Raw genomic sequence first — 55,329 nt, forward strand, 5'->3', positions numbered from 1 at the left:
GCCATGCGCCATGCGCAGCTTCTCGGCGCCAGGGATCCGCTGATGTGGAAGCTGCTGCCGACGCTGGTCGGCGAGATGGGCCGCGCCTATCCGGAACTGCAGCGCGCCGAAGCGCTGATTTCCGAGACGCTGAAGCTGGAAGAAACCCGTTTCCGCACCACGCTGGAACGTGGCCTGAGCCTGCTGTCCGACGCGACCAACACGCTGGGCAAGGGCGACATGCTGGACGGCGAAACCGCCTTCAAGCTCTACGACACCTACGGTTTCCCGCTCGACCTGACGCAGGATGCGCTGCGCGCCCGCGAAATCAACGTCGATCTGTCCGGCTTCACCGATGCGATGGAGCGCCAGAAGGCCGAGGCCCGTTCGCACTGGGCCGGCTCCGGTGACAAGGCGACCGAAACCATCTGGTTCGAGATCAAGGAAAAGTTCGGCGCGACCGAATTTTTAGGCTACGACACCGAGACGGCCGAAGGCGTCGTCCAGGCGATCGTGCGCGACGGCAAGTCGGTCGAAGCCGCCTCCGTGGGCGACGAGGTGCAGATCGTCACCAACCAGACGCCGTTCTACGGTGAATCCGGCGGCCAGATGGGCGATACCGGCATCATTTCCTCCGACACCGCCAAGCTCGCCGTGTCGGACACGCAGCGCAAGGGCGAGGGTGTCTTCGTTCACATCGCCACCGTTGCCGAGGGCACGCTGAAGGTCGGTGATGCGGTCGCGCTGACGGTCGATCACGCCCGTCGCTCGCGCCTTCGCGCCAACCATTCGGCGACGCACCTGCTGCATGAGGCGCTACGCGAAGTGCTCGGGACCCACGTCGCCCAGAAGGGCTCGCAGGTCGCGCCCGAGCGCCTGCGCTTCGACGTCTCACATCCCAAGCCGATGTCGGCGGAGGAGCTGCGTATCGTCGAGGACATGGCAAACGAAATCATCGTGCAGAATTCCCCGGTCACCACGCGTCTCATGACGGTGGATGACGCGATCGCGGAGGGCGCCATGGCGCTCTTCGGCGAGAAGTATGGCGATGAAGTCCGCGTCGTCTCGATGGGCAGCGGCCTTCACGGCGCCAAGGCCAACCGCGCCTATTCCGTGGAGCTCTGTGGTGGCACGCATGTGGCCGCGACCGGCGAGATCGGCCTCGTGCGCATCGTTTCCGAAAGCGCCGTCGGCTCCGGCGTGCGTCGTCTGGAAGCGCTGACGGGTGAGGCGGCACGCGCCTATCTCGCCGAACAGGACGAACGCGTGAAGACGCTTGCGACAGTGCTCAAGGCTCAGCCGAGCGAAGTGCTCGCCCGCGTCGAGGCGCTGGTGGACGAACGCCGCAAGCTGGAACGCGAACTGACCGAAGCGAAGAAGAAGCTGGCCCTCTCCAGCGGTCCTGCCGGCGGTGATGACGGCGTGCGGGATGTCTCGGGCACAAAATATCTCGGCAAGGTCGTCACTGGCGTCGAGCCGAAGGACCTGAAGAGCCTGGCGGACGAGGGCAAGAAGAGCCTCGGTTCCGGCGTCGTTACCTTCGTCGGTGTCTCGGCGGATGGCAAGGCAAGCGCCGTTGTCGCCGTCACGGACGACCTGACAGGTCGTTTCAGTGCCGTGGATCTGGTGCGCCGCGCCTCTGAAGCGCTCGGCGGCAAGGGCGGCGGCGGGCGTCCCGACATGGCGCAGGCTGGTGGCCCGGATGGTACGAAGGCCACTGACGCCATCGAGGCGGTTGCCGCGGCCATCGCCGGCTGATCCACCGGTATCCATGGCTGTATCGATACGACGGCGGGCTCAGGCCCGCCGTTTTGTTTGCGAAGTCTTCAGGGTTTCCGCCTAGCATCCCCGCGCGCGGAGTTCAGTGTTTTGATTGAAGAATTCGTCAGCATATCGACCTTGATGATCTGCACGTTCCTGTCGACGATGGTCGTCGGGATTTTCATGCTTCAGGTCTGGCTCACCGACCGCCGCCACGCCGCAGCGGGATACTGGTGCCTGGCCATGTGGGTCGGCTCGCTTTGCACGATTCTCTTCGCACTGCGTCCCATCGGCTTTCCCCTCATCACCGTCGGTCTCGGCAACGCGCTGGCCGCCTTTAGCTATGCGTTCATGTGGGCGGGCTTTCGCGTCTTCGATCGTCGTCCGCTCTATCTGTCGGTGGTGCTTGCGGGGCCGGTTCTGTGGTGCGGGGCTTACCTGCTCCTGCGGCCGGTGGCGGATGACGTCAACAATCGTGTCATCCTGACGTCGATCATCATCGCCGTCTATTCCATCTGGATGGGCCTGGATATCTGGGCGGGGCGTCGACATGAGCGGCTGCCGACCCGCTCGATCGCCGCCTTTTTCTTCGTGACGCACGGCATCATCTATTCGCTGCGTATTCCCATGGCCATTGCCGCGCCGGCGGAGCTTGGCCATGGAACAGCCTATTCGGCCTGGTTCGCGCTCTTTTCCCTGGAACTCTTCGCCCATACCATCCTGTCCGCGGTCGCCATGCTGGTGCTCATCAAGGAGCGTGGCGAGGCGCTTTATCGCCAGGCCTCGCGCACCGATACCCTGACAGGCATCGCCAACCGCGGCTCGTTCCTGGAGGATGTACAGGCCCATCTCGCCCGCGGCGGGCAGGGCACGTTGATGATCTTCGATCTCGATCGGTTCAAGGCGATCAACGACACCCATGGACATGTCGCGGGCGATGCGGTGCTCAAGCATTTTTCCGCGCGCGTCTCGTCCTGGCTGGAAGACGGCATGCTGTTCTGCCGTTTCGGCGGCGAGGAGTTCGCGCTGTTTGCGCCCAGGCACGATATCGACCAGGCGGCGGATTTTGCCGAGAGGCTTCGCTGCGAGGTTGCCGCCATGTCGATTGCCCACGAAGGGCGCGAGATCGGCGTTTCCGTCAGCATCGGCCTTGCGGATGTCGCCGCTTTCGGCGCGGATTTCGACCGCCTGCAGTCGGCAGCGGACAACGCGCTCTATGCGGCAAAGGAGGCCGGCCGAAACTGCGTGATGCGATGGACGCCGTCCGAGGGGCTCGCCGATATTGCCGAGCGCATGCGCGTGCCGGATGCCGCACCGGCCTTCAATGCATCGATAGCCGGCTAACAAACTGGCTGCCAGGTGGCGATTTTCGCCACGGCACAATGACCCGGCACAGCATCTTTTGCCCGTCTTTGTTATGATGGACGACGAGGCCGTGCGAAAATTGCAGGCCGCCGCAGAAGCGCAGGATTTGTGAAATCGCCTCATGCTTGATTGAATGCGTCCCGACGAGAGAGGCAACGGCATGAGCGAGAATGTGATCTGGGCCACCTACGAGAAGCGCCTGCTGCGCGTCTCTGCCTACATCTACGAACATCTGGAAGAGGATCTGGACCTCGACCGGCTGTCGGAAATCGCCTGCCTTTCCGCCCATCACTGGCACCGCGTCTACCGGGCCGTGCACAACGAAACGCTGGCGGCGACCGTGCGCCGGCTGCGTCTGCACCGCGCGGCCGGCGATCTGGTGCGCAGCGACCGCTCCGTTCGGGACATCGCCGCGCGATGGGGCTACCCCAACCTGCAATCCTTCACGCGCACCTTCGCGGCCGCCTATGGCATGCCGCCGGCGCGCTACCGGAAAGAGGGGCCGCATCGCGCCTTCGAACCCGAAAACGGCAAGGAGTCGCCCCATATGTACGACGTTACCATCCGCACCATGCCCGAACAGCCACTGCTCGGTGTCCCGCATACCGGTTCCTATATGGGCATCGGCAAGGCTTTCGAAGCGCTCTACGGCGCGCTTTTTTCCCGCAACATTTTTCGCCCCGACATGCGCATGATCGGCGTATTTCTCGATGATCCCGATCTGGTCGCGGAAGACAAGCTCCGCTCCTTTGCCTGCGTGACGGCAGACGGGGATGTCCCGGCCGAAGCGCCGCTCGTGCGGCGCACGCTGGCGGGCGGCGACTATGCCGTGCTGCGTCACAAGGGGCCTTATGCCGATATGGGGGCGGCCTATCGCTGGCTCTATGCCACCTGGCTGCCGGGCTCCGGCCGCTCGATCCGCGACGAGGTGATGTTCGAAGCCTACCTGAACAACCCGCGCGACGTGCCGCCGAACGAGCTGTTGACGGAAATCTACCTGCCACTTCAGCCGGCGACCTGAATACAACGGGACGGGCGAGGGGCTGGCTCAAAAACCTGTTGTTGAGCCAGCCCCTCGCCAACCCCAAACGTCATCCTCGGGCTTGACCCGAGGATCCACGCCACGTCCGCGACGGGGATGGTCGGATCAAGCCCGACCATGACGGAGGAGAGGTTTGTCTTCAGCCCTTCGCCGCCGCAAGCTGGCGATGCATCTCTTCATCGTCGATGGCGGTTGCACGCTTGCTGGCCGGTCGGTCCTTGAGGCGGTCCCAATAGGCCTGGAATTCCGGCCGGGCCTCCAGCGTGCCGAATTGCAGGCCCCAGCTGATATGCGCGCCGACATAGACGTCGGCGGCGGTGAAGGTTTCGCCGGTGATGTAGGGATGCTGCGTCACGGCGAAGGAGAGGGCATCCATCACCGATTCGTAGCTGCCGCAACCGATGCTGCGCTCGCGCTCCTTCGGTACATTCAAGGCGAAGGCCTTGAGCGATACCGCCATTTCCAGCGGCCCGGCGGCGAAGAACATCCAACGGTAATAGTCGCCGCGCTTGTCGTTTGGTGGCGCAAGGCCTGCGTCGGGGAAGGCGTCGGCCAGATAGGCGCAGATCGCGGCGGCTTCGCTGACGACGGTCTTGCCGTGCCGGATGGTTGGCACCTTGCCCATCGGGTTGATCGCGAGAAACTCCGGCGATTTCATCGTCCCGTCGAAGGTCAGCCACTCCGTGCGGTAGGGCGCGCCGACCTCCTCCAGCATCCAGCGGGCAATGCGCGCCCGCGACATCGGGTTGGCGTAGAAAATGAGGTCCTCGGCCATGCTGTCCTCCTCTGCATGTAGCGAGGGGGAAGATAAGGCAGGGCGCCAGTGCCGCAAGAGTGCGGCAAAGAAAAAGCCCGGCGCGAAGGCCGGGCTTTCCAAGGGTTTTTGTGGCTTAGGCCGCCATGGCCTTCTTGAGGTTTTCGTCGATCTTGTCGAGGAAGCCAGTGGTGGAGAGCCACGGCTGGTCGGGACCGATGAGCAGAGCGAGGTCCTTGGTCATGAAGCCGGATTCGACGGTTTCGACGCAGACGCGCTCCAGCGTGTCGGAGAACTTTGCGAGTTCCGTATTGCCGTCCAGCTTGGCGCGGTGGGCAAGGCCACGCGTCCAGGCGAAGATCGAGGCGATCGAGTTGGTCGAGGTCTCCTCGCCCTTCTGGTGCTGGCGGTAGTGGCGCGTCACCGTGCCGTGCGCGGCTTCGGCTTCCACCGTCTGGCCATCCGGCGTCATCAGAACCGAGGTCATCAGGCCGAGCGAGCCGAAGCCCTGTGCCACGATGTCGGACTGCACGTCGCCGTCATAGTTCTTGCAGGCCCAGACGTAACCGCCGGACCACTTCAGCGCGGAAGCGACCATGTCGTCGATCAGGCGGTGTTCGTACCAGATCTTGGCTTCCTTGAACTTGTCGGCGAATTCGGCGTCGAAGACCTGCTGGAAGATGTCCTTGAAGCGGCCGTCATAGACTTTCAGGATGGTGTTCTTGGTCGACAGGTACACCGGCACCTTGCGCTGCAGGCCGTAGTTCAGCGAGGCGCGGGCGAATTCGGTGATCGAATCGTCGAGGTTGTACATGCCCATGGCGACACCGGCGGACGGGGCGTCGAACACGTCGTATTCGATTTCCTTGCCGTCCTCGCCGACGAACTTCATCGTCAGCTTGCCCTTGCCGGGGAACTTGAAATCGGTGGCGCGGTACTGGTCGCCGAAGGCGTGGCGGCCGACGATGATCGGCTTGGTCCAGCCGGGAACGAGGCGCGGCACGTTCTTGCAGATGATCGGCTCGCGGAAGATGACGCCGCCGAGGATGTTGCGGATCGTGCCGTTCGGCGACTTCCACATCTTCTTCAGCTTGAATTCCTCGACGCGGGCTTCATCCGGCGTGATGGTGGCGCACTTGACGCCGACGCCGTGCTTCTTGATGGCGTTGGCGGCGTCGATCGTCACCTGGTCGTCGGTGGCGTCGCGGTTTTCCATGCCGAGGTCGTAATATTCGAGGTCGACGTCCAGGTAGGGATGGATCAGCTTGTCCTTGATGAACTGCCAGATGATGCGCGTCATCTCGTCGCCATCGAGTTCGACGACGGGGTTGGCGACCTTGATCTTTGCCATGGAGAGCCTCGTGTTTTGTAGGGGCTGGGCGCCCCGGATCGTGGACTTGAAAGAACCGTTTGGCCCTATAGCACTCACGACCCGGAAGGCAAAGCCAACCATAGGCGGAGGCGGTTTATTTTCGCACTGCGGAAGAATAAGTTTCGCCAAAATTGCGTTGCAGGAAGGTCCGCTCGCAGGCCCGTCCGGACCTGTCGTCATCCAATGGAGAATGCCATGTCGCGTTTCGGTCTCGTTGCGCTCGCCCTTCTGCTTCCGGTTTCGGTTCAGGCCGCCGATTTCAAGGCGCCGGTCGCGGAAATCCTGTCCGCGGCCACCGCCAACTGGCAGGACATGGGCACCGAAACCGATACGCCGCCGCCCTATACCGACTATTTCAGCGAGGATTTTCTAAAGCGCCTCTACAGCAAGGATTTCGTGGCAAAGTACCGCGAGGCGGCAAAATACCCGGCCTATGAGGATGGCGGTTCGCCGTTCGACTATGACCCGATCATCGGTGGCCAGGACGGCTGCGCACTGAAGGACGTGACGACCACCGAAGGCCAGCCGACGGCAGGCGCGGAAGACGTCACCGTAACCTTCGACAACAGCCATTGTTTTGGCGAACGCGCCGCCGACTGGCAGCCGGAAAAACTCGTCCTCAAGCTGGTCGAGGAGGATGGCCGCGCGGTGATCGACGATATCGAGCGCCCGAGCTTCGATGACGGTGCTTCCTTGAAGAAGGAACTGCTGGAAATCGCGCAGGAAGGCGCCAATGGCGGAAACGGCAGTGCTGCGGAATCACCGGAATAAATGACTTCCGCTTTTCATTTTCGGCCGTTTATGCCAGTGAGGCCCCTTCTTTCTAGGGAATTATGAGCATGGCAGGCACGAACAGCGAACGCACGCTGATCGCCGAAGGACCGGCGATCATCCTCGTTCATCCGCAACTCGGCGAGAATATCGGCATGGTGGCGCGCGCCATGGCGAATTTCGGCCTGGCGGAACTGCGCCTCGTCAATCCACGCGATGGCTGGCCGAGCGAGAAGGCGATCTCCGCCGCCAGCAAGGCCGATCACGTCATCGAGGCGGCAAAGGTCTATCCCTCGTTGGAGGAGGCCGTTGCCGACCTCGAATTCGTCTATGCGACGACGGCGCGCGATCGCTACGGCTACAAGGAAGTCCGCTCGCCGGTCGTTGCCGCCGATGACCTGCGCGTGCGTTTCCGCGCGGGCGAAAAAACCGGCATCCTCTTCGGTCGCGAACGCACCGGCCTCACCAACGAGGAAATCGCGCTCGCCGACGAGTTGGTGACCTTCCCGGTCAACCCCGCTTTCGCCTCCTTGAACCTAGCCCAAGCCGTTCTTCTCATGAGCTACGAGTGGATGAAAAGCGGTCTCGCCTCCGTCGAGAGCACACCGTTCCACGCGTTGTCGCAGCGGCCGGCCAAGAAGGAAGAGCTGCAGGGTCTCTTCGACCATGTGGAAGAGACGCTCGATGCGCGTGGTTATTTCCGCCCTGCCGAAAAAAAGCCCAAACTGGTGGAGAACCTGCGCGCCATTCTGACGCGTCCCTCCTTTACCGGCACGGAGATCCAGGTTTTGCGCGGCATCGTTTCCTGCCTCGATCGTTTCACCCGCGAATCGCCCCGCGGCGCGGTCGATCCGAACCGCACTCGCAACCGCCGGCCCAAGGTGCCTCGTGACGAACAATAGCGCAAAACCGGTTCTCATGTTCGACAGCGGCATCGGTGGCCTCACCGTGCTGCGCGAAGCCCGCGTGCTGATGCCGGAGCGGCATTTCATCTATGTCGCCGATGATGCCGCATTTCCCTACGGTCCCTGGGAAGAACCGGCGCTGAAGGCACATGTCATCGAACTCTTCCGGAAACTGCTTGCCGAGCATGACCCGGAAATCTGCGTCATCGCCTGCAACACGGCATTCACGCTGGTCGGGGCCGATCTGCGCGCTGCCTTCCCCGACATGGCCTTTGTCGGCACTGTGCCCGCCATCAAGCCCGCCGCAGAGCGAACCCGCTCCGGCCTTGTCTCCGTGCTCGCGACGCCCGGCACGGTCAAGCGCGCCTATACGCGCGATCTCATCCAGTCCTTCGCCAGCCAGTGCGACGTGCGGCTCGTCGGCTCGGAGCGCCTTGCGCCGATGGCCGAGGCCTATATTCGCGGCGAAACGCTGTCGGATGAGGCGGTGCGCGCCGAGATCATCCCCTGCTTTGCCGATGAGAATGGCCGCAAGACGGATATCGTCGTGCTCGCCTGCACGCATTATCCCTTCATGGCGAACCTCTTTCGCAAACTCGCGCCCTGGCCGGTCGATTGGCTCGACCCGGCAGAGGCCATCGCCCGCCAGGCCCGCCGGCTCGTGCCGCCGCTGGAGACGCTTGCGCCTGGCGAGGACATCGCCGTCTTCACCTCGCGCAACCCGGATTTTTCGACGCGGCGCCTGATGCAAGGCTTTGGCCTGCGCGTCGTCTGACGCGGCTTTCCCTGTGGGTTTTTCCAAAGCGGGTCGTGACGGGCGCGGATTTCGTGTTAGGGCTCTCCGATTGCCCGGTGGCGGCCGGGCGAATCACAAATTTCAGGAACGAGGAACGGCATGAAGGTCGGCATCGACATGGGAACGGTGCAGGGTGGCGCACCGGCCAAGCTCGATATCGAGGAACTGCTGGCGACGCGCCTGCTGGTGCAGGGCAATTCGGGCTCGGGAAAGTCGCATCTTCTGCGACGCCTGCTCGAACAATCCGCGCAATGGGTACAACAGGTCATAATCGATCCCGAGGGTGACTTCGTGACGCTGTCCGACCGATTCGGCCATGTGGTCGTCGATGGCGAGCGCACGGAAGCCGAACTTGTCGGTATCGCCAATCGCATTCGTCAGCACCGCGTCTCCTGTGTGCTTTCGCTCGAAGGCCTCGAAGCCGACGAGCAGATGCGCGCCGCCGGCATCTTCCTCAATGCGCTGTTCGATGCGGACCGGGATTTCTGGTATCCGGTGCTCGTCGTCGTCGACGAGGCGCAGCTTTTTGCGCCAGCCTCTGGCGGCGAAGTTTCTGAAGAAGCACGAAAACTCTCGCTCGGCGCGATGACCAACCTGATGTGCCGCGGCCGAAAACGCGGCCTTGCCGGCGTCATCGCCACGCAGCGTCTGGCAAAACTCGCCAAGAACGTCGCGGCGGAGGCCTCGAACTTCCTGATGGGCCGCACCTTTCTCGATATCGACATGGCGCGCGCCGCCGATTTGCTCGGGCTTGATCGCCGGCAGGCGGAAATGTTCCGCGACCTGCCGCGCGGCGCCTTCGTGGCGCTCGGCCCGGCTCTGTCGCGCCGTCCGCTGCCGGTGACGATCGGCGCTGTCGAGACGTCTGCCCGCTCGACCAGCCCTAAGCTGATGCCGCTGCCAGACGCACTGCCCGATGTCGAAGACCTGATCTTCACGCCCGATCCGGACGAATTCTCCCGCCCGTTCGTGCGTCGCGCGCCACCCGCGCCGCGCCCGACGACGGATATCCTCGCCGAACTCTCCCGCGCCCGGCCGGAGCCGGTGCAGACGGAAGCGAGGGCGCCTGCGCCTGAAATTTCCGCCGAAGAGCGCGACGGCCTGCTTGACCAGGTTCTCGCCGAAATCCTCGGCAATCCCGATGCGGCTTTCCGGGCGGATGCCGAACTGTTCCAGGATTTCCTCGTGCGCTGCCGCATCCGCCGCGTGCCCGGCGCGCCGCTGTCGCTTCCGGCCTTCCGCCGCAAGATGGCGGTCGCGCGCTCCGGCGTCGATGCCGAAACGGCGGCAACGGAGATCTGGGGCAAGGCGCTCGATCTTTCCCGCAGCGTCTCCGAGGATTTGCAGGGCGTGTTCCTGCTCGTGGCGCAGACGGCCGTGCGTGGCCTTGCCTGCCCGTCGGATGCGCGGATCGCACGCGCCTACGGCACCCACTCCGCGCGCCGCGCGCGGCGTCTGCTCGGCTATTTCGAGGAGCAGGGGCTGGTCGTCGTGCACAGCGATCTCGCCGGCCACCGAATCGTTGCCTTCCCGGATCTCGGCTGCGAGACGCTGCCGGGTGACGCCAATGGGCCGGATCTTGTTGATTCCCACCGCGATGCGGCGGAATAGGCGGTTTTTCCGCCGCGGCTCGTTGACAAAATTGTAAAATGATCATAGTGACCCCGCCAACGCCGGGCAGAAATGTCCGGTGTTTCATTGACATGTCCCGTGGATTCTCCGGTCGCGATCGTGAGAAGCCTGTCGGAACCCGAAAGGTTCAGAGGAGGGCGTGTTTCCTTCAGCCAGTCCGGCAACGGGCAGGCCACAACAAGACTAAAAGGAAATGCGATGAGCAAGCGCGCTGCATCCAAGTACAAAATCGACCGCCGTATGGGCGAAAACATCTGGGGCCGTCCGAAGTCCCCGGTCAACCGCCGCGAATACGGCCCGGGCCAGCACGGCCAGCGCCGCAAGTCCAAGCTTTCGGACTTCGGTGTTCAGCTCCGCGCCAAGCAGAAGCTGAAGGGCTACTATGGCGATATCCGCGAGAAGCAGTTCCGCGCGATCTTCGCTGAAGCTGAACGCCGCAAGGGTGACACCCCGGAAAACCTGATCGGTCTGCTCGAATCGCGCCTCGACGCGATCGTCTACCGCGCCAAGTTCGTTCCGACGGTCTTCGCTGCCCGTCAGTTCGTTAACCACGGCCACGTCAAGGTCAACGGCGTCCGCGTCAACATCGGTTCCTACCGTTGCAAGCCGGGCGACGTCATCGAAGTCAAGGAAAAGTCCAAGCAGCTCGTCACGGTTCTTGAATCCGTTGGCCTCGCTGAACGCGACGTCCCGGACTACGTCGAAGTCGATCACAACAAGATGGTCGCGACCTTCGTTCGCATCCCGGTTCTCGCCGACGTGCCGTACGCCGTCATCATGGAACCGCATCTGGTCGTCGAATTCTACTCGCGTTAATCGCGACGACGCCTTGCGCAATCTGGAAAAGCCGCCAAGAGATTGGCGGCTTTTTCTTTGGGGAACAGCTTATGGATCTTCAGGCTATCATCGAAGACATCCACGCAAACCTTTCGCCCCGGCGCGGTGAGGGCAGGGTGGCGAACTACATTCCGCAGCTTGCCCATGTCGATCCCCAAAAATTCGGCATGGCGGTGGTGACGGTCGATGGTGACGTGCACCTGGTCGGCGATGCGGAAGAGCCTTTCTCCATCCAAAGCATTTCCAAGGTTTTCACGCTGACGCTGGCGCTCGGCAAACACGGCGAGGCAATCTGGAAGCGTGTGGGACGCGAGCCGTCCGGCTCTGCTTTCAACTCCATCGTCCAGCTCGAGCAGGAAGGCGGCATTCCGCGCAATCCCTTCATCAATGCGGGCGCGATTGCCATCACCGACCTCGTGCTCGCAGGCCACACGCCGAAGGAGGCGATCGGCGAGATCGTGCGCTTCCTGCGCTACCTGGCCGATGAAGAGGACATCATCATCGACCAGGCCGTGGCGCGCTCCGAGCAGGCGACGGGCTTCCGCAATTTCGCACTCGCCAATTTCATGCGCTCCTTCGGCAAGCTCGATCATGCCGCCGAACTGGTGCTTGGCGTCTATTTCCACCAATGCGCGCTGGCGTTGAGCTGCCGGCAGCTTGCCAAGGCGGGGCTGTTCCTCGCCAATAGCGGCACCAATCCGCTCACCGGCCACCGCGTCGTCTCGCATATGCGGGCGCGGCGTATCAACGCGCTGATGCTGACCTGCGGCCACTATGACGGTTCGGGCGATTTCGCCTACCGCGTCGGTCTGCCGGGCAAGAGCGGCGTCGGCGGCGGCATTCTGGCCGTGGCGCCTGGAAAAGCCTCGGTCGCGGTCTGGTCACCGGGCCTCAACGACAACGGCAACTCGCTTCTCGGTTCGCTGGCGCTGGAAATGCTGGCGGCCCGCACCGGATGGTCGGTCTTCGGGGCTTGATTGTGCGGCCGGTTCGGGGCATTGCAGGCCCATGACCCTGGCCCTCGCTGAAATCGACGACGACACGCCGGACAACGGCCGCCACCCGCTTTTTACGGATGCGCCTTCCAGCGTGTCGTTCAACAAGCTGCGCAAGCGCCTGCTCCGGCAGGTCCGGCAGGCGATGGACGATTTCGGCATGCTGAAGGGCCAGAAGCGCTGGCTCGTCGGCGTCTCCGGCGGCAAGGACAGCTACGGGCTGCTTGCGCTTTTGATGGACCTGCAATGGCGCGGCCTGCTGCCGGTCGAGCTGATTGCCTGCAATCTCGACCAGGGCCAGCCGAACTTCCCAAAACACATCCTGCCGGGGTACCTGAAATCGATCGGCGCCAAACACCGTATCGAATATCGCGACACCTATTCCATCGTGAAGGAGAAGGTGCCGGCAGGGGCGACCTATTGTTCGCTGTGTTCGCGTCTGCGGCGCGGCAATCTCTATCGCATCGCCCGGGAGGAGGGCTGTGATGCGCTGGTGCTCGGTCATCACCGGGAGGATATTCTCGAAACCTTCTTCATGAACTTCTTCCATGGCGGGCGGTTGGCCACCATGCCGCCGAAGCTGCTGAATGACGAAGGCGACCTGATGCTGCTGCGTCCGCTTGCCTATGCGGCGGAGGACGATCTTGCAAAATTCGCGAGCGCCATGCAGTTCCCGATCATCCCCTGCGATCTCTGCGGCTCGCAGGACGGCCTCCAGCGCAATGCGATGAAGGCGATGCTGGCGGATATCGAAACGCGCATGCCGGGCCGCAAGGACACCATGCTGCGCGCGCTCGGCCACACCAATCCGTCCCATCTTCTCGACCCGAAGCTTTTCGATTTCTCCTCCCTCGAAACGGTAAGGCCCAATGACGACGACGATTGACATCAATGCCCTGGCGCTTGTGCTTGCACAGGCGGCCGAAGCCGAAATCCGCCCGCGCTTTCGCGCGCTCGCCAAGAGCGACATCCGCACCAAGGCCGACGCCAACGACCTGGTGACGGAAGCAGACGAGGCGGCGGAACGCTTCATCAAGAAGGAAGTGGCGGCGCAGTTCCCGGGCGTGCTGTTCGTCGGTGAAGAATCGGTCGCGGCCGATCCGGCTTTGTTGCCGAAGCTGGCGGATGCCGATCTCGCTATCGTCGTCGATCCGATCGACGGTACGTTCAACTTCGCCTCCGGCGTGCCGCTGTTCGGCGTCATGGCGGCGATTGTTTCCGGCGGCGAGACTGTCGGCGGCATCATCTACGACCCGATGGGCGATGATTTCGTGATGGCGGAAAAGGGCGGTGGCGCCTGGCAGACCGGCGATCACCGCCCGGCCGTCAGGCTCAAGGCGCGCGGTGCAGCCCCGCTCGAAGCGATGACCGGCATGGCCTCCACCAGCTTCCTTGATCGTGACCGCCGCGCCCGCATCCTGGCGAACCTCGCGCAGGTCGCCTTCGTCTCGAACTACCGTTGCGCCGCGCATGAATACCGCACCTTCGCCGGCGGCCACCTGCACTACCTGATGTACAACAAGCTGATGCCCTGGGATCATCTCGCCGGCACGCTGATCGCGCAGGAAGCCGGTGCCTATGCCGCACGCTTCGACGGCTCGGCCTACAAGCCGCACCATGTCGAGGGCGGCCTGCTGGTCGCGCCGGACAAGGACAGCTGGGAAATGCTGCGCCGCGAAGTCTTCGTCGACTGACACGATCTTTCCATCTCGACAAAAAAAAGGCCCGGCTGCCAATGGCAACCGGGCCTTTTCCTTGTTCTCGTGACGTTCGTCAGACCGCCTTGTTGTGCGGCTGGAACAGCTTTCCGCGTTCGGCGATCAGCACGAAGATCAGGCCGATGATCGAGAGTACGAAGAAGCCCATGACCAGCGGCAGCGCCGTGCCATTGAAGGACTGGCCGATGATCGCACCGATGATCGTGCCGCCGGCGGTGCCCATGAAACCGAGCACCGAGGAGGCCGTACCGGCGACGTGGCCGAGCGGTTCCATGGCGAGCGAGTTGAAATTCGAGCCGATCCAGCCGAACTGGAACATCGACAGTGCAAACAGCACGATGAAGATCGGGAAGGGCACATGTCCCGGCCAGAAGAGCGTCAACAGCAGCCACAGCGCGTTGACGGCAAGGAAACCGACCAGCGCCCCATGCGACAGCCGCCGCATGCCGTAGCGACCGACGAGCTTCGCATTCACGAAGGACGACAGCGCCATGAAGGCCGCGACGCCGGCGAAAGCGACGGGAAACCACACGCCCAGCCCGTAGATGCCCACATAGATCTGTTGCGCGGAGTTGATGAAGCCGAACAGCGCCCCGAAGATGAAGGTGCTCGCCAACGTGTAGCAGAGCGCCACGCGGTCGGTCAGGACGATGCGGAAGCCTTCCAGAACCGAGCGCACCGTGAAGGGGCGCACGTCGTCGGGGTGCAGTGTTTCCGGCAGGCGGACATACATCCAGGCCCAGATGACAGCGGCCATGACCGCCATGAAGACGAAGATCAGGTGCCAGTCACCGAACAGCATGACGATCTGGCCCGTGCCTGGTGCAAGCACCGGCACGACCATGAACACCATCATGATCAACGACATGACTTCCGCCATCGCGCGACCGCCGAAAATGTCACGGACAATCGAGATGGTGATGACGCGCATGGCTGCAGAGCCGATGCCCTGGACGAACCGCAAGGCCAGCAGTCCAGCGAAGCTTGGCACGAAGACGACGGCAAGCGACGACACGATATAGACGGCGAGACCGAAAAACATCGGCGCACGACGGCCGAACCGGTCGGAAACCGGGCCGTAGAGCAACTGCGCGAAGGCGAAGCCGATCAAGTAGGCGGAGATGACATATTGCCGGTGGTTTTCGTTCTCGACGCCGAGGCTGGCGCCGATTTCCTGGAGGCCGGGCAGCATGATATCGATGGCGAGCGCATTGAGCGCCATCAGCAACGCCATGAGCGCAATGAATTCTATCTTGCCCATGCCATTGAGGCGCTGGGCAGCTTCAGGGGTAAGTGCAGACATAATCACTATATTCCATGAAAGAGATAAGGCGCCGCTGGGGTGCGGCGCCTTTGAAAAGCTTGAGGTCGGAAGACCGTGAAGCGTCAGGCAGCGCCTTTAATCGAAATACCCTGTTCCTGAAGATGCGACTGCAATTCGCCCGACTGGAACATCTCGCGCACGATGTCGCAACCGCCCACGAATTCACCCTTCACATAAAGCTGCGGGATGGTCGGCCAGTTGGAATAATCCTTGATGCCCTGGCGGATGTCGGCGTCGGCGAGCACGTTGATGCCCTTATAGTCCACACCCACATAATCGAGGATCTGTACGACCTGACCCGAGAATCCACACTGCGGGAATTCCGGCGTGCCCTTCAGGAACAGGACGACGTCGTTGGTCTTCACTTCGTTGGCGATGAAATCGTTGATGCCGCTCATTGCAGTCTTCCCTAGCAAATCGGCTTCAAGGGCCGATGCGATAAACCGTTCGCCCTAGATAACAACCCCGGGTGAGAAATGCCAGAAGGCCCTCAGAAAAAATGCAAGGGGTTGCCTTACGATTTCGAGGGCTGTTGCGCGATCGCCGCGCCTCTGTCTACCGGCTGCGCTGGCGCGAGCGGTTTGCCGCCGTGCGTCGGCGGCTGACCTGCTTGCGCGGCCGCTGGGCCGGTTTTTTCGCTGCCGGCTTCAGCGCAGCTTCGATGATATCGCTGAGGATACCGCCGGAGGCCTTCTTGCGTGTCGTCGTCGCCTTGCGGCGCGTGCGCTTGGTCGTTGTCTTGCGCACGCCGGTCTTCTTCAGCACCTCTTTCAGGGCTGCGTCGACCACGCCGGAGACGAGTTCATCGAGGAGGCCGGCCATGGCGGGTCACTCCGGGATGGAGGTCTGGAGGGCAAGGGCGTGCAGGACACCCCCCATATTGCCCTTCAGTGCATCATAGACCATCTGGTGCTGCTGCACGCGGGTCTTGCCGCGAAAAGCTTCCGCGACGACCTCGGCCGCATAGTGGTCGCCATCGCCGGCCAGATCGCGGATGACCACCTTTGCTCCGGGAATGCCGGATTTGATCATGTCTTCGATGTCGCCGGGTGACATAGGCATATGGACTGCTCCCTTATCGTTATTCCGCGGCGGCAGCGGCATTGCCGTTGCCGTCCATGAAGTCAGGGAACCATGATTCATGGGTGTTGCGCAATTGTTCAATAGAGACCGAGAGAAGGTCACCCACGACGAGATTGTCACCGCCGACCGCGCCGAGGCGGCGGAACGGCACGCCCGCACCTTCCGCGTTGGCGCAGAGGAAGTTGGCAAGATCGGCCGGAACGGCGAGCACGTAGCGGGCCTGATCTTCGCCGAAAAGCAGCGCATGGGCCGGGCCGTTCGAGCCCGAAAGATCGACCGTCGCGCCCTTGCCGGACGACATGGCCATTTCGGCAAGGGTGACAGCGAGGCCGCCCGAGGAAATGTCATGGCAGGCCGTGACCTGGCTGTTGCGGATGGCCGAGCGCACGAAATCGCCGTTGCGGCGTTCCGCGTGCAGATCGACTTCCGGCGCCGGGCCATCGACGAGGCCGAGCACGTCGCGCAGGTAGACGGACTGGCCGAGATGGCTGCCGTCGACGCCGATGAGGACGAGCTGGTCGCCGTCCTTCGCGCTACCGATCTTGGCCATGACGGACCAGTCGGGCAAGAGGCCGACGCCGGCAATGGTGGGTGTCGGCAGGATCGCGATGCCGTTCGTCTCGTTGTAGAGCGAGACGTTGCCGGAAACGATCGGGAAGTCGAGCGCGCGGCAGGCTTCGCCGATTCCCTGGATCGCCTTGACCAGCTGGCCCATGATTTCCGGCTTTTCCGGATTGCCGAAGTTCAGGTTGTCGGTGGAGGCAAGCGGCTCGGCGCCGGTCGCGGTGATGTTGCGCCAGCACTCGGCCACAGCCTGCTTGCCGCCTTCGAACGGATCGGCCTCGACATAACGCGGGGTGACGTCGGAGGAGAAGGCGAGCGCCTTGGTGGCATGGCCCTCGACGCGCACGACACCGGCATCACCGCCGGGGATCTGCAGCGAGTTGCCCTGGATCAGCGTGTCATACTGCTCGTAGACCCAGCGACGGCTCGACTGGTTCGGAGAACCGACGAGTTTCAGCAGGGCCTCGGCATAATCGTTCGGCTCGGCGACCAGATTGGCGGGCAGGGGTGCCGGTTTGCCGGGCTCGCGCCACGGGCGGTCATATTCAGGTGCTTCGTCGCCAAGCTGCTTGATCGGCAGGTTCGCGACTTCCTCGCCCTGATGCAGGATGCGGAAACGCAGGTCGTCCGTCGTGTAGCCGACGATCGCGAAGGCGAGGCCCCACTTGACGAAGATCGCCTTGGCGACCTCTTCCTTGGCGGGCTCGAGCACCATGAGCATGCGCTCCTGGCTTTCCGACAGCATCATCTCATAGGCGGTCATCTGTTCTTCGCGCACCGGCACGAGATCGAGGTTCAGCTCGATGCCGAGGTCGCCCTTAGCGCCCATTTCGACGGCGGAGCAGGTGAGGCCGGCCGCACCCATGTCCTGGATGGCGATGACGGCGCCGGTCTGCATCAGTTCAAGGCAGGCTTCCAGCAGGCACTTTTCGGTGAAGGGGTCGCCGACCTGTACGGTGGGACGCTTCTCTTCGATCGATTCGTCGAATTCGGCGGACGCCATGGTCGCGCCGCCCACACCGTCGCGGCCGGTCTTGGCGCCGAGATAGACGACCGGCAGGCCGACGCCCTTGGCTTCCGACAGGAAGATCGCGTTGGATTTCGCAAGGCCGGCTGCAAAGGCGTTGACGAGGATGTTGCCGTTGTAGCGCTCGTCGAACTCGACCTCGCCGCCGACCGTCGGCACGCCGAAGGAATTGCCGTAGCCGCCCACACCGGCGACGACGCCCGAGACGAGGTGGCGGGTCTTCGGATGATCAGGCGCGCCGAAGCGCAGTGCATTCATCGCTGCAACCGGGCGCGCACCCATGGTGAAGACGTCGCGCAGGATGCCGCCGACGCCCGTCGCCGCACCCTGGTAGGGCTCGATATAGGACGGGTGGTTGTGGCTCTCCATCTTGAAGACGACGCAGTCGCCGTCGTCGATGTCGACCACGCCGGCATTTTCGCCCGGACCCTGGATGACGCGCGGCCCCTTGGTCGGCAGCGTGCGCAGCCAGCGCTTGGAGGACTTGTACGAGCAGTGCTCGTTCCACATGGCCGAGAAGATGCCGAGCTCAGTATAGGTCGGCTCGCGGCCGATCAGCGAGAGGATGCGATCGTACTCATCCGGCTTGAGCCCATGGGCAGCAATCAGCTCCGGGGTGATCGGGCGGGTGTTCGAAATGGTCATCGTCGCTCGTCTTGTCGTGGAGGGCAGGATTGGGGTCTCTTTAACCTATGCTGCCGTGCAGTGCGACAGGAAAATGACCGGAAACCACAGCAGAGCGGGGCTTCAGGCCGGGCTGTCATAGCCCGTCGGGCCGTGTTCGAGCAGGCGGCGGAGGCGTGTCATGCCGGTAACGACGTCTGCGCGGTCGACAGGTGGCGAAAAGCCGATGCGGACACGGTGGAAGGTCTTCTCCGAGCGGCCGGCCTTGAACTCGTCCTCGTCGTCGATGAGGATGTCTTCCGCGAATGCGGCTTGCCGGAAAGTGCCGGAGAGCCACGGATCAGGCAGCTTCAGCCAGAGGAATGGCACGCGCGGATGCGAGGCGAAATCCAGTCCGGCGAAGATGTCTCGCGCAATAGCCTCGCGCGCCTGTACCTCATCCGCAACGGCACTGCGAATTGTATCCGCCGTGCCCGACAGCACGAGACGGGCAGCGAGTTCCGCAAGCAGGAACGGCAGGCCGCCGCTCACCATCTTGTGAGCGATGCGGACGCGTTGTGCCAGATGGGGCGGGCAGGCAACCCAGCCGCCACGAACGCCGGCCGCAACGCTCTTCGACAGGCCACCGACGAGAAAGGTCCGGTCCGGCGCGATTTCGGCGAGCAGGGGAATGCCATTGTCCACGGTGGCGCCGTAGAGATTGTCCTCTATGAGCCAGACATTGTGCCGCTTGGCGATAGCGACAATCGCGCGGCGGCGATCCTCCGGCATGATGGCAAGCGTCGGGTTCTGCGCCGTGCTCATCAGGAAGGCGGCCTTGGGGTGCTGCTGCACGCAGACGCGCTCGAAATCTTCGGGAATGACGCCATAAGCATCCGATTCGACCAGCGCCGTCTGGCGACCGAGCAGCGCGGTGCCACGGCTGATCTGCGAATAGGTGACGTGCTCGAAGACGATGCGGTCGCCGGGCGAGGTAATGACGGAAACGGCGGCAATAATGGCCGCATGCGCGCCGAGGGTGGGCACGATGCTGTCTATGCCGGGTTGCCAGTTATCGCTTCCCAGCCAGCGCTGGCCCGCTTCCAGCCAATGGCGCGGGAAATTGCGCGTGTAGCTGGCGATCTCGTTCGGCTGCTCCCGGCAGATTGCCGCGAGAATGTCGGTGACATCAGCCGATTGCCCGATATCGGTTGCCGCTGTCGTATCGAAACGCAGTTTGCCGGGCGGTGCATTCGCTGCGCGGGTACCGACCAATCTGGCGCTCATCGGATCGATGCCGGCGGGGTTATCGTTTTCCGGCGTTCCAAGCACGTAGGTTCCACGGCCGACTTCACCGCTGACGAGGCCGCGCTCTCGAACCATGCTGTAGGCGCGGCTGACGGTGCCGATGGTGACGCCGATATCATAGGCGAGGTTGCGCTGGGGCGGCAGCTTGGCTCCGGAGGCGAGCGCGCCGGTGTTGATCGCGCGCTCGATCTGGTCGGCGATGCGGACATATAGCGGGCCATCCGAGGCCTGAAGATCAGGAAGCCAATTTGTCATGGTGGCAATTCTTATATTGCACCGTTTGCAGAGTCAATTATTCCCTGAATGCACCGATTGTCACGCTCCCGGTGGCATTTCAGGAGAAAGCACCATGGCAATTGATACAATTTTCGTCGCGAGCGACGCCAGAAGTCGCCGTTCCCTAGGCGCAACGCTCTATCGCGCATGGCTTGCCTGCCACGCGTGGGCCATCAGGCGCCGCACGCGCCATGCGTTGGTGGAAATGACCGAGGAGCAATTGTGCGATATCGGCATAACCCGCAGCGAAGCGCGGCGGGAAATCGGAAAATCGTTCTACTGGGATTGAGGCTCAACAGCCCTTGCCGCCGGCGGCCCAACGCTTGACGTCGGTCGCGATGCGCGCGCTGACGGCTTCGCTCATCAACGGACCGAAGGCTTCGAGTTTTGCTGGATTGCCTTCCGCGTGTACCACGAGCAGCGGGCGCGATTCAGGCGAATTGCGGTGCACGACGAGGATACGCGGGCGGCCGGAGAAGGAGTTCAGCTCCGGCGCAAGGCGGTAAGCCTTGAAGGCCGGGTCACCCGACTTGAACCAGCAGGCATTTGCGCCGAGCGCGATGCGCTCCATGGTCGGCAGCGCCGCGCCATTGGCCTTCGGCGCTGGCGTCTTCGTCTGGCAAGCAGCGAGAGCCGCAATGGCAACGAGCGGCAGGACAAGCTTGGCGGAGAGGAGAGGGCGCATGAAAAGCCTTTCGGGGATGGACATGCGCCCTTGATAGCAACGGCTGGTTAAGCGGCGATTACGTCGAGCACAGACGCGAACAGGCCGCGGCCATCGGAACCGCCATGCGCGGCCTCGATGAGGTTTTCCGGATGCGGCATCAGGCCGAGGACGTTGCCCTTGGCGTTCATCACGCCGGCAATGTCGTTGAGCGAGCCGTTCGGGTTGGTGCCGTCCGCGTAGCGGAACACGACCTGGCCGTTGCCTTCGATGGCGGCCAGCGTCTCGGCATCGGCAAAGAAGTTGCCGTCGTGATGGGCGACCGGGCAGCGGATGATCTGGCCTTTTTCATAGGCGCGGGTGAAGTCGGTTTCGGCATTCACCACTTCCAGCTTCACTTCGCGGCAGACGAATTTCAGCGAGGCATTGCGCATCAGCGCGCCCGGCAGCAGACCTGCTTCGAGCAGGATCTGGAAACCGTTGCACACACCTAGAACCTTCACGCCGGCTTCGGCCTTGGCCTTGATCGCCTGCATGACCGGCATGCGCGCGGCAATCGCGCCGCAGCGCAGGTAATCGCCGTAGGAGAAACCGCCCGGGATGACGATGAGGTCGACATCCGGCAGGTCCGTTTCGGTCTGCCAGACGGTGACCGGTGCGGTACCGGAAATCTTGGTCAGGGCCGCGATCATGTCGCGGTCACGGTTGAGGCCGGGGAGTTGGACGACAGCGGACTTCATGGGTGTGGTTCAAACCTTGCCTGGGCCTCGGCGAGTTCACGCAGTTCGAGGCGGTTTTCGATACGGTCGAGGCGTTGGTCGACGCGATCCAGACGCGTATAAATCTGGTGCACGTCCATCTGCATGGAGGCAACGACCCCACGCAGATTGCTCATTTCAGTTTTCACACTGGCGGTGTCAAATTTCAGGGCGGAGATGTCTCCCTGAATCTTCTTCAGCATTTCGTAGATCAGATCACCATCGACAACCACCATGACGCGCCCTCAACCATTAAGAGAGGGCGATAGTATAGTTCTCGATTACCGTGTTGGCCAGAAGCTTGTCGCACATCGCCTTGAGGTCGGCTTCTGCCTTTGCGCGGTCGGCGGTCTGAAGCTCGAGGTCAAAAACCTTGCCCTGGCGGATGGCGCCCACACCCTCGAAGCCGAGGCTGCCGAGCGCGCCTTCGATCGCCTTGCCCTGCGGGTCCAAAACACCGTTCTTGAGCGTCACCGTTACGCGTGCCTTGATCATGTCTTCCTCTTCAAACCAAATAGTTTCAGCCGGCTGGTGAACAATTACTTGACCAGGACGGGGCCAGTGCCGCGCACGGGCTCGTTTTCATTCATGATGCCGAGGCGGCGGGCGACTTCCTGATAGGCTTCGACCAGGCCGCCCATATCGCGGCGGAAGCGGTCCTTGTCCATCTTTTCCTGTGTGGCGATGTCCCACAGGCGGCAGCTGTCCGGCGAAATCTCGTCGGCGATGATGATGCGCATCATGTCGCCTTCGTAGAGCCGGCCACATTCGATCTTGAAATCGACGAGCTGGATGCCGACGCCGAGGAACAGGCCGGAAAGGAAGTCGTTGACACGAATGGCGAGCGCCATGATGTCGTCGAGTTCCTGCGGGCTTGCCCAGCCGAAGGCGGTGATGTGCTCTTCGGAGACCATGGGGTCTTCCAGCGCATCGGCCTTGAAATAGAATTCGATGATCGAGCGCGGCAGCACGGTGCCTTCCTCGATGCCGAGGCGCTTGGAGAGCGAGCCGGCAGCGACGTTGCGCACGACCACTTCAAGCGGGATGATCTCGACTTCCTTGATCAGCTGCTCGCGCATGTTGAGGCGGCGGATGAAGTGGGTCGGGATTCCCATCTTGTTGAGCTGCGTGAAGACGTATTCGGAAATACGGTTGTTCAGCACGCCCTTGCCGTCGATGACCGCATGCTTCTTCTTGTTGAACGCGGTCGCATCATCCTTGAAGAACTGGATCAGTGTGCCAGGCTCGGGGCCCTCATAGAGAATCTTGGCCTTGCCCTCGTAGATACGGCGGCGACGGTTCATGGATTTTTCTCTTTGTTGGCGCGCTTGGGGCTCGCGCAGGTGTCGTTCGTTCCCGGCTCCATAAACGAATTGCCGCGCTTTAACAATCGGCGTTACACCCGATCCCCCGATTTCCGGCCTCTCCGGGAAGTCCGGCCGAACAAAAGTTCGCATTGCACTTTTGCCGTCGTTTTGATTTATGGGCTTGGAAAACCCAATGGAAAAAAGAATCTACGGGAGTCAAGGATGACCAATATGCAGGATCGGGAAAAGGCTTTCGAGGCAAAGTTCGCGCTCGACGAGGAACTGCGCTTCCGGGCCGAGGCCCGCCGCAACAAGCTGCTCGGCCTCTGGGCTGCCGGCTTGCTCGGCAAGATGGACGGCGATGCGGACGCCTATGCCAAGGACGTCGTCGCCGCCGATTTCGAAGAGGCCGGCCACGAGGATGTCGTGCGCAAGGTCAAGGCTGATTTCGACGCTGCCGGCGTCGCCCGCAGCGAAGACGAAATCCGCGTACAGATGCTGGAGCTTCTTGCCGTCGCCATTGCACAGCTCGAAGCCAACTGATTGCAGCGAGATTTTTCGCTTTTGAAAGCCGTCCGGTTCTGCCGGGCGGCTTTTTCGGTTCTTAGCGGTTGATGGCGCGGCGCGCTTCGCTCTGCAGATCTCGCACGGCGCCACTGTGCGCGCGCCATTCCTGCCGCTGCACGAAGTCCGGCATGGCATCCGCCGGCATGGGGCGGGCAAGCGCGTAGCCTTGCAGGATATCGCAGCCAAGATCCCGCATGATGGCGACATGGGCGGGTGTCTCGACGCCTTCGGCCACCACCTCGATGTTCAGGGACCGACCGATCTCGATGATGGTGCTGACGAGTTTGCGTTGGCCAGGCGAGCGGCTGACGGGCTTCACAAGCTGGCGATCGATCTTCAGTCGACGCGGGCTCAGCTTCATCAGGCTGATGATCGAGGCATGACCGGTGCCGAAGTCGTCAATCTCGATGTCGATCCCGAGCTTGCGCATCTCGGCGAGATTTTCCAGTACCGTTCGATCGCAGTCATCGAGGAAGATCGACTCCAGAAGCTCGAAGGACAGCGATTTCGGCTGGATATCGAGCGTGCGCAGCGAACGGCCAAGCTCGGGGTCGTGCAGGCGCTTCGATGAGACATTGGCCGAAATCTTGGCGATGCCAAGCCCGAGCGCCTGCCATTCGGCGAAATCGGCGAGCGCCCTTTCAAGCACGATCCGGTCGATGGTGGCCACGCAATCGAGGTCTTCGGCGATCTTGAGAAACGTGTCGGGCGTCAGGACGCCGCGGGTGGGATGATCCCAGCGCGCCAGCGTTTCCACGCCGACAATATCCAGCGTGCGTGCGCAGAATTGCGGCTGGTAGTAGGGTAGAAAACGACGCTGCTCGATGCCGGAGAGGATTTCGTCGGCGGTCTGCTTGTTGACGATGATCTGCGCCTGGAAATCGGATGTGAAAAATTCATGCCGGCTGCGGCCGCGGTTTTTCGCGCGATAGAGCGCCAGATCCGCATTGACGAGCAGCTGCTTGGGGTCGATGGCGGCACCCGACTGGCTCGCAATACCGACACTGGCGCCGAAGCGGCAGATATGGCCGTTGAAGGTGACGGGCTTGCGCATGGCCGCCACGATCGCCTCGGCGAGCGTGGCGAGATTGCGCCGGCCTGAAGCAGTGGTCAAAAATACGAACTCGTCGCCACCGATCCGTGCGACGAAATCACCGTCGCCCTTCAGGTCGTTCAGCACGCCGGCGGCATGCACCAGCATCTGGTCGCCGGCGAGGTGACCGAGCGTGTCGTTGATCTCCTTGAAACGATCGAGATCGATATGCAGCACCGCAAGGCGCGTGTTGTTCCGCTGTGCTTGCGTCGCCACCTCTTCCATCGCAGCGTCGAGATAGCGGCGGTTTGGCAAAGCGGTCAGATGGTCGTGCAGCGCAGTATATTCGATGCGGGCCCTGGCGGTCTCCAGCTCGTCATTGCGGGCTTCCGCCAGCTCTTTCGCGTGTTTCAGCTCCTCCTGCAGGCGCACGTCATCCGTCACATCCCAGTTCGCGCCGATGAGGTGGCGGGTGCCTGTCATATCGACATAGGGTGCGGCGCGTCCGCGCAGATGACGGATTTCGCCGTCGCCGCGGACGATACGGAACTCGTTGGCGAAGTCCTGGTTGCGGAAGATGCCGTCATCGACCTTTGCCGTCGCCTTGCGGTGGTCTTCGGGATGCAGTGCGCGCTCCCAGCTGGTCCCGTCGGGCTCTTCGGTCAGGCCGTACATCTCGATCATGCGGTCGTCCCAACGCACATCATTGGTCCGCAGATTGACGTCGAAGACGCCGATGCGCGACACGCCGAGCGCAAGCTCCAGACGTCGGGACATCTGCGCGAGGCGTTCTTCGGCTTCCTTGCGTTCGGTGACGTCCGTATCGGTGCCGGCGATGCGGCTCGGTTTTCCGTTGGAGCCGTATTCCACCACAGCACCGCGGCTCTCGATCCAGACCCAGTGCCCGTCCTTGTGTCTTTCGCGGTAGCTGAAGACGTTGAAGGAGGCTGTGCCGCTTTCCTGCTTGGCGATTTCGGCGAGAACATGCGCCCGGTCGTCCGGATGCACTGTCTGGATCCAGGCTTCCACCGAAGCGTCGACCGGGTCGTTTGGCTGCAGGCCGCGGATGGCGTGCCACTGGCGGGAATAGAACAGATCGCCACGCGCAAAATCGTGGTCCCATACGCCCTGGCCGGCGGATTCAAGCGCGTGATTCCAGCGGCTTTCGCGTTCGGCCAGTTCGAGCGCGTTGCACTTGCGCTCATCGATATCGATTGTCTGAACAATCAGCGCGGGCGTGATGTCTTCACCCGGAAGGCACGGCGGCACGATGAACGAGGCGAGCACCCAGAATTCTTCGCCATTCAAGCGCTTCAGTCGGATTTCCCAAGGGGCCTGTTCGAAGGCATCCCGTCGCATGGCGAAGGCGAGGACCGAGCGGTCCTTTGGGGAGACGCAGGTCTCGAAGGTGGGCAATTGCGACAGCGTCGCGACGTTGAAGGCGGAGAGCAGGCTCGCATTGGCATCGATGATGCGGCCTTCCGCATCCAGCGCGGCGAAACCGAATCCAGAGCGCGCGAAAAGCCGACGATAAAACGGTTCGCTCTCCGTTTCTCGCACGGCAGTGAAGGTCGAACCGGACGGTTTGGCCATGAAACGCGGCGCCTGCAATGAACTCAACAGCCGCAGCGTGCAGGATTTCTATGAAGTTCTTCTTAATAACAAAACCCGGAAAGGCCTATTCGGGCGCCTTCAGGCGGTTGAGGAACTGCGCGAACACCATCGTGCCTTCCGGCCAGGGTCCATGGCCGGACTCGGTGTTGATATGCCCGGCTTCGCCCGCGTCGAGCAGCAGCGCACCCCAGGCGGCTGCGATATCTTCCGCATGCTCATAGGTGCCAAACGGATCGTTGCGGCTCGCAACGACGACAGCGGGGAAGGGCAGCGGCTCGCGCGGATAGGGGCCGAACGTCATCAGGTGTTTGGGGCGGATATCCGCATTGGCGACATCCGGCGGCGCGACGAGGAAGGCGCCGGCGACCTTGTTGCCGAGATGGGGGGCAGCATGGATTGCGGTCGCGACACCCAGCGAATGGGCGACGAGCACGACCGGTTTCGTTGCGGCCGCCACTTCCTCGATCACGCGCTGCACCCAGTCTTCGCGCACGGGCTTGGCCCATTCCGCCTGCTCGACGCGCCGCGCCGAGCCGAGCCTGGATTGCCAGCGGCTCTGCCAATGGTCAGGCCCGGAATTGGTATAGCCGGGAACGATGAGGATTTCTGCTTCTGACGCTTTCATGGGGCGGGATGTGCGTTCACGAAGTGCTGAAGTCAAGAGGGTGGGACAAATCAGCCTACGGGTGTATGCTGCGTCGTCTTGAATGCCAATCACGGCCCATCGTGGTGGCGGACAATCGCCCTCCACGCGCAGGCAGTGACAGTTCCATACCGGCAGGAGGAATGGTCATGACGACGTTTCATGTAATGGCAGGTTCTGGTGACATGGTCGTGCGGCCGGCCATCCGGCGGATCACGATGTCCGATGTCTGGGACGCACTGGCGCTCGGTTTCGAGGATTTTCGCGCGAAACCGTCGCACTATGTCTTTCTAAGCCTGATCTATCCGATTTGCGGTGTGGTGCTCGTCACCTGGAGTTCCGGTGCCAATCTGTTGCCGCTGATCTTTCCGCTGGTGGCTGGCTTTGCACTGCTTGGGCCGTTCTTCTCCCTCGGCCTCTACGAGATCAGTCGTCGGCGCGAGCTTGGCATGGACACCTCCTGGCGTCATGCGCTGGAGGTCCGCCATTCGCCGGCCTTGCCATCCATCCTCGCGGTTGGCGCCATGCTGCTGGTGCTGTTCGTCGCGTGGCTGGTCTTTGCGCAACTGCTCTATACCAACCTGTTCGGGCCGGAGCCGCCGCAATCGCTGGCACTGTTCATGGCCTCGATCTTCAGTTCGGAAAACGGATTGCTCCTCATGCTGGCCGGCAATGCGATCGGCTTCTGCTTTGCGCTGGTCGTGCTGGCCACGACGGTCATCGCCTTTCCTTTGATGCTGGACCGGGACGTCGGAGCGGTTGCCGCGATGGAGACATCTTTGCGCGCCACGCTGATAAACCCCATGCCGATCGCCTGCTGGGGTCTGATCGTCGCGGCACTGCTGATTGTCGGCACGATCCCGCTCTTCGTCGGCCTTGCCGTGATCATGCCGGTCCTTGGCCATGCGACATGGCATCTCTACAGAAAGATCGTCGTCGACGCGAAGGGATAAGGTTTTTGGGCGGCGCGCGCCGGAGGAGGGCGTACGCCTCCCGCCAGAGGGGAGCGATGGCGCCACTGGCGCCATCGCTGTTTCATGCCCTCACTTGGTGAGCGGATAACATTTGTCCGTGGAGAAGGCGCCGTCCTTGAAGCCCATCTGGCAGATGACGATGCTGTCGTCGTCGTCCTTCTCCAGGAAGACGGCATAGTTTTCGGCGATCGGCGACACGTTGATGATGTCGTAGCCGGTTTTCAGCAATTCGAGAATGGATTGCGGTGTCTGCGCCTGCGCCGATCCGGCAAGAGACACGGCGGCAAGCAGTGCGGTAGCAAGAAACCTCATGTTCAGCCCCTGGAAAGGCGTGCGGCATTGCACGCGAGGGAAGTCTAATACAGAGGCGGGTGCCGGCGAAGAGACTTCGCCGGCCTGTTTCATGTCGATCTCAGACGGTGCCGAAGACGCGGCGGAAGATCGTATCGACGTGCTTGGTGTGGTAGCCGAGGTCGAACTTTTCGCGGATCTGCTCTTCGGAGAGGGCAGCACGCACTTCCGCGTCGGCCAAAAGCTCTTCCAGGAAGTCTGCGCCCTTTTCCCAGACCCGCATCGCGTTACGCTGCACGAGACGGTAGGAATCTTCACGCGAAACGCCGGCTTGCGTAAGGGCAAGCAAAACGCGCTGCGAATGAACGAGGCCGCGGAACTTGTTGAGATTCTTCAGCATGTTCTCCGGATAGATCACCAGCTTCTCGATGACGCCGGCAAGCCGGTTCAGCGCGAAGTCGAGCGTGATCGTGGTGTCCGGGCCGATGCCGCGCTCGACGCTGGAATGGGAAATGTCACGCTCGTGCCAGAGCGCGACGTTTTCCATCGCCGGCGTCACGGCCATGCGGACCAGGCGGGCAAGGCCGGTCAGGTTTTCCGTCAGCACCGGATTGCGCTTGTGCGGCATGGCGGACGAACCCTTCTGGCCCGGCGAGAAGAACTCTTCCGCTTCCAGAACTTCCGTGCGCTGCATGTGGCGGATTTCGGTCGCGACGTTCTCGATCGACGAGGCGATGACGCCGAGGGTGGCGAAGAACATCGCATGGCGGTCGCGCGGGATGACCTGCGTCGAGACCGGCTCCGGCGTCAGGCCGAGCTTTTCGCAGACATGTTCTTCGACGCGTGGATCGATGTTGGCGAAGGTGCCGACGGCGCCGGAGATGGCACCCGTCGCGATTTCCGCGCGGGCCGCGATGAGGCGGGCGCGGTTGCGGTCCATTTCGGCGTAGAAACGGGCAAGCGTCAGGCCCATTGTCGTGGGCTCGGCATGAATGCCGTGGCTGCGGCCGATGCGGATCGTGTCCTTGTGCTCGAAGGCGCGGGTTTTCAGTGCGGCGAGCACGCGGTCCACGCCGGTCAGCAGGATGTCGGCGGCGCGCACGAGCTGGATGTTGAAGGTCGTGTCAAGCACGTCCGACGAGGTCATGCCCTGGTGCACGAAGCGGCTGTCGGGACCGACGAATTCGGCGAGGTGCGTCAGGAAGGCGATGACGTCATGCTTGGTGACGGCTTCGATCTCATCAATGCGGGCGACGTCGAACTCCGCCTTGCCGCCCTTTTCCCAGATGGTTTCGGCCGCCGACTTCGGGATGACGCCAAGCTCGGCCAGCGCATCACAGGCATAGGCTTCGATCTCGAACCAGATGCGGAACTTCGTTTCGGGCGACCAGATGGCGACCATGTCCGGTCGGGAATAGCGAGGGATCATCGGCTCAAGACTTTCTCAGGTGGGCGTTGCCGCCGCTTTAGCAAAGATGGCAGGCAATCTCAACGCATGTGTGGGGGCATGTGTGGCGGCATGGACCGCGCGAGCCACAGGCTGGCGCCCGCCAGAATGGGCGGGCCGACCGGCAGATAGAGCCGGAGCCCCATGACGAGGAACTGGTAGACCGCGCCGGCGGAGGTGAAGACGAACTGATAGGCCCAGATGCGGGTGCCGAAGGGCTGGTGCCATTGCGCGTAGAACAGCCGGTAATCCATGGCGAAAAGGAAAGCCGTAGCAGCGATGGTGCCGAGGCTGAGCAACGCGAAATGAGCGGCAAAGCGGGTCTCGACGCTGCGCCGCCGCGTCAGCAGGCGCGCCATCGGCAGAACGACGATCCAGGCAAGCAGGCCGCCTGCGAAAAAGATCAGCAGGATCATTTCGAGGTGAAATGTCTGCGCACGTCCCTGCATTGCAAGCGAGACGAAGGCGCAAGCCGCCATCAGCAGGCCCCAGGCAACGGAGCCGCCGAAATACAGGGGACGGGAGGGGAATACGGGCGTTGGCCTGCTGTTTACCTCCGCCGCCAGGTCCATGCTCAAGGCCGGAACGGAACGGCGATCCAGCGGCCGTCGCTGCCCTCGAAGCCGAAGCTGCGCACAAGCACGAGCGCCACATGCACCGGATCGGCGCCAAACGCGTTGAAGGTTACGGCGCCAGATATCTGGTAGGAATGCGGACAGTTGCGGCTCTCGGGCACGCGCGTATCCTCATGCACCACCGTGTCGGCCGCCTGGCCGTCGCGTCTCACGAGCTTGAGGCGAAATCCCTTTATCCCGTCGGGTGTCAGATCACGGCATTTGTCCGTCATGTCGAGCGCGATGTCTTCGAGGGCCAGCGCGTAGCTCCCCCCGACCATAGGCTCGACCGCATGCTGGAAATATTCGATGCGCTTGCGATCGACACCGACTTCGCCCATCGGATTGAACGCCGCAAGCAGGCCGGGATTGGAGAGCACCTTGTACTGTTCGATCAGGCTTTTCGCCTTGTCACGGCTTTCCGCCCGCGCCTTGGCAAGGTCCGCCTCTTCGTCATCTATACGCGCACGGATCGGCGTGCCGGGAAGATAGGCGTCCTTCTGCGTGTCGATGAAGTAGACCGTCGAATAGGGAAAACCGGAACCGTCCTGAACGCCGAATTCCTCGAAGGCGTAGACCTTTCCATCCGGCGAGAAGCCAAGGGTCTGGAAGGTCGAGAAGTCGCCGGCCGAAGCGCCTGCCGTCGCCAGCAGAGACGCCAGGAAGGCGACAGCCGCCCTTCGAAAAATCCTCACGCCCGCGCACCCTCCGCATTGTTGCGCAGAGTGTCGATCGTTTTGCGATAGGCGTCAACATGACCGCCACCGAAGATAGCGGAGCCTGCGACGAAGACATTGGCACCGGCGGCGGCGGGCATGGCGATCGTATCGACCGTAATGCCGCCATCGACCTGGATGTCGATCGGCCGGTCGCCAACGAGCGAACGCACGCGGCGGAGCTTTTCCTGCATCGCCGGAATGTATTTCTGGCCGCCGAAGCCCGGGTTGACCGTCATCACGAGGATGAGGTCGATCTTGTCGAGCAGGTAGTCGAGCACGCTTTCCGAGGTCGCCGGGTTGATCGAGACACCGGCACGCTTCCCAAGCGCCTTGATCGCCTGCAGCGAACGGTCGAGATGGGGACCCGCCTCGGCATGCACGGTGATGCTGTCGCAGCCGGCCTTGGCGAAGGCTTCGAGATAGGGATCGGCCGGCGCTATCATCAGGTGGCAATCGAAGAAGGCATCGGTATGCGGGCGCAGTGACTTGATGACATCCGGACCGAAGGAGATGTTCGGCACGAAATGGCCGTCCATGATGTCGAGATGGATCCAGTCGGCGCCTGCCGCGACGACGTCGCGCACTTCCTGCCCAAGCTTGGCATAGTCGGCGGCGAGAATGGAGGGCGCGATCCGGATGGGAAGGGTCATGTCAGGCTCCGTGGAAGAATTTGCGTCGCCATACCATCCCCGCGATGGGCGAACAACGGGCGATTTACCGCGCCCAGCTTGGCATGGTGTCGCCCGGCATCGGCGCGGCATCATGCACGCCGCTGGCGATGGCGCGCGCCATGGTGGATGCGGCGGCGGCGCAGAGGCCGATGAAGTCCTCCGGTGCCGGGACGCGGCCGCTCTTGCCGGTCGCGAGCGCAAAGACGAGATCACCGTCCAGCGGCGTGTGCGCCGGCCAGAGGGCACGGGCAAAACCGTCATGGGCGGCAATGGCGATACGCTTCGCTTCGGCCTTGCTTAGCACGGCATCCGTGGCGATGACGGCGATGGTGGTGTTCTCGGTGCCGGTCGGACGACGGGACATTTTCGTGCGGGGTATGCGGGCGTCGGCCGGGAAGGGGAAGGGCAGGCCGAGGCCGCCGAACTCTTCCGCTTCCTCGAAGGGCGCCGCCCAGAAATGGCGCGTGTCGCCGACCGTCGCGGAGCCGAGCGCATTGACCGCCACGAGTGCGCCAACGGTAAAACCGGCCTCCAGAACGGTGGAAGCAGAACCGAGGCCGCCCTTGAAGGTCGCGGTGAGCGCACCGGTGCCGGCCCCGGCGCTGCCGGTCTCGAAGTCTTCGGCGGCCCTGGCAAGTGCCGCATAACCAAGCTCGCGATAGGGCGGGTAGCGGCCCCAGTCCTTGTCGCCGCCATTCATCAGGTCGAACAGGATGGCAGCGGGCACGATGGGCACGCGAAAAGGCCCGACGGCAAAACCGCGCCCTGCCTCGCGCAGGCCCGCCTGTACGCCGGACGCGGCATCCAGCCCGAAGGCCGAACCGCCGGACAGCACGAGGGCGTCGACGGTCTGAACGGTGTTGTGCGGCTCCAGAAGGTCCGTCTCGCGCGTTCCCGGTGCGCCGCCGAGCACCTGTACCGCGGCCACGGCCGGCTCGTCGCAGAGCACGACGGTGGCGCCGGAGCGCAGGGCGTGATCCGTCGCGTTGCCGACTTTGAGACCGGCGACGTCCGTGATGCGGTTCTTCGGCCCCGGTTTCATCTACTCGCTCTCCGGGGCTGCTTCCACCGGCACGAAGGCGCCGGCCTGCCAGACGAGCAGGCGGTAGGGGTTTTCACGCAGCTCATGATCCGCGCCAAAGGCGATGGTGCCGATTGCCGTTTGGAAACTGCCGCCGGCCAACGTTTCCACGAGGTCGCCTCCCTCTGCCGCTGCGGCCGCAAGTGCGGTAACTGCGGCGTGCGCAGGCAACACATAGCCTTCGGCGACGATGCCGCTCTCCTGCATCGCCCTGGCGACCGGCAGCCCTGCCGGCAGCGTCTGGTAGTCGGGCAATGCAATCGCCTCCACGCCGTCCGTCATCGGAACGAGCGGATCGGCGCCGAGCAGCGCCTCGCCACCAAGCAGGGTCAATGGCGTCTTTTCGCTCTTCGCATCACGGGCGATGACAGCGATATCGGTGCGGTCGCCACCGACGAAAACATGGGTCACGCCGGTCTTGATGAGGCGGCGGACGAGGGTGAGCTGCTGTTCCTGCGTCGGACGATAGGTATCGACGAACGCCGCCTTCATGCCGACCTCCTCCAGCCGCAGGCGAACCGTCTCGACGAGTTCGCGGGCATGGATCGTACCGTCGTCGATGAGGGCGAAGGGCTCGGATTTCCAGGCGAGGGTGATGATGTCGACGGCCTTGTCCGCCTCGGCCTTCGGGCCGGGGGCGAGGCGGAAGAGCGGCCATTTCTTCTTCAGCGCATCTTCCATCAGAATGCCGGAGCGGACCGACAGCGTGATCGCCGGTATGTTTGCCTCCGCAAGGGCGGGAAGCGAGGCGGCAAGCCCTTCGGTGCAAAGAAAGCCGACGGCGGCTACGGCATCCGCGGCGAGGATCTGCTTGGCAATTCCCTCGCCATCGTTTTCGTCGCAGGATTCGGGAATGGGCACGATGGTGTCGCCGTTCGCCTCCGCTGCAAAACGCGCGCCATCGCGAACCTGCTGGCCGAGAATGGCGAGCGGCCCCTCCTGCGGCGCTACGACGGCAAAGGTCAGGCCTGCGGCTGCGGCCGGGCTGGCGGCAAACAGAAGGGTGCTGAACAGGATGACGAGGGACGCGGTCTTCATTCTGGATCCATGGGGCAAAGCTAAGTCTTTTGTAAGGATCGCGCGAAGGGCGTCAAAGGGAAATCTCCGTTGAAAATCCGCGCGGAAAAACTGGATGAGAAAAATCCACTTTAAGGGGGTTACATTTTTCTTCATTTTCGCCATGTATCTCCTTCATGAGAAGGAGAACGCCGTGTTGGACAGATTGATGCTGGACCCATCGCTCTACCGTAATGCGATGAGCCGCTATGCCGGCCACGTGCAGATTGTGACGACGGTCTTCGAGGGCGAGCGCCGCGGGGTGACGATCACCGCTGCCTGCTCGGTATCGGACAATCCAGCCATGATTCTCGCCTGCGTCAACGCCTCCAATCCCAAGAACGCGATCTTCGAGAAAAGCGGCCGTTTCGCGCTGAATACGCTTGCCGCCGACCAGATCGAGCTTGCCAATGCCTTTTCCGGCCGCGATCCCGCCTTGTCCTCGGAAGAGCGCTTCGCCAAGGGCGACTGGGAAGAGCTGGTGACCGGCGCACCGGTGCTGAAGAACGCGCTCGCCGCCTTCGATTGCCGGCTTGTCGAATTCAAGGTCATGGCGACGCATATGATGCTGATCGGCGAGGTCATGGGCATTTCCGCCGGCGAGCACAAACCGGCGCTTCTCTATATGGACCGGGGCTACCACACGCTATAAGTTCCTCCTCCGGAGTGGAGGAGCGGTGTGGTTTACCAACGCGGACATATCCCGCAATCGATCGACGAGACCGCCGACATGCTGTCGGCCGGCAACTACCTCGCCGCGCGTTCGCTGGCGACGGTGCTTTTCCTGTCGCTGCGCATGAAGCGGCCGCTTTTCCTTGAGGGGGAGGCCGGTGTCGGCAAGACCGAGATCGCAAAGGTGCTGGCCGCTTCGCTCGACCGCCCGCTGATCCGGCTGCAATGTTACGAGGGCCTCGATATTGCCTCGGCCGTGTATGAGTGGAACTATCCGGCGCAGATGCTGGAAATCCGCCTCGCCGAAGCCTCCGGTACCACGGACCGCGGTCGCATCGAGGCAGACATCTTTTCCGAGCGCTATCTCATCCGCCGTCCGGTGCTTCAGGCGCTTTCGTCGCCGGATGGCCGCGCCCCGGTCTTCCTGATCGACGAACTGGACCGCACCGACGAGGCCTTCGAAGCCTTCCTGCTGGAGGTGCTGTCGGATTTCCAGGTGACGGTGCCGGAACTCGGCACGATCCGGGCGACTGAACCACCCATCGTCATCATCACAACGAACCGCACGCGCGAAGTGCACGACGCACTGAAGCGGCGCTGTCTCTACCATTGGGTCGATTATCCCGCGGCGGCACAGGAACTGGAGATCATCCGCCGCAAGGTGCCGCGCTGCAACGAGGTGCTGTCGCATCAGGTCGTCGCCTATGTACAGAAGCTGCGCACGCTCGATCTCTTCAAGAACCCGGGTGTCGCCGAAACCATCGACTGGGCGACGGCGCTGACCGAACTCGACCGGGTGGCGCTCGACCCCGAGACGGTGTCGGACACGCTCGGCACGCTGCTCAAATATCAGGACGACATCGCCCGTATCGACGGCGCCGAGGGCCGTAAGCTGCTCGACGAAGTGAAAACCGGCCTGGCGGCGACAGGCTGAACGATGACCCTGGCAGCGGACAACGACAGTGCGGATGCTGCCACGGATGGCCGGCTTGCCGACAATATCGTGCATTTCGCGCGCGTGCTGCGCAAGGCGGGGCTGCGCATCGGGCCGGCGGCGGTAACGGATGCCATCGAGGCGGTGCAGGCGATCGGCATTGGCGAGCGCGAGGAATTCTACACCGCGTTGCATGCGACGCTGGTCAAGCGGCATGAGGACGACGCCGTCTTCGATGAAGCCTTTCGCCTGTTCTGGCGGTCGCGTGATCTTGTGGGGAAAATGATCGCGCTGATGTCGCCGGTCGTGACGCGGCAGGAGGAGCGGGAAAAGCGCAAGGCGGGGGAAACCCGCGTGTCCGATGCGTTGTTTGGCGAACGATCGGACGAACGGCCGCAGCGCGACGAGCCGGATGTCGAAATCGACGCTCGTTTCACCGCCTCCGGCAGCGAAATCCTGCGCAGGACCGATTTCGCCCAGATGACGACGGCGGAACTGGCCGCGGCCAAGCGCACGATTTCCAATCTCGTGCTGCCGGTGGACGAGGTGCGCACGCGCCGTTTTCGGCGCAGCAACCGGCCGGTGGCCATCGATGCCCGCGCCACGATGCGCCACGCCATGCGCACCGGTGGCGCGCTCATCCTGCCACGCTACCGGGAACCGAAGACGATCCATCCGCCGCTCGTTGTGCTCGCCGATATTTCCGGCTCGATGAGCCAGTACACGCGCATCTTCCTGCATTTCCTGCATGCACTCGGCGAGCATCGCCGCCGCGTGCACGCCTTCCTGTTCGGCACGCGCCTCAGCAATGTCACGCGCCAGATGCGCCACCGCGATCCCGATATCGCCGTGGAGGCGTGCAGCCAGACGGTCAGCGACTGGTCCGGCGGCACGCGCATCGGCGAGACGCTGAAGGAGTTCAACCGGCTCTGGTCGCGCCGCGTGCTGGGGCAGGGCGCCGTCGTGCTGCTGATCACCGATGGGTTGGAGCGCGAGGATACGGACCTGCTCGAGACGGAGATGGACCGGCTCCACCGCTCCTGCCGGCGGCTGCTCTGGCTCAATCCGCTGCTGCGTTTCGAGGGGTTTGAAGCGCGGGCACGCGGGGTGAGGGCCATGCTGCCGCACGTCGATGAACTGCGGCCGGTGCACAATCTGGAGGCCATGGCGGATCTGGTGGCGGCGCTTTCCGGCGAAGCGCCGCGCGGTGCCGGTGATCCCAGGCGTTTTCTGCCGGCGGCATGAGGAGGACAAAATGGACGCAAGTGACGCACTCGATCCGTTGACCATCGCGGAACGCTGGATGGACGACGGCCGCACGGTGGCGCTCGCCACCGTCGTCGAGACCTGGGGCTCGGCGCCGCGTCCGGTCGGCAGCCATCTGGTCATCGACGGCGAGGGAAATTTTCACGGTTCCGTTTCGGGCGGCTGCGTCGAGGGGGCGGTGATCGGTGAGGCGATGGAGGTGATCGGCGACGGCGAACCACGTTTGCTGGAATTCGGCGTCGCCGACGAGACGGCCTGGCGTGTCGGCCTGTCCTGCGGCGGACGCATCCGGGTCTATGTGGAGCGGGTCGGCTGATGGATCCCTACCTGCTGCGCAAGCTGAACACGGAGCGCGCCGCCCGCCGCGCGGTCATCCACCTCACGGATCTCGGCGACGGCCGCGACCGGGTGGTCTGCGAGGGCGATCCGGTCGCCGGGCCGCTCGGCACGGCGATCGAAAGCGCATTCCGCTCCGGCAAATCCGCCGTCGTGGCGGCGGAGGATCGCGATTTCTTCCTGAATGTCCATCTGCCACCGGCCCGCATCGTGGTCATCGGCGCGGCGCATATCAGCCAGGCGTTGGCACAGATGGCCGGGATTGCAGGCTTCGATATCACGATCATCGATCCGCGCACGGCTTTTGCCACCGAAGAGCGCTTCGCCGGCATCGACCTTGTCGCCGACTGGCCGGAGGATGTGCTGGGCGCGCGGCCACTCGACGCCTATACCGCGCTCGTGGCTGTTACCCACGATCCGAAGATCGACGATTTTCCGCTGTCGCAGGCGCTCTCCACCGGCTGTTTCTATATCGGCGCACTCGGCAGCCGGAAGACCCATGCCAAGCGTGTCGAACGCCTGACGGCGCTCGGGCACAGCGACGCGGAGATCGCGACAATATCCGCGCCGATCGGCCTCGATATCGGTGCCGCGAGCCCCGCCGAAATTGCCGTCGCCATCCTGGCGGATATCGTGGAGCATCTGCGCCGCCGACCCTTGCGGGGAGCCGTCTCGTGATCTTCGGCGAAATCCCGGTTGCCGAGGCGATCGGCGCACGATTGGCCCATGGTATACGGGTCGAGGGCCTGTCATTGCACAAGGGGCATGTGGTAACGGCCGACGATCAGGCGGCCCTTGCCGCGGCAGGCGTCGCCGCCGTGATCGCGGTGCGCCTGGAGGAGGGGGATATCGGCGAGGACGAGGCGGCCGCTCTGATCGCCGCGGCGATCGTGCCCGATCATCTCAGTTTTACCCCGCCCGCGACCGGCCGCATCAATCTCCATGCCAAGGCGAACGGTCTCTTCGTCGTCGACCGGGTGGCGATCGATCGCTTCAACCGGGTCGATCCGGCGATCACCATCGCCACTCTGCCGGATCATGCAAGCGTTGCGGCGGGCGACATGGTGGCGACGATCAAGATCATTCCCCTTGCCGTGCCGGACGCCCTTGCCCGCAGGGCGGCGGCTTTGCTGTCAGCGAGCCGGACGCTGGAGGTCAAGCCCTTCGTGGCGCACCGTGTCGGGCTGGTTGCGACGGAGCTGCCGACGCTCAAGGTTTCCGTCATGGACAAGACACGCCGTCTTCTTGAACAGCGTCTGCACCCATCCGGCAGTCGCCTGACGGGGGAAAGGCGCGTGCCGCACCAGCCAGCGGCGCTTGCCGTGGCGATCCGCCAGGCGGCCGGCGAGAACGAGCTTGTCGTCGTCTTCGGTGCGTCTGCCGTGACGGATGCGAACGATGTCATTCCCGCCGCCATCCGCGCCGCGGGTGGCGCAGTCGTGCATGTCGGCATGCCGGTTGATCCGGGCAACTTGCTGGTTCTGGGGCACGTTGGGGCGGTGCCGGTGCTCGGTGCGCCCGGCTGTGCCCGGAGCCCGAAGGAGAACGGCTTCGACTGGATTCTGGCGCGCATTTTCGCCGGTGAAAAGCCGGGTTCCGAGGAGATTACAGGCATGGGCGTCGGTGGCCTTCTTGCGGAAATTCCAAGCCGACCGCAACCGCGCGAGTTGCGTGCACCTGAGCGGGCGCTTTCCGTCACGGCGCTGGTTCTGGCTGCCGGGCGCGCCAGCCGCATGAACGGCGGCCACAAGCTGCTGGCCACCTTCGACGGCAAGGCGCTGGTACGACGCTCGGTGGAGGCTGCGCTGGCGGCAAAGCCGGCGCAGGTGCTCGTCGTGACCGGGCATCGTGCGGACGAGGTGGAGGCAGAACTGGCCGGGCTCACCGTGGATGTCCTGCGCAACCCGGATCACGCGCAGGGCATGTCGACCTCGCTGCGGGCGGGCGTTTCCGCCGTGTCGCCGGGCTGTGAGGGCATCGTGGTCATGCTGGCCGATATGCCGCATGTCACCGGGGCGGATGTGCGCCGGTTGCTCGATGCCTTCGCGGCAGCGGGCGGACATGCCATCGTGCGGGCCGTTTCCGGCGGCAAGCGCGGCAACCCCGTCGTGCTGCCGGGCACGACGTTTTCCGCCATCCTTCAGCTTGAAGGCGATGTCGGGGCACGGCATATCGTGGAGAGCGCGGGGCTTGACGTGGTGGACGTGGAGATCGGTGAGGCGGCGCATGTCGACGTCGATACGCCGGAGGCTGTGGTGGCCGCGGGTGGCATTCTGAAAGGGTAGGGCATGGACCGGGATGCGATCGAAGAAATGTTTCAGGCGCTTGGGCCGGTGACGATCAAGCGCATGTTCGGTGGCAAGGGCATCTATCACCAGGGCCGGATTCTCGCGCTGGAAGTCTCCGACGAAATCCTGCTCAAGGCGGACGAGGCCAGTGCGCCGGATTTCGAGGCGGCCGGTTGTCGGCAATGGTTCTATGAGAGCAAGCAGGGCAAGCCCGTGAAAATGCCCTACTGGTCCATCCCCGACGAGGCCTTCGACGATCCGGACGAGATGGCCCAATGGGTGCGCCGGGCCTATCAAGCGGCCCTTCGCGCGAAGTAGCGATACAGCCGGATAATTGCCGCATTTAAACTTGACTTGGTTTATCATGTTGTCCATTACCGGGCAGTTCGCGTGCGAGATCGCGCGGCCTGATGTCCGGTGAGGTTTCCATGAAAAATGATCGTTTCCACGCGTCGACGCTTCTCGCTGGCACGGCCATGGCGCTTGTGCTCCTGGCGATGGCCACACCGGTGAAGGCGCAGGAAGCGGCGGCAACCCTGCTCCAGCAGATCAACATCGAAAGCGACAGCAACGGGGACGGCATCGTCGATATGCCGGCCGCCGTTTCAAAGGCGGATCGTGTAAAAATCCAGGAACAATTTGCCGGCGATGCGACGCAGGTGCTGCGCTCGATGCCTGGCACGTTCACGCGCGAACCGGCTGACCAGCCCGGCATCATGGTCAATATCCGTGGTCTGCAGGGCATGGGCCGCGTCAACAGCATGATCGATGGCGTACCGCAGACCTTCCGTAACCTGTCTGGCCACGCCGGGACGTTCGACAACATGCTGTATGTCGAGCAGAACATGCTAGTGGGCGTGGATGTGTCGCGTGGCGCGGTTTCGGGTGCCGAAGGCATGGGCACGCTGGCAGGGGCCGCGAATTTTCGCACGCTCGACGTCGATGACGTGCTGCTGCCGGGCAAGGATTTGGGCGTGATGTCTACCGTGCGCATCGGCACGAACGGCTTCGATTATTCGCGCCTGCTGGCCGGGGCGGCCCGCACGGATATGGGCGAGGGCGAGATCGGTGTCGTCGGCGCACTCAGCGACACGAAGAAAAGCCCGTACGAAAACGGTGACGGCATCGTCTATCCGAGCGCCGGTGACGAGCATCCGAAGTCGGGCCTGTTCAAGGTGAACATCGCGCCGGATTCCGATCACAACCTGTCACTCGGCGGTATCTGGTACGGCAGCGAGTTCCTGCCGGGCAGCTCCGGCTACAACTGGGTGGTCGAGAACCAGACCTATACGGCAAAGTATTCCTACAAGCCGGGCAGCGACCTGATCGACCTTTCGGCCAACGCCTATCTCAACATCACCGATCTTGAATTCGACGGTTCGAGCATTGATGGCGCGGCGTTCGATGGCCGCAAGGGCACCAACACGACGACCGGTTTCGATATCACCAACCGCATGCACTTCGATCTCGGCGACGAGACCGAACTGAAGCTCTCCTATGGCGCGGCCTACAGCAACGACAAATACGAGGGCAACGCCAAGCGCGGCGCCAACGCGGATGGAACGCTGATGAAAGCAGGCGCTTTCAGCGAGGCGACGCTCACACGCGGCATTTTCGACCTGACCGGCGGCCTGCGCTACGATTACTGGTCGGTGGACGGTATCAGCGGTTATGATGCGCCGGGCTCCAACGGTTGCGATCCCGATGGCGACCCGTGCCCCGGGGACGCCGTCTCTCGGCATGGCGGCGACCTCAACCCGAAGATCACCCTTTCGGCGCGCCCGTTCGATTGGCTGCAGCCCTATGTCACCTATGCCCACACCTCGCGCCCGCCGACGGCCGCCGAAATGTTCTATCCGGGCGGCCACAGCTTCGACGGCTCGTCGGACCCGGTCAACAACAACCCGAACCTCGTGCCGGAGCAGAGCCGCGGCTGGGAGCTGGGCGTCAATCTCAAGGGCGACGACCTGCTGACGGCCGGCGATACCGCCTGGCTCAAGGTCGGCTACTTCCACAACCGCATCAGCGACTACATCACCTACCGCACCGACACCAGCGGCACGCTTTGCCCCAATTGGGAGCCCGGTGACGGCAGCGTTGCGTGCTGGGTCAACCTTGACGGCACCACTGTCATGAAGGGTCTCGAAATCGAAGGCGGCTACGATGCCGGACGCTACTATGCCGGCTTCTCGCTGACGCTTGCCGATACCGACCAGCCGCAGGGTTCTTCATCGGGCACCACGAGCGACACCGGCCAGCTGCCGGACGATTTCGCGACCGTCGACGTCGGCATGCGCTTCCTTGATGAGGCGCTGACGGTCGGTGGGCGCGTGCGGTATGTCGGGGAAAGCAAGCAGGCGTTCCTTGGGAAACCCGATGCCTACAAGGTCGACGCCTACACGCTCTTCGACGTGCACGCCTCCTGGGAGATCAACGAGAACGCCAAGGTCTTCTTCAACGTCGAGAACGTGTTCGACAAAGCCTATATGAAGGCAAATTCCGGGCTTTCCGACAATCTCGCCGGCATCAACAACGGCCGGGGTCGGACCTTCATCCTCGGCGCCACCGCGCGGTTCTGAGATAAGAACCGCCAGCACTTAACGCACGCGGAGCGCCTTGACGGCGTCCGCGGCAAAGCGCGAGAGGGGCGTGGGCAGCGCATCGAGTGGAAACCAGCCGAATTCCGGCAGCTTTTCCGGCTCCATGACGCGGGCCTCTCCGGCAAAATCCTCCGTCACATAGATGAGCGACAGCCAGTGCTGGCGCTCTTCTTCGATGATCTGCTCGGAAATGCACAGGAGTTGGACAGCGCCGACGGTCAGTCCCGATTCCTCCTGCGCCTCGCGGCGAGCGGAATCGATTGCGCGTTCCATATGGTCGACCTTGCCGCCGACGATGCTCCAGCAGCCGGCTTCCGGCGCATTGCTACGCCGGTAGAGCAGAAGCTTGCCCTCACGCAAAATGGCCAGGCCGCAACCGAGGCCTGGCACATCGATGCCGGGAATAGGCATTGTTAGAAATCAGGCCTTGCCGGCGACCAGCATGAAGGCCGGGACCTCGTCGCCGAAGCCGAGCGGCGTCGGGCCGTCATCGTCGTCGCGGCGATAGCGGTTGCGGCGATCACGGCTGTCATCATTGGCCGGACGCGGCGCGGCATGGTTTGCGGCCCGCGGATTGCGAGCGGGAGTCTGCGGCCGCCCTTCCGCCTTGCGTTCAGCTTTCACGACTTCCACCTTTTCTTCGGTCTCAACGGTCTCGATGCGGGTTTCCGTGACGCGGGCTTCGCCCTTGCTGCGTCCACGGGAACGATCACGGTCGCGGTCACGACCACCGCGATCGCGCCCACTGCGGGGCCGTTCGCGCTCCTCGCTCTCGGCAGCCTGCGGAAGGTCTTCAACGCCGCCGCTCAGCCATTCGATCTTCTGATCGATCAGCTTTTCGATGGCATCGACGAACTTTCCGTCGCGCTTGGAGACGAGGGTGAAGGCGGCGCCCGAACGGCCGGCACGGCCGGTGCGGCCAATGCGGTGGACATAGTCCTCGGCGTGGATCGGGACGTCGAAATTGAAGACATGGCTCACATCGGGGATATCGAGGCCGCGGGCAGCGACGTCGGATGCCACGAGAAGCGTGAGCTTGTTTTCCTTGAAATTGGCCAGCATGGTCGTGCGCGACCGCTGGTCCATGTCGCCGTGCAGCGCGCCGACGGAGAAGCCGTGGCGGTCGAGCGAGCGGAAGAGATCCGCGACATCGACCTTGCGGTTGCAGAAGATGATGGCGTTCTTGAGTTCTTCCTGCGCGCGTATGAGGTCGCGCAGCGTGGCGCGCTTCTCATAATCCTTGCCGTGCGTGGCGACGAGGCGCTGCGTCACGGTCGTGGCGGTGGAGGAGCGGACCGATACTTCGACGCGCTCCGGGTTCTGCAGGAACTTGTCCGCAAGCTTCTGGATTTCAGGCGGCATGGTGGCCGAGAAGAACAGCGTCTGGCGGGTGAAGGGGATGAGCTTGGCGATGCGCTCGATATCCGGGATGAAGCCCATGTCGAGCATGCGGTCGGCTTCATCGATGACGAGGATTTCGACGCCCGTCATCAGCAGTTTGCCGCGCTCGCAATGGTCGAGCAGGCGGCCGGGAGTGCAGATCAGGACGTCGGCACCGCGTTCAAGCTTGCGGTCCTGTTCGTCGAAGGAAACGCCACCGATGAGCAGCGCGACGTTCAGCTTGTGGTTCTTGCCGTATTTTTCGAAGTTTTCCGCAACCTGGGCTGCCAGTTCGCGCGTCGGTTCGAGAATCAGCGTGCGCGGCATGCGCGCCCGGGCACGGCCCTTTTCCAAGAGCGTCAGCATCGGCAGCACGAAGGATGCAGTCTTGCCGGTGCCTGTCTGGGCGATTCCGAGGATGTCGCGCCGCGAAAGTGCCGGCGGAATGGCGCCAGCCTGGATCGGTGTCGGGATCGTGTAGCCCGAATCTGTGACGGCGGACAGGACTTTCGGGCTCAGGCCAAGATCAGCAAAAGTGGTCAAAGGGAAAACAGTTTCCGTTCCGGTTCTTGCGAACGCAATGGGTTGCAGCGGGTATCGTGCCGCTAGGATGCAGCGCAAATATGCCGAAAGTGCCGGAAAGTCAAGGAATTCGGCGAATTTGGTAAATCCGCCAGCAATTTGAAGTTCATGGCAGGCAAATTTGTCATACGAAGGCTTCCCGCCTTGCGTTACGTCAATCCATATAGGTCGTCAACTTCATACCGGCAGTGAGGAAACGCATGGGGTCGATTGCCTTGCCGCCGCGGCGGACTTCATAGTGCAGATGCGGTCCTGTGGAGCGGCCCGTGGTGCCCGAAAGCCCGACCGGATCTGCTGCCTCGACATGATCGCCCACCTTGACGAGCACACGGGAGAGGTGTGCGTAGCGCGTCGTCAGGCCATTGCCATGATCGATTTCGACCATGTTGCCGTAACCGCCATTGCGGCCGGCGACGGTGACCGTGCCGGCGCCGGTGGAGCGGATCTCCGTACCGGTGCTGGCCCGAAAATCTATACCGGCATGCAGCGCGAGGCGGCCGAAGAACGGATCGGTGCGGTTGCCGAAGCGGCTGGTGATGTTGCTGCCCGGCGAAGGATTGCCGAAGGGCAGCATTTTCGCCGTGCGGCGCGCGCTGTCGAGGCGCTCCAGCGCGCTGTCGAGGTCGTTGATCGAGTCTTCGAACGGATCGCTAAACGTTGCCGGTTCGACAAAGGGGCCACCAATGCCTGACTCAGCATCGGTTTCCGCTGGGGCAGCTTCCGCAACGTCGAAGCCTGTGCGACGCAGGATGGTCTGGATGGCGTCGGCCGTCTCGGAGGCGCCGGCCGCGAGGGATTGGATGCGCCCCATCTGCTCGTGCTCGAGGTCTTTCAGCGAAAGCGTAACCTTGGAGAACAAGCGGTCTGAGCGGTCGGCAACCGATTCGCCTGTCGATGCATAGGCGAGTTGCGCCGTCTTCGGCGTCGCATCGCCGGACAGGCCCATGATGGCGTGGATTGCACCGGCGGCATCGGCGCGGCGTCCATCGGTCACCGGTTTGGCATCCGGAAGGGGAATGTCGTCCGTTGCCTGTATGCCGCTGCCCTCGGCGCGGTTGAGCAGCGCGTTGAGCTTGCCATGACGCTCCGAGAGGGCGAGCTGCTGCTGCATGAGTTTTTCGACCTTCTCCTCCACGACCTGCTGGTCGAGAAGTTGGCGGCTGGTGACACGGTCGACCTGGGCGCGCAGCGACGAGATGCGGTCTTCATAGTCGTGCTGCATGCGGGCCTGCCGCGCCATGGTGGCGCCGATCAGGTCGTCGCGCAGCACGAGATAGGAAGTGGCGGCGAGATAGCCGACCGTGAACATGCCGGCAAAACAGAAGCTGACGGCCGCCATCCAGGGGCGGATCGTCATGTGACGGATTTTGTCGCCGCTCGCCAGGATAACGACATGCTGCTCAGCGCGTTTTCCGAAGACGCGGTTTTCTGGACGCTCCGCCACTCGTTTACTCCCCGACCGATTGAAGCTGGTCTCGTGCGGGAATTACACATTGTTAGGGTTAATAAAGGCTTTCCCGGCAGGTATTTGGGTCAAAATATTAGCTCTGACTGACGGAAACGAGCGAGCGGTAGAAGGAGGGCGTGAGGCCTGCCTCTGCCCGCGCCACATCGTTGAATGGCGGCTTCAGCGGCCCGCGAAAATTCGTGCGCACCAGCTCCTTGAAGGTGGCAGAGGGGTCCTTCTTCTCCCGGGCGCACAGGAAGCGGAACCACTTGGCGCCGACGGCGACGTGACCCTTCTCGTCGTTGTAGATGATGTCGAGGATATCGGCACTGGCGTGATCTCCGGTCTCGCGCATCTTGGCCTGCAGCGGGGGCGTCACGTCGAGGCCGCGCGCTTCGAGGATGAGGGGCACGACGGCGAGGCGGGCCGTCAGGTCGTTGCGGGTGTCGTGTGCAGCCTGCCACAGACCGTCATGCGCCGGCAGGTCGCCATAGTCCGCGCCGAGTTCCCGCAAGCGATTGCGGATGAGGCGAAAATGTTTCGCCTCCTCGAAGGCCACCTGCATCCAGCCGTCGAAGAAGGAATGCGGCACCCGCTCCGTGGTGAAGCGGGCAACGATGTCGAGCGCAAGGTCGACCGCGTTGAGTTCGATATGGGCGAGCGCATGGAGGAGGGCGATGCGGCCCTTCTCGGTATGCAGTGAGCGTTTTTCCATGTGCTTCGGCGGGATGAGGGCGGGTTTTTCCGGCCGGCCCGGTCGGGTCGGCAGCGCTGGATCGCGCGGCGAGCGCATCGAAAGCGTGCGGGCAAACCAGCGCCGCGCGGTTTCCTGCGCCAGTTCCGTCTTCACGTCGAGATCGGCGGCGCTGATCGCCGCCGTCGCCCCGCCGCGAAGGCTTTCGATGTACGGAATTTCAATCATTCCAGTGCCTTGTATGACTATGCTAAAGTTTCTTGGCGGCGTCGAGCACCGCGTCGACATGGCCCGTGACCTTTACCTTCGGCCAGATCTCCGCGATCTTGCCGGCGGCATCGACCAGCACCGTCGTGCGTTCGACGCCCATATAGGTGCGGCCATACATGCTCTTTTCCTTCCAGACGCCATAGGCTTCCAGCGTCTGAAGACTCTCGTCAGAGGCGAGCGCTACGCCGAGGTCGTGTTTCTTGATGAACTTGTCATGCTTCTTCACCGGGTCCGGCGAAAGGCCGATAAGCGCGACACCGGCGGCATCGAAATCCGCCTTCGCGGCGGTGAAATCCTTGGCTTCCACCGTGCAGCCTTGCGTATCGTCCTTCGGGTAGAAGAAGAGCACGATGGGCTGGCCGCGGAACTGCGCTAGAGAAATGGTATCCCCGCCGTCGCGCGGGAGGGTGAAATCCGGAGCGTTTGCGCCCGGGACCAATTCTGCCATGGGATTTCCTTTCTTTGGCCGGCTTTTTGAGTCAAGGACCCGGCCTCCCGCATATATAGTGACAGGCAGAATCGTCCAGCGGCCAGCAGACGATGCGCACCGATTCCATGGAATAGGCTGCGCCAGGGGCAAAGGAAGCCAGCGCGCGATGGACGAAATCCGCGGCGAGAAAGTCGTGTTCCGCAAGCAGGACATCGTCCCGCTACACGAACTGCCGTCCGCGCAGGCGCATGAACCGATCGTCCTGCACACCCGGCAGGCGAGTCGCACCGGGATCGCCTGCCGAATCATCGCCGCCACCGTTTCGCTCGTGCTGTTCCTCGGCGCCGCGCTGATCGGCCTGGTCGAGATGGGGGTCTTCGACAGCACATTGAATGCCCGCGCCGTTGCCGCCCTCAACCAGGCGTTCGGCCCGCGCTATCGCGCCTCCGTCGACCATACGGTCCTGCGCCTTGCCGGCTTCGACGGCTTCGCGCTGAAGGCGGAGAACGCCCGTGTCATAGAGGTCGAATCGGAACGGGAACTGGCGACGATCGAAGCGGTCGGCATCGTGCTTGATCCTCTCGCCCTCGCCACCGGGCGCATTGCCGTGTCGCGGCTCGATGTGGATGGCGCCATGTTCAATACGGCACTGCTGCCCAAGAGCAAGCCGCTAGATCTTGCCGCGCTGCGCATCTCCGATGTGCCGGATTATCTGGAAACCACCTTCGAGCGGCTGGACGGCATTCACCGCCTGATCGATGCCAACAACATGCAGACAGTCAAGATCGCCAATCTCGGCGCGACCTTCCAGGGGCCGGGCGGCAAACCGGTGACGCTTGCCATTGCCAGCCTCCAGTTCACCCGCGACGGTGACGGCACCATGTCGATCGACGGCCATTTTTCCATGGATGGCGCGGAGGGCGAAATCGACCTGACCGCATCCGGCGCGCAGGATGTCGTCCAGACATTGGACGGTTCGATCCGCAACGTTGCGCTTGGAAAATTCCTGCTCGGCAACGATGTGAACGGCAATGTCCATGCCGGTGTCGATACGACGGCCGACATTTCCGTCAATGCCGTGCGCGAAACCGCTGGCACGAAGCCGGTGCTCGGCCTCGATATCAAACTGGCCGCAGGCGCCGTCTATGGCGACGGAGTTCCCGCGGAACTGCGCCCATCGACCCTCAAAGCCGTCTACAATTTCGACAAGGGCTCGATCGAGCTTGCCTCGAAGGATGTCAGCGTCGGCCTGTCGCATTTTCCCTTTACCGGCGGGCTCATCGATCTCGATCGCGTTTCCGACCGGCCGGACAAAGGCTTTGCCATCGATCTCGTTTTCAGCGATGCGATCAGCCGGCCGGTCGATTCCACCGAGACGCCGATCCGCTTCGACGCGAAGGTGAACGGATATTACCTGCCGAAGACGAAAAACCTGCTGTTCGAGGAGATGACCGTCTCCAGCGAAAAGGGCAATGCGGCGGGATCGCTGGCGATGCGCTTTGGCGACCGTGCGCCGGAAGTCAGCTTCGTCATGATCGCGAGCGAACTCGACTCAGCCGCCGTCAAGCAGCTCTGGCCGTTCTGGATCGCCAAGACGGTACGCAGCTGGGTGATCAAGAATATCTTCGGCGGCACCATCACCAACGGGCGTATCGAATTCTATCTTGCCGAGGGGCGCGAGCGCCTGCCCGGCGTGCCGATGCGTCTCGGCCCGGATGAACTGAAGATCGACTTCGACATCGAAGGCGCGCGCATGAATGTTGCCGGCGAAATCCCGCCGCTACGCGATACATCCGGCAAGTTTCGCCTGCGCGGGCCGCGCACGGAAATCGAGATCGCCAGCGGTGCGGCCTACTTCCCGTCCGGCCGCTCCGTTGCGCTGACCGGCGGCACGTTCGTGCTGCCGGACAACTATACCAAACCGCTGATGGCGGACATGGACATCGACGTCGCCGGCAACGCCGATGCGATCGCGGAGCTGGTAACCTATCGGCCGATCCGCGCTCTGCCGGCAACCGGCTTCAAGCCGGAGGATTTTTCGGGCCAGGTGAAGGCGAACGTCAAGGCGCATTTCGGCATCATCGCCGCCCACAAGCCGCCGCCGCCACAATGGACGGCCGCGTTGACGCTCGACAACGTCGATGTCGCCAAGCCCATCGCGGGCCGTGCCGTGACGGCGCTGCATGGTCTGCTCGCCATCGATCCGCAGAAGGCCGATCTCAAGGCCAAGGCCAATATCGACGGCGTGACATTCGATCTCGAACTGATCGAGCCCGTCAACAAGGCTGCCAATATAACGCGCAGGACCATCCTCTCCGGCACGCTCGGCAACAAGGATCGCCGCAAACTGCTGCCGGGCTTCGAGGAGGTGCTCGAAGGCCCGATCGACGTGCGGGTGGAGCAGGACGGCGACGGGCCACGCACGGTCGAGGCGGATGTCGGTGCTGCTGCGGTTTCCATTCCGTGGATCGGATGGACGAAGGGTGCAGGCATCGGCGGCACGGTGAAGCTGACGGCGGAAACCACGGACGGTGTGACACGGGTATCCGATTTCCGCTTTGCCGGCGATGGTTTCAATGTGGCCGGCAATCTGACGTTCCGTGGTTCAGCGCTGGATGCGGCCAATTTCTCCACGGTCCGGCTATCCGCCGATGACCGCTATCGCCTGAAGGTGACGCGCAACAAATCCGGCTACACCGTGGTCGCGGATGGCGAGACGGCGGACGTGCGCGCCGTGCTGGCGCGGCTCAAGAACAGCGGGAGCGGCAGTGCCGCCGGCGAAAAACAGGGCGTCAGCGTTACGGCCAACCTGTCCCGGGCCATCGGCTTCAACGGTGAGGCGCTCACCAGCGTCAATCTCCGCTATAGCAAGGCGGGCAACCGCATTTCCGCCGTCGATCTTTCGGCGGTGACGGCGAGCGGCGCGCCGGTCGTTGCGCAGCTGGCAAAGAGTGACGGCTCGGATGCCGTCCAACTCACCAGTGGCGATGCCGGCGCCATCGCGCGTTTCGCCGATATCTACCGCCATATGCGCGGGGGCCTCCTGAACATGCGCCTGCGCGCGACGTCCAACGACGGGTGGCTCGGCTCCGTCGATATCCGCAATTTTGCCCTCGTCGGTGAAGAGCGCCTGCGCTCACTCGTCTCGACGCCGGCCGACGACGGCGGGCGCAGCCTCAACGATGCCGTGCGGCGCGAGATCGACGTGAGCGCGGTGCAATTCTCCCGCGGTTTTGCGCAGGTGCGCACCGGCGGCGGCTCGCTAAGCCTTGAAAACGGCGTGGTGCGCGGTGACATGGTGGGGGCGACCTTCCGCGGGACGGTCCGCGATGCCAGCGGCCGTACCGAGATGACCGGCACCTTCATGCCGGCCTATGGCCTCAACCGGCTGTTTGCCGAACTGCCGATCATCGGCATCCTTCTCGGCAACGGCAATGATCGGGGGCTGATCGGCATCACCTTCAAACTGTCGGGTCCCTTCGACAAGCCGCACCTCACCATCAACCCGCTGTCGATCATCGCACCGGGCGTGTTCCGCAACATTTTCGAGTTCCAATAAAAAGGCCGCCCGGAGGCGGCCTTGATCCTTGGTCTGTCGCCCCGCTCAGGCCGGGCGGACGAGGATATGCTTCTTCTTGCCGAGGGAAAGCTTGATGACGCCGTCGGCGGAAACATCTGCCGTGCCGATGAGACGACGCTCGTCGGAAACGGCGACATCATTGATGCGCACCGCACCTCCCTGCACATGACGGCGGGCTTCACCGTTGGAAGTGGCAAGGCCAGCCTTGACGACGAGGGAGAGCAGGCCGATGCCGGCTTCGAGTTCGCTTGTGGCGACATCGACCGACGGCAGGTTTTCGGCAATCGCGCCTTCCTCGAAGGTTTTGCGGGCGGTCTCGGCGGCCTGTTCGGCGTCGGCGCGTCCGTGCAGCATCGCCGTCACTTCCGTCGCGAGGATCTTCTTCACCTCGTTGATCTCGGCACCGCCCAGCGCGGAAAGGCGGGCGATCTCGTCCATCGGCAGCGTCGTGTAGAGTTTCAGGAAGCGTGACACGTCGGCGTCTTCCGTGTTGCGCCAGTACTGCCAGAAGTCATAGGCCGACAGCATGTCCGGGTTCAGCCAGACGGCGCCGGAGAGCGACTTGCCCATCTTGGCGCCCGAAGCGGTCGTCAAAAGCGGCGAGGTCATCGCGTAGAGCTGCGGCGTGCCCATGCGGTGGCCAAGGTCGATGCCGTTGATGATATTGCCCCACTGGTCGGAACCGCCCATCTGCAGGCGTACGTCGTGGCGCTTGTTGAGTTCGACGAAGTCGTAGGCCTGCAGGATCATGTAGTTGAATTCGAGGAAGGACAGTGACTGTTCGCGCTCGAGGCGCATCTTCACGCTGTCGAAGGCGAGCATGCGGTTGACCGAGAAATGGCGGCCGACATCGCGCAGGAATTCGAGATAGTTGATGCCGAGCAGCCAGTCGGCATTGTTGATCATCAACGCGTCCTTGGGGCCGTCGCCATAGGTCAGGTAGTTGGAGAAGACCTTCTTGATGCTGGCAATGTTGCTGTCGATGGTTTCCGGCGTCATCAACTGGCGCGCCTCGTCCTTGAAGGACGGGTCGCCGACCATGCCGGTGCCGCCGCCCATCAGCGAGACGGGACGGTGGCCGGTCTTCTGGAACCAGTGCAGCAGCATGATCTGGATGAGGCCGCCGGCATGCAGGCTCGGCGCCGTCGGGTCGAAGCCGATATAGGCCGTCACGGTTTCCTTGGCGAGAAGATCGTCGAGCCCGGTTTCATCGGAAATCTGGTGGATGAAGCCGCGCTCTTTCAGCGTGCGAAGGAAATCGGATTTGAATTCGGACATGGCCTGTCTCTCTTGCCGGAATGCTTTTGGCGGGATGTTTGCGGCCGGATGTAATTTTCCGGCGAACCGCCGGGCGTTTAACACTGTTTCACCGCATAATCACTTCAAAAGTGATTCTGGAGCGATGGGATGACGGCACTGCGGACAGCGATCGGTCTGATGAGCGGCACGAGCCTCGACGGCATCGACGTCGCATTGGTGCGCACGGATGGCGAAGCGGTCGTCGAACGCGGACCTTCCATGGGGCGCTCCTACGATTCGGCCTTCCGGCGGCGCCTGCAAGGCGCGTTGGAAACCGCCAAGGCGATCGGCGAACGCGACGAGCGGCCGGGTGATCTTGCCGAAATCGAACGGGAGTTGACGCAGCGCCATGCCGAGGCCGTCCGCGCTTTCCTTGCCGAAAATGATCTGAAGCCATCCGATGTGGATGTCGTCGGCTTCCACGGCCAGACCGTGCTGCACCGTCCGGATGCGGCGCTGACAGTGCAGCTCGGCGATGGCGGGCTTTTGGCGCGCGAGACGGGCATCGACGTCGTCTATGACATGCGGGCGAACGATATGGTGCATGGCGGGCAGGGGGCGCCGCTCATTCCCGTCTATCACGCCGCACTCGCCGCGAGCCTTTCGAGTTCGGCCGGCAAGGCCGTGGTCTTCGTCAATATCGGGGGGATTTCCAACCTGACCTTCATCGGCAGCGATGGCGCGATCGTCGCCTATGACAGTGGGCCGGGCAACACGCTGATCGACCAATGGGTCGAGGCCCATGCCGGCATTCCCTTCGACCAGGGCGGCATGATCGCCTCCGAGGGCCGCGTCGATCCGGAGCTTGCCCATCGCTACCTGAGCCATGCCTTTTTTACCGCTCCCGTGCGCCGCTCGCTCGACCGCAACGATTTCCGCCCGCCGGAGGGCAAGGATGCGAGCCTCGAGGACGGCGCGCGCACCCTGGCGCATGTTACGGCGGCGGCGATCCTGCGTTCGGCCCGCCACCTGCCGGAGCGACCAAAACTCTACGTCGTCTGCGGCGGTGGCCGGTTGAACCGGATCATCATGGGTGACCTTGCGGCTCTTGCCGAAACGGAGAGGGCGGAGGTCGTCGCGGCCGAGGCTGTCGATCTCAACGGCGACAGTATGGAGGCCGAGGCCTGGGCCTATCTTGCCGTGCGGTCCCTGCGCGGCCTGCCGCTGACGTTCCCGGCAACGACAGGCGTCAAGGCCCCTGTGACCGGCGGTATCCTCCGGAAAACCGGCCTCCGCGATTAACGCTTTTTTCGCAGCCATTCTCTAGCATCGATCCGGATCGGCCCGGGGCTTTTGCGCGGGCAGTCGGTCATGTTTTGCGTAGGGTGGCCAATGAGTGGCGCGGGCTTCCTGCTAACGGTGAACTTTCTCATCGCGCAGTGTTTTTGCATGTTTTTCCTGGCAGTCTCTGCCCGGAGCCGCAATCGCGTTGCCGCCCGCTGGTTCGCCGGCGCCTTTGCCGTCGCCTCGCTCTCCACGATTTTTGAACTTTTCGTCGCCTATGTGCCGCCGCCGAAGCCCTGGGCGATCCTTGCCTTTGCCGCGATGCTTGGCGGCATGTTCATGCTGCGCGTCGGCATCGGCCATCTCTACGGCCTGAAAACCAACCATACGGTTCTGGCTGCCATCTTCGGCGCCTTCGTAGTGCTCGATGTCGTGATCTACGATCTGCCGCGTGGCACGCTGGAACATGCGCTGCCCTACCAGACGCCTTTTGCGGTGGCGCTTGGCATGTGCGCCTGGGCGGCCTGGCGGGCACAAGCGAAATCCTTCGTCGACCGGGCGCTCGTCGTGCTGCTGGCGGTGACCAGCGTGCATTTCATCGCCAAGGCCTTCGCCGCCGTATTGGCCGGTTCGGGCAGTACGGCAAAGGACTATCTCGCCAGCCAGTTTGCCCTTGTCTCGCAGAGCATGGGCGCGGTGCTGATCGTTGCTGTCGGCCTGATGCTGCTCTGCGTGCTGGTGCTGGAGATCGTCGCGGACGAGAAGGTCAATGCCGAAGTCGACGCGCTTTCCGGCGTTCTCAACCGTCGTGGCTTCGATAACCGTGTCGACGCCCTGATGGCCGCGCAGGGGCCGCACAGCATCGTGCTCTGTGATCTCGATCACTTCAAGTCGGTCAACGACACCCATGGCCACCAGGGTGGCGATGCCGCCATTCGCGCGTTTGGCGAAATGCTGCAGGCCGCCGCCCCGAAAGGGGCGCTGGTTGCCCGTATCGGCGGCGAAGAGTTCGTGCTGTTCCTGCCGCGCACGGCCAAGGATGCGGCTCTGCTGTTTGCCCATGCGCTGCGCGCGACACGAGCCGTCGCGCCCATTCCGGGGCTGCCGCCGAGTGTGCGGGTCACCTCGAGCTTCGGTGTTGCGGAAGTTGGCCGGGACGAGCCCTTGCGCTTTGCCATGCGCCGGGCCGACGATGCGCTTTATGCCGCCAAGAACGCCGGGCGTGACCGTGTGCATGAGGCGGAGCCGGCGGCCGTGGTGGTCGAGGCCTTCAAACTGGCCAACTAAAAGCGCGCAAAGAAAAAGCCCGACGGCGGACCATCGGGCTTTTGGTTCAGGCTATCGGCCGGTCAGCGGATGCGCTTGGCCGCCGGTTCCGGGGTCAGTTCGCCGGCGAGGCGACGGTCGAGATAGTCCTCGCATTCCGCCATCAGCGTTTCGGTCTGGCCGTTGAAGAAGTGGTTTGCGCCCGGCACCACGCGGTGGGTGATCAGGATGCCCTTCTGCGTCTTCAGCTTTTCCACGAGGCCGTTGACGTCCTTCTCCGGCGCCACCTTGTCGGCATCGCCGTTGATGATCAGGCCGGACGACGGGCAGGGAGCGAGGAACGAAAAATCGTAGATGTTCGGCTGCGGCGCGATCGACATGAAGCCTTCGATCTCCGGGCGGCGCATCAGGAGCTGCATGCCGATCCAGGCGCCGAAGGAATAACCGGCAACCCAGCAGCTCTTCGAATCGGGATGCAGGCTCTGCACCCAGTCCAGCGCGGAAGCCGCATCGGACAGTTCGCCAGCACCATGGTCGAATTCGCCCTGGCTGCGGCCGATGCTGCGGAAGTTGAAGCGCAGCGTCGTGAAACCGCGCTTCTGGAACATGTAGAAGAGCTGGTAGACGATCTGGTTGTTCATCGTGCCGCCGAACTGCGGGTGCGGATGCAGCACGATGGCGATGGGGGCGTTCTTCTGCTTGGACGGCTGGTAACGGCCTTCGAGGCGACCGGCGGGTCCGTTGAAGATGATTTCGGGCATTCTTACTCCGGCAAGTTCGCGTTCCAGACCGGATTCTTGTCAACTGAAGTCTTGACGAAAGCAGTCAGCTTTTCTAGAACCTAGTTTAGAACAATTCGAAACTGTATAGGCGCATCGGGCGCCGTGAGCTTGGTGTCATAAGGCAAGCCAGACGGCAATTTCAAGAAAAATGCACGTCGCATGGAACTTGGCCCGTTGGGCACGGAAAACGAATGACGAAGATCGATCGCACATATCTGGACTGGAACGCCACGGCACCCCTGCTGCCGGCGGCGCGCGAGGCCTGTGTTGCAGCGCTCGATATGGTCGGCAATCCGTCGTCGGTTCATGGCGAAGGCCGGGCGCTGCGCATGCTGGTGGAATCTGCGCGCCGCGATGTGGCAGCGCTCGTCAACACAGCGCCTGCCCATGTGATCTTCACGAGCGGTGCGACTGAGGCGGCAAACCTTGCGCTGACGCCCACCTACCGCATGGGACGCACGCCGCTTGCCATCGGCCATCTGTATGTGTCGGAGATCGAGCACCCGGCGATCCGCGAGGGCGGACGTTTTTCACGCGAGAATGTGACGACCATTCCTGTCACCCCCGCCGGTATCGTCGATCTCGACGCATTGGAAGCAGTCCTTCAGACCCACGACAAGGCCAAGGGCCTGCCGATGGTTGCTGTCATGCTTGCCAACAACGAGACGGGCATCGTGCAGCCGGTCAAGGCAGCGGCGGAAATCGTGCGCCGCCACGGTGGCTTGCTG

The 55,329-nt window shown here is 63.2% G+C and carries 55 protein-coding genes (1 of these 55 only partly in view); 26 read left to right on the forward strand and 29 right to left on the reverse strand.

The window, feature by feature from the left end; all coding sequences use genetic code 11:
* From alaS to ACT6VE_RS25245, 3 genes are all read left to right on the forward strand, one after another.
* On the forward strand, positions 1-1,737 hold a 1,737-nt coding region (gene alaS / locus ACT6VE_RS25235; RefSeq protein ID WP_444801094.1), incomplete at its 5' end, for an alanine--tRNA ligase.
* 111 nt (positions 1,738-1,848) lie between these two features.
* Entirely contained in the window at positions 1,849-3,084 is a 1,236-nt protein-coding gene (locus ACT6VE_RS25240) for a GGDEF domain-containing protein (RefSeq protein WP_444801095.1), read from the forward strand.
* Between the two features lie 181 nt (positions 3,085-3,265).
* Entirely contained in the window at positions 3,266-4,126 is an 861-nt protein-coding gene (locus ACT6VE_RS25245) for an AraC family transcriptional regulator (protein ID WP_444801096.1), read from the forward strand.
* Positions 4,127-4,286: 160 nt separating this feature from the next.
* On the opposite strand, the gene ACT6VE_RS25250 is transcribed toward ACT6VE_RS25245, so the two are convergent.
* Positions 4,287-4,922 (reverse strand): glutathione S-transferase family protein, encoded by a 636-nt coding sequence (locus ACT6VE_RS25250; protein ID WP_444801097.1) that lies wholly within the window; start codon positions 4,920-4,922, stop codon positions 4,287-4,289.
* Positions 4,923-5,037: 115 nt separating this feature from the next.
* On the reverse strand, positions 5,038-6,252 hold the full coding sequence (locus tag ACT6VE_RS25255; protein ID WP_069058979.1) for an NADP-dependent isocitrate dehydrogenase: 1,215 nt from the start codon (positions 6,250-6,252) through the stop codon (positions 5,038-5,040).
* Positions 6,253-6,468: 216 nt separating this feature from the next.
* Here ACT6VE_RS25255 and ACT6VE_RS25260 point away from each other — a divergent pair, with 216 nt between their 5' ends.
* From ACT6VE_RS25260 to ACT6VE_RS25295, 8 genes are all read left to right on the forward strand, one after another.
* Positions 6,469-7,044: a hypothetical protein gene (locus ACT6VE_RS25260; RefSeq protein ID WP_444801098.1), complete on the forward strand. Its 576-nt coding sequence runs from the start codon at positions 6,469-6,471 to the stop codon at positions 7,042-7,044.
* Positions 7,045-7,112: 68 nt separating this feature from the next.
* Positions 7,113-7,946, forward strand: a complete 834-nt coding sequence (locus ACT6VE_RS25265; RefSeq protein WP_444801099.1) for an RNA methyltransferase — start codon at positions 7,113-7,115, stop codon at positions 7,944-7,946.
* A 16-nt stretch (positions 7,947-7,962) separates the two neighbouring features.
* Positions 7,963-8,724 (forward strand): glutamate racemase, encoded by a 762-nt coding sequence (murI, locus tag ACT6VE_RS25270; protein WP_444801189.1) that lies wholly within the window; start codon positions 7,963-7,965, stop codon positions 8,722-8,724.
* Between the two features lie 120 nt (positions 8,725-8,844).
* Entirely contained in the window at positions 8,845-10,356 is a 1,512-nt protein-coding gene (locus tag ACT6VE_RS25275) for a helicase HerA domain-containing protein (protein WP_444801100.1), read from the forward strand.
* Positions 10,357-10,575: 219 nt separating this feature from the next.
* Entirely contained in the window at positions 10,576-11,193 is a 618-nt protein-coding gene (gene rpsD, locus ACT6VE_RS25280) for a 30S ribosomal protein S4 (protein WP_444801101.1), read from the forward strand.
* Between the two features lie 71 nt (positions 11,194-11,264).
* On the forward strand, positions 11,265-12,191 hold the full coding sequence (locus tag ACT6VE_RS25285) for a glutaminase (protein WP_444801102.1): 927 nt from the start codon (positions 11,265-11,267) through the stop codon (positions 12,189-12,191).
* Positions 12,192-12,222: 31 nt separating this feature from the next.
* Positions 12,223-13,095, forward strand: a complete 873-nt coding sequence (ttcA, locus tag ACT6VE_RS25290) for a tRNA 2-thiocytidine(32) synthetase TtcA (RefSeq protein ID WP_444801103.1) — start codon at positions 12,223-12,225, stop codon at positions 13,093-13,095.
* Positions 13,079-13,903 carry an inositol monophosphatase family protein gene (locus ACT6VE_RS25295; protein ID WP_444801104.1) on the forward strand — a complete coding sequence of 275 codons (825 nt, stop codon included), beginning with the start codon at positions 13,079-13,081 and terminating at the stop codon, positions 13,901-13,903. Before ttcA ends, ACT6VE_RS25295 begins: the two co-directional genes overlap by 17 nt.
* Positions 13,904-13,982: 79 nt before the next feature.
* On the opposite strand, the gene ACT6VE_RS25300 is transcribed toward ACT6VE_RS25295, so the two are convergent.
* The 6 genes from ACT6VE_RS25300 to ACT6VE_RS25325 all read right to left on the reverse strand — a co-directional run bounded on the left by ACT6VE_RS25300 (position 13,983) and on the right by ACT6VE_RS25325 (position 20,091).
* A complete protein-coding gene (locus ACT6VE_RS25300) occupies positions 13,983-15,188 on the reverse strand; it encodes a multidrug effflux MFS transporter (protein ID WP_444801190.1) in 1,206 nt (401 codons plus the stop codon).
* Between the two features lie 125 nt (positions 15,189-15,313).
* Positions 15,314-15,649 carry a Grx4 family monothiol glutaredoxin gene (gene grxD, locus ACT6VE_RS25305; protein WP_069058971.1) on the reverse strand — a complete coding sequence of 112 codons (336 nt, stop codon included), beginning with the start codon at positions 15,647-15,649 and terminating at the stop codon, positions 15,314-15,316.
* A gap of 157 nt (positions 15,650-15,806) precedes the next feature.
* The gene (locus ACT6VE_RS25310; protein WP_444801105.1) at positions 15,807-16,073 is read right to left on the reverse strand and encodes a hypothetical protein; all 267 of its coding nucleotides are present in this window, start codon (positions 16,071-16,073) and stop codon (positions 15,807-15,809) included.
* A gap of 6 nt (positions 16,074-16,079) precedes the next feature.
* A complete protein-coding gene (locus ACT6VE_RS25315) occupies positions 16,080-16,313 on the reverse strand; it encodes a BolA family transcriptional regulator (RefSeq protein ID WP_256115719.1) in 234 nt (77 codons plus the stop codon).
* 19 nt (positions 16,314-16,332) lie between these two features.
* On the reverse strand, positions 16,333-18,570 hold the full coding sequence (gene purL, locus ACT6VE_RS25320) for a phosphoribosylformylglycinamidine synthase subunit PurL (protein ID WP_444801106.1): 2,238 nt from the start codon (positions 18,568-18,570) through the stop codon (positions 16,333-16,335).
* 102 nt (positions 18,571-18,672) lie between these two features.
* A complete protein-coding gene (locus ACT6VE_RS25325) occupies positions 18,673-20,091 on the reverse strand; it encodes an aminotransferase-like domain-containing protein (RefSeq protein ID WP_444801107.1) in 1,419 nt (472 codons plus the stop codon).
* A gap of 94 nt (positions 20,092-20,185) precedes the next feature.
* Here ACT6VE_RS25325 and ACT6VE_RS25330 point away from each other — a divergent pair, with 94 nt between their 5' ends.
* Positions 20,186-20,401: a DUF1127 domain-containing protein gene (locus ACT6VE_RS25330; RefSeq protein ID WP_444801108.1), complete on the forward strand. Its 216-nt coding sequence runs from the start codon at positions 20,186-20,188 to the stop codon at positions 20,399-20,401.
* Positions 20,402-20,404: 3 nt separating this feature from the next.
* Here the strand turns inward: ACT6VE_RS25330 and ACT6VE_RS25335 are convergent, their stop codons facing one another.
* The 5 genes from ACT6VE_RS25335 to purC are packed head-to-tail and all read right to left on the reverse strand — an operon-like array spanning position 20,405 to position 22,838.
* Complete coding sequence (locus tag ACT6VE_RS25335; RefSeq protein WP_444801109.1) at positions 20,405-20,797, reverse strand: hypothetical protein; 393 nt, start codon at positions 20,795-20,797, stop codon at positions 20,405-20,407.
* A 47-nt stretch (positions 20,798-20,844) separates the two neighbouring features.
* Entirely contained in the window at positions 20,845-21,516 is a 672-nt protein-coding gene (gene purQ, locus ACT6VE_RS25340; protein WP_444801110.1) for a phosphoribosylformylglycinamidine synthase subunit PurQ, read from the reverse strand.
* On the reverse strand, positions 21,513-21,770 hold the full coding sequence (locus tag ACT6VE_RS25345) for a hypothetical protein (protein ID WP_444801111.1): 258 nt from the start codon (positions 21,768-21,770) through the stop codon (positions 21,513-21,515). The genes purQ and ACT6VE_RS25345 overlap by 4 nt, the downstream gene beginning before the upstream one ends.
* A 16-nt stretch (positions 21,771-21,786) precedes the next feature.
* On the reverse strand, positions 21,787-22,029 hold the full coding sequence (gene purS / locus ACT6VE_RS25350) for a phosphoribosylformylglycinamidine synthase subunit PurS (protein WP_069058963.1): 243 nt from the start codon (positions 22,027-22,029) through the stop codon (positions 21,787-21,789).
* A 44-nt stretch (positions 22,030-22,073) separates the two neighbouring features.
* A complete protein-coding gene (purC, locus tag ACT6VE_RS25355) occupies positions 22,074-22,838 on the reverse strand; it encodes a phosphoribosylaminoimidazolesuccinocarboxamide synthase (RefSeq protein ID WP_444801112.1) in 765 nt (254 codons plus the stop codon).
* 225 nt (positions 22,839-23,063) lie between these two features.
* Here purC and ACT6VE_RS25360 point away from each other — a divergent pair, with 225 nt between their 5' ends.
* Entirely contained in the window at positions 23,064-23,384 is a 321-nt protein-coding gene (locus ACT6VE_RS25360; protein ID WP_444801113.1) for a DUF1476 domain-containing protein, read from the forward strand.
* Between the two features lie 61 nt (positions 23,385-23,445).
* Here the strand turns inward: ACT6VE_RS25360 and ACT6VE_RS25365 are convergent, their stop codons facing one another.
* Complete coding sequence (locus ACT6VE_RS25365; RefSeq protein WP_444801114.1) at positions 23,446-26,034, reverse strand: sensor domain-containing protein; 2,589 nt, start codon at positions 26,032-26,034, stop codon at positions 23,446-23,448.
* An 85-nt stretch (positions 26,035-26,119) separates the two neighbouring features.
* Positions 26,120-26,680, reverse strand: a complete 561-nt coding sequence (locus tag ACT6VE_RS25370; RefSeq protein ID WP_444801115.1) for an RBBP9/YdeN family alpha/beta hydrolase — start codon at positions 26,678-26,680, stop codon at positions 26,120-26,122.
* A 167-nt stretch (positions 26,681-26,847) separates the two neighbouring features.
* Here ACT6VE_RS25370 and ACT6VE_RS25375 point away from each other — a divergent pair, with 167 nt between their 5' ends.
* Positions 26,848-27,651, forward strand: a complete 804-nt coding sequence (locus ACT6VE_RS25375) for a DUF2189 domain-containing protein (protein ID WP_444801116.1) — start codon at positions 26,848-26,850, stop codon at positions 27,649-27,651.
* A gap of 90 nt (positions 27,652-27,741) precedes the next feature.
* On the opposite strand, the gene ACT6VE_RS25380 is transcribed toward ACT6VE_RS25375, so the two are convergent.
* The 7 genes from ACT6VE_RS25380 to ACT6VE_RS25410 all read right to left on the reverse strand — a co-directional run bounded on the left by ACT6VE_RS25380 (position 27,742) and on the right by ACT6VE_RS25410 (position 33,533).
* A complete protein-coding gene (locus tag ACT6VE_RS25380; protein ID WP_444801117.1) occupies positions 27,742-27,984 on the reverse strand; it encodes a hypothetical protein in 243 nt (80 codons plus the stop codon).
* 100 nt (positions 27,985-28,084) lie between these two features.
* Positions 28,085-29,392, reverse strand: a complete 1,308-nt coding sequence (purB, locus tag ACT6VE_RS25385) for an adenylosuccinate lyase (RefSeq protein ID WP_444801118.1) — start codon at positions 29,390-29,392, stop codon at positions 28,085-28,087.
* 59 nt (positions 29,393-29,451) lie between these two features.
* Positions 29,452-29,982, reverse strand: coding sequence for a hypothetical protein (locus tag ACT6VE_RS25390; RefSeq protein WP_444801119.1), 531 nt, complete (start codon positions 29,980-29,982; stop codon positions 29,452-29,454).
* A gap of 2 nt (positions 29,983-29,984) precedes the next feature.
* Positions 29,985-30,719 carry a DUF2259 domain-containing protein gene (locus tag ACT6VE_RS25395; protein ID WP_444801120.1) on the reverse strand — a complete coding sequence of 245 codons (735 nt, stop codon included), beginning with the start codon at positions 30,717-30,719 and terminating at the stop codon, positions 29,985-29,987.
* Positions 30,716-31,393, reverse strand: coding sequence for a ribulose-phosphate 3-epimerase (gene rpe / locus ACT6VE_RS25400; RefSeq protein ID WP_444801121.1), 678 nt, complete (start codon positions 31,391-31,393; stop codon positions 30,716-30,718). Before rpe ends, ACT6VE_RS25395 begins: the two co-directional genes overlap by 4 nt.
* Positions 31,394-31,457: 64 nt before the next feature.
* On the reverse strand, positions 31,458-32,456 hold the full coding sequence (locus ACT6VE_RS25405) for a P1 family peptidase (RefSeq protein WP_444801122.1): 999 nt from the start codon (positions 32,454-32,456) through the stop codon (positions 31,458-31,460).
* The gene (locus ACT6VE_RS25410; protein WP_444801123.1) at positions 32,457-33,533 is read right to left on the reverse strand and encodes an ABC transporter substrate-binding protein; all 1,077 of its coding nucleotides are present in this window, start codon (positions 33,531-33,533) and stop codon (positions 32,457-32,459) included.
* Between the two features lie 142 nt (positions 33,534-33,675).
* On the opposite strand from ACT6VE_RS25410, the gene ACT6VE_RS25415 reads away from it, so the two are divergent.
* The 8 genes from ACT6VE_RS25415 (at position 33,676) to ACT6VE_RS25450 (ending at position 41,626) form a co-directional block, all read left to right on the forward strand.
* Positions 33,676-34,203, forward strand: a complete 528-nt coding sequence (locus ACT6VE_RS25415) for a flavin reductase family protein (protein WP_444801191.1) — start codon at positions 33,676-33,678, stop codon at positions 34,201-34,203.
* Between the two features lie 78 nt (positions 34,204-34,281).
* Complete coding sequence (locus ACT6VE_RS25420) at positions 34,282-35,157, forward strand: AAA family ATPase (protein WP_444801192.1); 876 nt, start codon at positions 34,282-34,284, stop codon at positions 35,155-35,157.
* Between the two features lie 3 nt (positions 35,158-35,160).
* On the forward strand, positions 35,161-36,402 hold the full coding sequence (locus ACT6VE_RS25425) for a vWA domain-containing protein (RefSeq protein WP_444801124.1): 1,242 nt from the start codon (positions 35,161-35,163) through the stop codon (positions 36,400-36,402).
* Positions 36,403-36,412: 10 nt separating this feature from the next.
* A complete protein-coding gene (locus ACT6VE_RS25430; protein WP_444801125.1) occupies positions 36,413-36,739 on the forward strand; it encodes an XdhC family protein in 327 nt (108 codons plus the stop codon).
* Positions 36,739-37,437 (forward strand): XdhC family protein, encoded by a 699-nt coding sequence (locus ACT6VE_RS25435; RefSeq protein ID WP_444801126.1) that lies wholly within the window; start codon positions 36,739-36,741, stop codon positions 37,435-37,437. The genes ACT6VE_RS25430 and ACT6VE_RS25435 overlap by 1 nt, the downstream gene beginning before the upstream one ends.
* Entirely contained in the window at positions 37,434-39,044 is a 1,611-nt protein-coding gene (locus ACT6VE_RS25440) for an NTP transferase domain-containing protein (protein ID WP_444801127.1), read from the forward strand. Before ACT6VE_RS25435 ends, ACT6VE_RS25440 begins: the two co-directional genes overlap by 4 nt.
* A gap of 3 nt (positions 39,045-39,047) precedes the next feature.
* Positions 39,048-39,365, forward strand: a complete 318-nt coding sequence (locus ACT6VE_RS25445; RefSeq protein ID WP_444801128.1) for a TfoX/Sxy family protein — start codon at positions 39,048-39,050, stop codon at positions 39,363-39,365.
* 110 nt (positions 39,366-39,475) lie between these two features.
* Entirely contained in the window at positions 39,476-41,626 is a 2,151-nt protein-coding gene (locus ACT6VE_RS25450) for a TonB-dependent receptor domain-containing protein (RefSeq protein WP_444801129.1), read from the forward strand.
* An 18-nt stretch (positions 41,627-41,644) separates the two neighbouring features.
* Here the strand turns inward: ACT6VE_RS25450 and ACT6VE_RS25455 are convergent, their stop codons facing one another.
* From ACT6VE_RS25455 to ACT6VE_RS25475, 5 genes are all read right to left on the reverse strand, one after another.
* Positions 41,645-42,058: an NUDIX domain-containing protein gene (locus ACT6VE_RS25455; RefSeq protein ID WP_444801130.1), complete on the reverse strand. Its 414-nt coding sequence runs from the start codon at positions 42,056-42,058 to the stop codon at positions 41,645-41,647.
* 9 nt (positions 42,059-42,067) lie between these two features.
* Positions 42,068-43,570 (reverse strand): DEAD/DEAH box helicase, encoded by a 1,503-nt coding sequence (locus ACT6VE_RS25460; protein ID WP_444801131.1) that lies wholly within the window; start codon positions 43,568-43,570, stop codon positions 42,068-42,070.
* Between the two features lie 193 nt (positions 43,571-43,763).
* Entirely contained in the window at positions 43,764-45,053 is a 1,290-nt protein-coding gene (locus tag ACT6VE_RS25465; protein WP_444801132.1) for a M23 family metallopeptidase, read from the reverse strand.
* A 97-nt stretch (positions 45,054-45,150) separates the two neighbouring features.
* Positions 45,151-45,978 (reverse strand): ferritin-like domain-containing protein, encoded by an 828-nt coding sequence (locus ACT6VE_RS25470; RefSeq protein WP_444801133.1) that lies wholly within the window; start codon positions 45,976-45,978, stop codon positions 45,151-45,153.
* 22 nt (positions 45,979-46,000) lie between these two features.
* The gene (locus ACT6VE_RS25475; RefSeq protein WP_444801134.1) at positions 46,001-46,468 is read right to left on the reverse strand and encodes a peroxiredoxin; all 468 of its coding nucleotides are present in this window, start codon (positions 46,466-46,468) and stop codon (positions 46,001-46,003) included.
* Positions 46,469-46,616: 148 nt separating this feature from the next.
* Between ACT6VE_RS25475 and ACT6VE_RS25480 the strand changes: the two genes are divergently transcribed.
* Positions 46,617-50,009, forward strand: a complete 3,393-nt coding sequence (locus ACT6VE_RS25480) for a DUF3971 domain-containing protein (RefSeq protein ID WP_444801135.1) — start codon at positions 46,617-46,619, stop codon at positions 50,007-50,009.
* A gap of 45 nt (positions 50,010-50,054) precedes the next feature.
* Here the strand turns inward: ACT6VE_RS25480 and tyrS are convergent, their stop codons facing one another.
* Complete coding sequence (tyrS, locus tag ACT6VE_RS25485) at positions 50,055-51,308, reverse strand: tyrosine--tRNA ligase (protein WP_444801136.1); 1,254 nt, start codon at positions 51,306-51,308, stop codon at positions 50,055-50,057.
* Positions 51,309-51,437: 129 nt separating this feature from the next.
* Here tyrS and ACT6VE_RS25490 point away from each other — a divergent pair, with 129 nt between their 5' ends.
* Positions 51,438-52,571 (forward strand): anhydro-N-acetylmuramic acid kinase, encoded by a 1,134-nt coding sequence (locus tag ACT6VE_RS25490; RefSeq protein ID WP_444801137.1) that lies wholly within the window; start codon positions 51,438-51,440, stop codon positions 52,569-52,571.
* Between the two features lie 147 nt (positions 52,572-52,718).
* The gene (locus tag ACT6VE_RS25495) at positions 52,719-53,840 is read left to right on the forward strand and encodes a diguanylate cyclase domain-containing protein (RefSeq protein ID WP_444801138.1); all 1,122 of its coding nucleotides are present in this window, start codon (positions 52,719-52,721) and stop codon (positions 53,838-53,840) included.
* A 62-nt stretch (positions 53,841-53,902) separates the two neighbouring features.
* Here the strand turns inward: ACT6VE_RS25495 and ACT6VE_RS25500 are convergent, their stop codons facing one another.
* Positions 53,903-54,580, reverse strand: coding sequence for an alpha/beta hydrolase (locus ACT6VE_RS25500; RefSeq protein ID WP_069058938.1), 678 nt, complete (start codon positions 54,578-54,580; stop codon positions 53,903-53,905).
* 212 nt (positions 54,581-54,792) lie between these two features.
* On the opposite strand from ACT6VE_RS25500, the gene ACT6VE_RS25505 reads away from it, so the two are divergent.
* A protein-coding gene (locus ACT6VE_RS25505; protein ID WP_444801139.1) for a cysteine desulfurase family protein crosses the window boundary here: on the forward strand, positions 54,793-55,329 show its 5' end (the start). Its footprint extends 633 nt past the window's final position; only the first 537 of its 1,170 coding nucleotides appear in the window; its start codon is at positions 54,793-54,795; its stop codon lies beyond the right edge, outside the window.

The organism is Shinella sp., from assembly GCF_052438155.1.
In the GTDB taxonomy this organism is placed as follows: domain Bacteria; phylum Pseudomonadota; class Alphaproteobacteria; order Rhizobiales; family Rhizobiaceae; genus Shinella.

What these genes read in the sequence shown, in the direction of transcription:
- ACT6VE_RS25250 (WP_444801097.1), bottom strand. Translation starts at nt 4,922, where the DNA reads ATGGCCGAGGACCTCATTTTCTACGCCAACCCGATGTCGCGGGCGCGC.
- purC (WP_444801112.1), bottom strand. Translation starts at nt 22,838, where the DNA reads ATGAACCGTCGCCGCCGTATCTACGAGGGCAAGGCCAAGATTCTCTAT.
- ACT6VE_RS25405 (WP_444801122.1), bottom strand. Translation starts at nt 32,456, where the DNA reads ATGAAACCGGGGCCGAAGAACCGCATCACGGACGTCGCCGGTCTCAAA.
- ACT6VE_RS25295 (WP_444801104.1), top strand. Translation starts at nt 13,079, where the DNA reads ATGACGACGACGATTGACATCAATGCCCTGGCGCTTGTGCTTGCACAG.
- ACT6VE_RS25300 (WP_444801190.1), bottom strand. Translation starts at nt 15,188, where the DNA reads ATGGGCAAGATAGAATTCATTGCGCTCATGGCGTTGCTGATGGCGCTC.
- ACT6VE_RS25315 (WP_256115719.1), bottom strand. Translation starts at nt 16,313, where the DNA reads ATGCCTATGTCACCCGGCGACATCGAAGACATGATCAAATCCGGCATT.
- ACT6VE_RS25415 (WP_444801191.1), top strand. Translation starts at nt 33,676, where the DNA reads ATGTATCTCCTTCATGAGAAGGAGAACGCCGTGTTGGACAGATTGATG.
- ACT6VE_RS25365 (WP_444801114.1), bottom strand. Translation starts at nt 26,034, where the DNA reads ATGGCCAAACCGTCCGGTTCGACCTTCACTGCCGTGCGAGAAACGGAG.
- ACT6VE_RS25445 (WP_444801128.1), top strand. Translation starts at nt 39,048, where the DNA reads ATGGACCGGGATGCGATCGAAGAAATGTTTCAGGCGCTTGGGCCGGTG.
- ACT6VE_RS25450 (WP_444801129.1), top strand. Translation starts at nt 39,476, where the DNA reads ATGAAAAATGATCGTTTCCACGCGTCGACGCTTCTCGCTGGCACGGCC.
- ACT6VE_RS25410 (WP_444801123.1), bottom strand. Translation starts at nt 33,533, where the DNA reads ATGAAGACCGCGTCCCTCGTCATCCTGTTCAGCACCCTTCTGTTTGCC.
- ACT6VE_RS25495 (WP_444801138.1), top strand. Translation starts at nt 52,719, where the DNA reads ATGTTTTTCCTGGCAGTCTCTGCCCGGAGCCGCAATCGCGTTGCCGCC.
- ACT6VE_RS25470 (WP_444801133.1), bottom strand. Translation starts at nt 45,978, where the DNA reads ATGATTGAAATTCCGTACATCGAAAGCCTTCGCGGCGGGGCGACGGCG.
- purS (WP_069058963.1), bottom strand. Translation starts at nt 22,029, where the DNA reads ATGATCAAGGCACGCGTAACGGTGACGCTCAAGAACGGTGTTTTGGAC.
- ACT6VE_RS25370 (WP_444801115.1), bottom strand. Translation starts at nt 26,680, where the DNA reads ATGAAAGCGTCAGAAGCAGAAATCCTCATCGTTCCCGGCTATACCAAT.
- ACT6VE_RS25260 (WP_444801098.1), top strand. Translation starts at nt 6,469, where the DNA reads ATGTCGCGTTTCGGTCTCGTTGCGCTCGCCCTTCTGCTTCCGGTTTCG.
- ACT6VE_RS25475 (WP_444801134.1), bottom strand. Translation starts at nt 46,468, where the DNA reads ATGGCAGAATTGGTCCCGGGCGCAAACGCTCCGGATTTCACCCTCCCG.
- rpsD (WP_444801101.1), top strand. Translation starts at nt 10,576, where the DNA reads ATGAGCAAGCGCGCTGCATCCAAGTACAAAATCGACCGCCGTATGGGC.
- ACT6VE_RS25245 (WP_444801096.1), top strand. Translation starts at nt 3,266, where the DNA reads ATGAGCGAGAATGTGATCTGGGCCACCTACGAGAAGCGCCTGCTGCGC.
- ACT6VE_RS25500 (WP_069058938.1), bottom strand. Translation starts at nt 54,580, where the DNA reads ATGCCCGAAATCATCTTCAACGGACCCGCCGGTCGCCTCGAAGGCCGT.
- ACT6VE_RS25335 (WP_444801109.1), bottom strand. Translation starts at nt 20,797, where the DNA reads ATGCGCCCTCTCCTCTCCGCCAAGCTTGTCCTGCCGCTCGTTGCCATT.
- ACT6VE_RS25430 (WP_444801125.1), top strand. Translation starts at nt 36,413, where the DNA reads ATGGACGCAAGTGACGCACTCGATCCGTTGACCATCGCGGAACGCTGG.
- ACT6VE_RS25375 (WP_444801116.1), top strand. Translation starts at nt 26,848, where the DNA reads ATGACGACGTTTCATGTAATGGCAGGTTCTGGTGACATGGTCGTGCGG.
- ACT6VE_RS25455 (WP_444801130.1), bottom strand. Translation starts at nt 42,058, where the DNA reads ATGCCTATTCCCGGCATCGATGTGCCAGGCCTCGGTTGCGGCCTGGCC.
- ACT6VE_RS25390 (WP_444801119.1), bottom strand. Translation starts at nt 29,982, where the DNA reads ATGGACCTGGCGGCGGAGGTAAACAGCAGGCCAACGCCCGTATTCCCC.
- ACT6VE_RS25345 (WP_444801111.1), bottom strand. Translation starts at nt 21,770, where the DNA reads ATGGTGGTTGTCGATGGTGATCTGATCTACGAAATGCTGAAGAAGATT.
- ACT6VE_RS25325 (WP_444801107.1), bottom strand. Translation starts at nt 20,091, where the DNA reads ATGACAAATTGGCTTCCTGATCTTCAGGCCTCGGATGGCCCGCTATAT.
- purQ (WP_444801110.1), bottom strand. Translation starts at nt 21,516, where the DNA reads ATGAAGTCCGCTGTCGTCCAACTCCCCGGCCTCAACCGTGACCGCGAC.
- grxD (WP_069058971.1), bottom strand. Translation starts at nt 15,649, where the DNA reads ATGAGCGGCATCAACGATTTCATCGCCAACGAAGTGAAGACCAACGAC.
- tyrS (WP_444801136.1), bottom strand. Translation starts at nt 51,308, where the DNA reads ATGTCCGAATTCAAATCCGATTTCCTTCGCACGCTGAAAGAGCGCGGC.
- ACT6VE_RS25420 (WP_444801192.1), top strand. Translation starts at nt 34,282, where the DNA reads ATGCTGTCGGCCGGCAACTACCTCGCCGCGCGTTCGCTGGCGACGGTG.
- ACT6VE_RS25435 (WP_444801126.1), top strand. Translation starts at nt 36,739, where the DNA reads ATGGATCCCTACCTGCTGCGCAAGCTGAACACGGAGCGCGCCGCCCGC.
- ACT6VE_RS25330 (WP_444801108.1), top strand. Translation starts at nt 20,186, where the DNA reads ATGGCAATTGATACAATTTTCGTCGCGAGCGACGCCAGAAGTCGCCGT.
- rpe (WP_444801121.1), bottom strand. Translation starts at nt 31,393, where the DNA reads ATGACCCTTCCCATCCGGATCGCGCCCTCCATTCTCGCCGCCGACTAT.
- purB (WP_444801118.1), bottom strand. Translation starts at nt 29,392, where the DNA reads ATGATCCCTCGCTATTCCCGACCGGACATGGTCGCCATCTGGTCGCCC.
- ttcA (WP_444801103.1), top strand. Translation starts at nt 12,223, where the DNA reads ATGACCCTGGCCCTCGCTGAAATCGACGACGACACGCCGGACAACGGC.
- ACT6VE_RS25265 (WP_444801099.1), top strand. Translation starts at nt 7,113, where the DNA reads ATGGCAGGCACGAACAGCGAACGCACGCTGATCGCCGAAGGACCGGCG.
- ACT6VE_RS25360 (WP_444801113.1), top strand. Translation starts at nt 23,064, where the DNA reads ATGACCAATATGCAGGATCGGGAAAAGGCTTTCGAGGCAAAGTTCGCG.
- ACT6VE_RS25255 (WP_069058979.1), bottom strand. Translation starts at nt 6,252, where the DNA reads ATGGCAAAGATCAAGGTCGCCAACCCCGTCGTCGAACTCGATGGCGAC.
- ACT6VE_RS25380 (WP_444801117.1), bottom strand. Translation starts at nt 27,984, where the DNA reads ATGAGGTTTCTTGCTACCGCACTGCTTGCCGCCGTGTCTCTTGCCGGA.
- ACT6VE_RS25275 (WP_444801100.1), top strand. Translation starts at nt 8,845, where the DNA reads ATGAAGGTCGGCATCGACATGGGAACGGTGCAGGGTGGCGCACCGGCC.
- ACT6VE_RS25310 (WP_444801105.1), bottom strand. Translation starts at nt 16,073, where the DNA reads ATGGCCGGCCTCCTCGATGAACTCGTCTCCGGCGTGGTCGACGCAGCC.
- ACT6VE_RS25425 (WP_444801124.1), top strand. Translation starts at nt 35,161, where the DNA reads ATGACCCTGGCAGCGGACAACGACAGTGCGGATGCTGCCACGGATGGC.
- ACT6VE_RS25285 (WP_444801102.1), top strand. Translation starts at nt 11,265, where the DNA reads ATGGATCTTCAGGCTATCATCGAAGACATCCACGCAAACCTTTCGCCC.
- purL (WP_444801106.1), bottom strand. Translation starts at nt 18,570, where the DNA reads ATGACCATTTCGAACACCCGCCCGATCACCCCGGAGCTGATTGCTGCC.
- murI (WP_444801189.1), top strand. Translation starts at nt 7,963, where the DNA reads ATGTTCGACAGCGGCATCGGTGGCCTCACCGTGCTGCGCGAAGCCCGC.
- ACT6VE_RS25490 (WP_444801137.1), top strand. Translation starts at nt 51,438, where the DNA reads ATGACGGCACTGCGGACAGCGATCGGTCTGATGAGCGGCACGAGCCTC.
- ACT6VE_RS25480 (WP_444801135.1), top strand. Translation starts at nt 46,617, where the DNA reads ATGGACGAAATCCGCGGCGAGAAAGTCGTGTTCCGCAAGCAGGACATC.